Source organism: Plantactinospora sp. CA-294935 (genome assembly GCF_050936445.1).
Lineage (GTDB): Bacteria > Actinomycetota > Actinomycetes > Mycobacteriales > Micromonosporaceae > Plantactinospora.
Map to the genome: position 1 here is coordinate 1 of NZ_JBNJMU010000002.1, position 50,572 is coordinate 50,572.

82 protein-coding genes (1 of these 82 cut by a window edge) are annotated in these 50,572 nt (G+C 70.1%); 10 read left to right on the forward strand and 72 right to left on the reverse strand.

Going from position 1 to position 50,572, the window contains the following annotated elements:
* Window positions 1–53: 53 nt before the first annotated feature.
* The 15 genes from ACQEVC_RS45295 to ACQEVC_RS45365 form a co-directional block, all read right to left on the reverse strand.
* The gene (locus tag ACQEVC_RS45295; protein ID WP_432890833.1) at window positions 54–530 is read right to left on the reverse strand and encodes a hypothetical protein; all 477 of its coding nucleotides are present in this window, start codon (window positions 528–530) and stop codon (window positions 54–56) included.
* Between the two features lie 129 nt (window positions 531–659).
* The gene (locus ACQEVC_RS45300) at window positions 660–1,535 is read right to left on the reverse strand and encodes a hypothetical protein (RefSeq protein WP_432890836.1); all 876 of its coding nucleotides are present in this window, start codon (window positions 1,533–1,535) and stop codon (window positions 660–662) included.
* A 184-nt stretch (window positions 1,536–1,719) separates the two neighbouring features.
* On the reverse strand, window positions 1,720–1,977 hold the full coding sequence (locus ACQEVC_RS45305; protein WP_432890839.1) for a hypothetical protein: 258 nt from the start codon (window positions 1,975–1,977) through the stop codon (window positions 1,720–1,722).
* Window positions 1,978–2,039: 62 nt separating this feature from the next.
* A complete protein-coding gene (locus ACQEVC_RS45310; protein ID WP_432890842.1) occupies window positions 2,040–2,318 on the reverse strand; it encodes a hypothetical protein in 279 nt (92 codons plus the stop codon).
* Window positions 2,319–2,466: 148 nt separating this feature from the next.
* The gene (locus ACQEVC_RS45315) at window positions 2,467–4,578 is read right to left on the reverse strand and encodes a cell division protein FtsK (RefSeq protein ID WP_432890845.1); all 2,112 of its coding nucleotides are present in this window, start codon (window positions 4,576–4,578) and stop codon (window positions 2,467–2,469) included.
* A 75-nt stretch (window positions 4,579–4,653) separates the two neighbouring features.
* Window positions 4,654–4,833 (reverse strand): hypothetical protein, encoded by a 180-nt coding sequence (locus ACQEVC_RS45320; RefSeq protein ID WP_432890847.1) that lies wholly within the window; start codon window positions 4,831–4,833, stop codon window positions 4,654–4,656.
* 80 nt (window positions 4,834–4,913) lie between these two features.
* Window positions 4,914–5,102 carry a hypothetical protein gene (locus ACQEVC_RS45325; RefSeq protein ID WP_432890850.1) on the reverse strand — a complete coding sequence of 63 codons (189 nt, stop codon included), beginning with the start codon at window positions 5,100–5,102 and terminating at the stop codon, window positions 4,914–4,916.
* An 80-nt stretch (window positions 5,103–5,182) separates the two neighbouring features.
* Window positions 5,183–5,344, reverse strand: a complete 162-nt coding sequence (locus ACQEVC_RS45330; RefSeq protein WP_432890853.1) for a hypothetical protein — start codon at window positions 5,342–5,344, stop codon at window positions 5,183–5,185.
* A gap of 83 nt (window positions 5,345–5,427) precedes the next feature.
* Window positions 5,428–5,562, reverse strand: coding sequence for a hypothetical protein (locus tag ACQEVC_RS45335; RefSeq protein WP_432890856.1), 135 nt, complete (start codon window positions 5,560–5,562; stop codon window positions 5,428–5,430).
* A complete protein-coding gene (locus ACQEVC_RS45340; protein WP_432890859.1) occupies window positions 5,559–6,776 on the reverse strand; it encodes a hypothetical protein in 1,218 nt (405 codons plus the stop codon). The genes ACQEVC_RS45335 and ACQEVC_RS45340 overlap by 4 nt, the downstream gene beginning before the upstream one ends.
* Window positions 6,773–7,072 carry a hypothetical protein gene (locus tag ACQEVC_RS45345; RefSeq protein ID WP_432890862.1) on the reverse strand — a complete coding sequence of 100 codons (300 nt, stop codon included), beginning with the start codon at window positions 7,070–7,072 and terminating at the stop codon, window positions 6,773–6,775. Before ACQEVC_RS45345 ends, ACQEVC_RS45340 begins: the two co-directional genes overlap by 4 nt.
* Window positions 7,072–7,332 (reverse strand): hypothetical protein, encoded by a 261-nt coding sequence (locus tag ACQEVC_RS45350; protein ID WP_432890864.1) that lies wholly within the window; start codon window positions 7,330–7,332, stop codon window positions 7,072–7,074. The genes ACQEVC_RS45345 and ACQEVC_RS45350 overlap by 1 nt, the downstream gene beginning before the upstream one ends.
* On the reverse strand, window positions 7,329–7,454 hold the full coding sequence (locus ACQEVC_RS45355) for a hypothetical protein (protein ID WP_432890867.1): 126 nt from the start codon (window positions 7,452–7,454) through the stop codon (window positions 7,329–7,331). The genes ACQEVC_RS45350 and ACQEVC_RS45355 overlap by 4 nt, the downstream gene beginning before the upstream one ends.
* Window positions 7,454–7,729 (reverse strand): hypothetical protein, encoded by a 276-nt coding sequence (locus ACQEVC_RS45360; RefSeq protein WP_432890870.1) that lies wholly within the window; start codon window positions 7,727–7,729, stop codon window positions 7,454–7,456. The genes ACQEVC_RS45355 and ACQEVC_RS45360 overlap by 1 nt, the downstream gene beginning before the upstream one ends.
* Entirely contained in the window at window positions 7,726–7,998 is a 273-nt protein-coding gene (locus ACQEVC_RS45365; protein WP_432890872.1) for a hypothetical protein, read from the reverse strand. The genes ACQEVC_RS45360 and ACQEVC_RS45365 overlap by 4 nt, the downstream gene beginning before the upstream one ends.
* A gap of 192 nt (window positions 7,999–8,190) precedes the next feature.
* Here ACQEVC_RS45365 and ACQEVC_RS45370 point away from each other — a divergent pair, with 192 nt between their 5' ends.
* The 3 genes from ACQEVC_RS45370 (at window position 8,191) to ACQEVC_RS45380 (ending at window position 10,472) form a co-directional block, all read left to right on the forward strand.
* Entirely contained in the window at window positions 8,191–8,463 is a 273-nt protein-coding gene (locus ACQEVC_RS45370) for a hypothetical protein (protein WP_432890875.1), read from the forward strand.
* Between the two features lie 156 nt (window positions 8,464–8,619).
* Window positions 8,620–10,041 (forward strand): helix-turn-helix domain-containing protein, encoded by a 1,422-nt coding sequence (locus ACQEVC_RS45375; protein ID WP_432890878.1) that lies wholly within the window; start codon window positions 8,620–8,622, stop codon window positions 10,039–10,041.
* A 155-nt stretch (window positions 10,042–10,196) separates the two neighbouring features.
* Entirely contained in the window at window positions 10,197–10,472 is a 276-nt protein-coding gene (locus ACQEVC_RS45380) for a hypothetical protein (RefSeq protein ID WP_432890880.1), read from the forward strand.
* Window positions 10,473–10,507: 35 nt separating this feature from the next.
* On the opposite strand, the gene ACQEVC_RS45385 is transcribed toward ACQEVC_RS45380, so the two are convergent.
* Window positions 10,508–10,735, reverse strand: a complete 228-nt coding sequence (locus tag ACQEVC_RS45385) for a winged helix-turn-helix domain-containing protein (protein WP_432890883.1) — start codon at window positions 10,733–10,735, stop codon at window positions 10,508–10,510.
* A 258-nt stretch (window positions 10,736–10,993) separates the two neighbouring features.
* Window positions 10,994–11,239, reverse strand: a complete 246-nt coding sequence (locus ACQEVC_RS45390) for a hypothetical protein (protein ID WP_432890886.1) — start codon at window positions 11,237–11,239, stop codon at window positions 10,994–10,996.
* A gap of 106 nt (window positions 11,240–11,345) precedes the next feature.
* On the opposite strand from ACQEVC_RS45390, the gene ACQEVC_RS45395 reads away from it, so the two are divergent.
* The 6 genes from ACQEVC_RS45395 to ACQEVC_RS45420 all read left to right on the forward strand — a co-directional run bounded on the left by ACQEVC_RS45395 (window position 11,346) and on the right by ACQEVC_RS45420 (window position 13,729).
* Window positions 11,346–11,525 carry a hypothetical protein gene (locus ACQEVC_RS45395; RefSeq protein WP_432890889.1) on the forward strand — a complete coding sequence of 60 codons (180 nt, stop codon included), beginning with the start codon at window positions 11,346–11,348 and terminating at the stop codon, window positions 11,523–11,525.
* A gap of 84 nt (window positions 11,526–11,609) precedes the next feature.
* Window positions 11,610–11,798, forward strand: a complete 189-nt coding sequence (locus ACQEVC_RS45400; RefSeq protein ID WP_432890892.1) for a hypothetical protein — start codon at window positions 11,610–11,612, stop codon at window positions 11,796–11,798.
* Window positions 11,799–12,118: 320 nt separating this feature from the next.
* Complete coding sequence (locus ACQEVC_RS45405) at window positions 12,119–12,460, forward strand: hypothetical protein (RefSeq protein WP_432890894.1); 342 nt, start codon at window positions 12,119–12,121, stop codon at window positions 12,458–12,460.
* Window positions 12,461–12,462: 2 nt separating this feature from the next.
* Complete coding sequence (locus ACQEVC_RS45410) at window positions 12,463–12,828, forward strand: hypothetical protein (protein WP_432890896.1); 366 nt, start codon at window positions 12,463–12,465, stop codon at window positions 12,826–12,828.
* Window positions 12,828–13,187 carry a hypothetical protein gene (locus ACQEVC_RS45415; RefSeq protein WP_432890898.1) on the forward strand — a complete coding sequence of 120 codons (360 nt, stop codon included), beginning with the start codon at window positions 12,828–12,830 and terminating at the stop codon, window positions 13,185–13,187. Before ACQEVC_RS45410 ends, ACQEVC_RS45415 begins: the two co-directional genes overlap by 1 nt.
* Window positions 13,188–13,360: 173 nt before the next feature.
* On the forward strand, window positions 13,361–13,729 hold the full coding sequence (locus ACQEVC_RS45420) for a hypothetical protein (protein ID WP_432890901.1): 369 nt from the start codon (window positions 13,361–13,363) through the stop codon (window positions 13,727–13,729).
* Between the two features lie 77 nt (window positions 13,730–13,806).
* On the opposite strand, the gene ACQEVC_RS45425 is transcribed toward ACQEVC_RS45420, so the two are convergent.
* Together ACQEVC_RS45425 and ACQEVC_RS45430 are read right to left on the reverse strand one after the other, a co-directional pair.
* Window positions 13,807–14,166 carry a hypothetical protein gene (locus tag ACQEVC_RS45425; RefSeq protein ID WP_432872076.1) on the reverse strand — a complete coding sequence of 120 codons (360 nt, stop codon included), beginning with the start codon at window positions 14,164–14,166 and terminating at the stop codon, window positions 13,807–13,809.
* A gap of 50 nt (window positions 14,167–14,216) precedes the next feature.
* Window positions 14,217–14,603, reverse strand: coding sequence for a hypothetical protein (locus ACQEVC_RS45430; RefSeq protein WP_432872078.1), 387 nt, complete (start codon window positions 14,601–14,603; stop codon window positions 14,217–14,219).
* A gap of 28 nt (window positions 14,604–14,631) precedes the next feature.
* Between ACQEVC_RS45430 and ACQEVC_RS45435 the strand changes: the two genes are divergently transcribed.
* On the forward strand, window positions 14,632–14,811 hold the full coding sequence (locus ACQEVC_RS45435) for a hypothetical protein (protein WP_432872080.1): 180 nt from the start codon (window positions 14,632–14,634) through the stop codon (window positions 14,809–14,811).
* On the opposite strand, the gene ACQEVC_RS45440 is transcribed toward ACQEVC_RS45435, so the two are convergent.
* The 53 genes from ACQEVC_RS45440 to ACQEVC_RS45700 all read right to left on the reverse strand — a co-directional run.
* Entirely contained in the window at window positions 14,808–15,194 is a 387-nt protein-coding gene (locus ACQEVC_RS45440) for a hypothetical protein (RefSeq protein ID WP_432872082.1), read from the reverse strand. The genes ACQEVC_RS45435 and ACQEVC_RS45440 overlap by 4 nt on opposite strands.
* Window positions 15,191–15,616 (reverse strand): hypothetical protein, encoded by a 426-nt coding sequence (locus tag ACQEVC_RS45445; RefSeq protein WP_432872084.1) that lies wholly within the window; start codon window positions 15,614–15,616, stop codon window positions 15,191–15,193. Before ACQEVC_RS45445 ends, ACQEVC_RS45440 begins: the two co-directional genes overlap by 4 nt.
* Window positions 15,617–15,618: 2 nt before the next feature.
* The gene (locus tag ACQEVC_RS45450; protein ID WP_432872086.1) at window positions 15,619–16,440 is read right to left on the reverse strand and encodes a hypothetical protein; all 822 of its coding nucleotides are present in this window, start codon (window positions 16,438–16,440) and stop codon (window positions 15,619–15,621) included.
* Complete coding sequence (locus tag ACQEVC_RS45455; protein WP_432872088.1) at window positions 16,440–17,198, reverse strand: GDSL-type esterase/lipase family protein; 759 nt, start codon at window positions 17,196–17,198, stop codon at window positions 16,440–16,442. Before ACQEVC_RS45455 ends, ACQEVC_RS45450 begins: the two co-directional genes overlap by 1 nt.
* Window positions 17,199–17,371: 173 nt before the next feature.
* Window positions 17,372–18,118: a hypothetical protein gene (locus ACQEVC_RS45460; protein ID WP_432872090.1), complete on the reverse strand. Its 747-nt coding sequence runs from the start codon at window positions 18,116–18,118 to the stop codon at window positions 17,372–17,374.
* 11 nt (window positions 18,119–18,129) lie between these two features.
* Entirely contained in the window at window positions 18,130–18,402 is a 273-nt protein-coding gene (locus ACQEVC_RS45465; RefSeq protein WP_432872092.1) for a hypothetical protein, read from the reverse strand.
* A gap of 2 nt (window positions 18,403–18,404) precedes the next feature.
* On the reverse strand, window positions 18,405–19,508 hold the full coding sequence (locus tag ACQEVC_RS45470; protein WP_432872094.1) for a DUF5047 domain-containing protein: 1,104 nt from the start codon (window positions 19,506–19,508) through the stop codon (window positions 18,405–18,407).
* Entirely contained in the window at window positions 19,508–20,284 is a 777-nt protein-coding gene (locus ACQEVC_RS45475) for a hypothetical protein (protein ID WP_432872095.1), read from the reverse strand. The genes ACQEVC_RS45470 and ACQEVC_RS45475 overlap by 1 nt, the downstream gene beginning before the upstream one ends.
* Before the next feature lie 12 nt (window positions 20,285–20,296).
* The gene (locus ACQEVC_RS45480) at window positions 20,297–22,402 is read right to left on the reverse strand and encodes a hypothetical protein (RefSeq protein ID WP_432872097.1); all 2,106 of its coding nucleotides are present in this window, start codon (window positions 22,400–22,402) and stop codon (window positions 20,297–20,299) included.
* 3 nt (window positions 22,403–22,405) lie between these two features.
* The gene (locus ACQEVC_RS45485) at window positions 22,406–22,699 is read right to left on the reverse strand and encodes a hypothetical protein (protein ID WP_432872099.1); all 294 of its coding nucleotides are present in this window, start codon (window positions 22,697–22,699) and stop codon (window positions 22,406–22,408) included.
* 38 nt (window positions 22,700–22,737) lie between these two features.
* Window positions 22,738–23,358: a hypothetical protein gene (locus tag ACQEVC_RS45490; protein WP_432872101.1), complete on the reverse strand. Its 621-nt coding sequence runs from the start codon at window positions 23,356–23,358 to the stop codon at window positions 22,738–22,740.
* Window positions 23,355–23,861 (reverse strand): hypothetical protein, encoded by a 507-nt coding sequence (locus tag ACQEVC_RS45495; RefSeq protein WP_432872103.1) that lies wholly within the window; start codon window positions 23,859–23,861, stop codon window positions 23,355–23,357. The genes ACQEVC_RS45490 and ACQEVC_RS45495 overlap by 4 nt, the downstream gene beginning before the upstream one ends.
* Window positions 23,858–24,040, reverse strand: coding sequence for a hypothetical protein (locus ACQEVC_RS45500; RefSeq protein WP_432872105.1), 183 nt, complete (start codon window positions 24,038–24,040; stop codon window positions 23,858–23,860). Before ACQEVC_RS45500 ends, ACQEVC_RS45495 begins: the two co-directional genes overlap by 4 nt.
* A gap of 41 nt (window positions 24,041–24,081) precedes the next feature.
* The gene (locus ACQEVC_RS45505) at window positions 24,082–24,501 is read right to left on the reverse strand and encodes a hypothetical protein (protein WP_432872107.1); all 420 of its coding nucleotides are present in this window, start codon (window positions 24,499–24,501) and stop codon (window positions 24,082–24,084) included.
* A complete protein-coding gene (locus ACQEVC_RS45510) occupies window positions 24,498–24,893 on the reverse strand; it encodes a hypothetical protein (protein WP_432872109.1) in 396 nt (131 codons plus the stop codon). The genes ACQEVC_RS45505 and ACQEVC_RS45510 overlap by 4 nt, the downstream gene beginning before the upstream one ends.
* A complete protein-coding gene (locus tag ACQEVC_RS45515; RefSeq protein WP_432872111.1) occupies window positions 24,894–25,292 on the reverse strand; it encodes a DUF6093 family protein in 399 nt (132 codons plus the stop codon). It abuts the gene before it with no gap.
* Complete coding sequence (locus tag ACQEVC_RS45520) at window positions 25,292–25,687, reverse strand: hypothetical protein (RefSeq protein WP_432872113.1); 396 nt, start codon at window positions 25,685–25,687, stop codon at window positions 25,292–25,294. Before ACQEVC_RS45520 ends, ACQEVC_RS45515 begins: the two co-directional genes overlap by 1 nt.
* A 60-nt stretch (window positions 25,688–25,747) precedes the next feature.
* Window positions 25,748–26,107, reverse strand: coding sequence for a hypothetical protein (locus tag ACQEVC_RS45525; protein WP_432872115.1), 360 nt, complete (start codon window positions 26,105–26,107; stop codon window positions 25,748–25,750).
* Window positions 26,108–26,121: 14 nt separating this feature from the next.
* On the reverse strand, window positions 26,122–27,153 hold the full coding sequence (locus ACQEVC_RS45530; protein WP_432872117.1) for a major capsid protein: 1,032 nt from the start codon (window positions 27,151–27,153) through the stop codon (window positions 26,122–26,124).
* 14 nt (window positions 27,154–27,167) lie between these two features.
* Window positions 27,168–27,581, reverse strand: a complete 414-nt coding sequence (locus ACQEVC_RS45535; RefSeq protein WP_432872119.1) for a head decoration protein — start codon at window positions 27,579–27,581, stop codon at window positions 27,168–27,170.
* Window positions 27,582–27,652: 71 nt separating this feature from the next.
* The gene (locus ACQEVC_RS45540) at window positions 27,653–28,150 is read right to left on the reverse strand and encodes a hypothetical protein (RefSeq protein ID WP_432872120.1); all 498 of its coding nucleotides are present in this window, start codon (window positions 28,148–28,150) and stop codon (window positions 27,653–27,655) included.
* A gap of 47 nt (window positions 28,151–28,197) precedes the next feature.
* The gene (locus tag ACQEVC_RS45545) at window positions 28,198–29,058 is read right to left on the reverse strand and encodes a hypothetical protein (protein WP_432872122.1); all 861 of its coding nucleotides are present in this window, start codon (window positions 29,056–29,058) and stop codon (window positions 28,198–28,200) included.
* Window positions 29,059–29,092: 34 nt separating this feature from the next.
* Complete coding sequence (locus ACQEVC_RS45550) at window positions 29,093–30,538, reverse strand: phage portal protein (protein ID WP_432872124.1); 1,446 nt, start codon at window positions 30,536–30,538, stop codon at window positions 29,093–29,095.
* Between the two features lie 13 nt (window positions 30,539–30,551).
* Window positions 30,552–32,186, reverse strand: coding sequence for a hypothetical protein (locus ACQEVC_RS45555; RefSeq protein ID WP_432872126.1), 1,635 nt, complete (start codon window positions 32,184–32,186; stop codon window positions 30,552–30,554).
* The gene (locus ACQEVC_RS45560) at window positions 32,183–32,635 is read right to left on the reverse strand and encodes a hypothetical protein (protein WP_432872128.1); all 453 of its coding nucleotides are present in this window, start codon (window positions 32,633–32,635) and stop codon (window positions 32,183–32,185) included. The genes ACQEVC_RS45555 and ACQEVC_RS45560 overlap by 4 nt, the downstream gene beginning before the upstream one ends.
* Before the next feature lie 752 nt (window positions 32,636–33,387).
* Window positions 33,388–33,618: a hypothetical protein gene (locus ACQEVC_RS45565; protein ID WP_432872130.1), complete on the reverse strand. Its 231-nt coding sequence runs from the start codon at window positions 33,616–33,618 to the stop codon at window positions 33,388–33,390.
* Window positions 33,615–33,827: a hypothetical protein gene (locus ACQEVC_RS45570; protein ID WP_432872132.1), complete on the reverse strand. Its 213-nt coding sequence runs from the start codon at window positions 33,825–33,827 to the stop codon at window positions 33,615–33,617. The genes ACQEVC_RS45565 and ACQEVC_RS45570 overlap by 4 nt, the downstream gene beginning before the upstream one ends.
* Window positions 33,824–34,528, reverse strand: a complete 705-nt coding sequence (locus tag ACQEVC_RS45575; protein ID WP_432872134.1) for a hypothetical protein — start codon at window positions 34,526–34,528, stop codon at window positions 33,824–33,826. Before ACQEVC_RS45575 ends, ACQEVC_RS45570 begins: the two co-directional genes overlap by 4 nt.
* A gap of 103 nt (window positions 34,529–34,631) precedes the next feature.
* Complete coding sequence (locus ACQEVC_RS45580) at window positions 34,632–34,892, reverse strand: hypothetical protein (RefSeq protein WP_432872136.1); 261 nt, start codon at window positions 34,890–34,892, stop codon at window positions 34,632–34,634.
* A gap of 27 nt (window positions 34,893–34,919) precedes the next feature.
* Complete coding sequence (locus ACQEVC_RS45585; RefSeq protein ID WP_432872138.1) at window positions 34,920–35,885, reverse strand: tyrosine-type recombinase/integrase; 966 nt, start codon at window positions 35,883–35,885, stop codon at window positions 34,920–34,922.
* Window positions 35,886–35,899: 14 nt separating this feature from the next.
* Entirely contained in the window at window positions 35,900–36,181 is a 282-nt protein-coding gene (locus ACQEVC_RS45590; protein WP_432872140.1) for a hypothetical protein, read from the reverse strand.
* Complete coding sequence (locus ACQEVC_RS45595) at window positions 36,178–37,128, reverse strand: DNA adenine methylase (RefSeq protein WP_432872142.1); 951 nt, start codon at window positions 37,126–37,128, stop codon at window positions 36,178–36,180. Before ACQEVC_RS45595 ends, ACQEVC_RS45590 begins: the two co-directional genes overlap by 4 nt.
* Window positions 37,129–37,184: 56 nt before the next feature.
* Window positions 37,185–37,415, reverse strand: coding sequence for a hypothetical protein (locus ACQEVC_RS45600; protein WP_432872144.1), 231 nt, complete (start codon window positions 37,413–37,415; stop codon window positions 37,185–37,187).
* Window positions 37,416–37,474: 59 nt separating this feature from the next.
* A complete protein-coding gene (locus tag ACQEVC_RS45605; protein ID WP_432872146.1) occupies window positions 37,475–37,954 on the reverse strand; it encodes a hypothetical protein in 480 nt (159 codons plus the stop codon).
* A gap of 34 nt (window positions 37,955–37,988) precedes the next feature.
* A complete protein-coding gene (locus ACQEVC_RS45610; RefSeq protein ID WP_432872148.1) occupies window positions 37,989–38,228 on the reverse strand; it encodes a hypothetical protein in 240 nt (79 codons plus the stop codon).
* Entirely contained in the window at window positions 38,228–38,764 is a 537-nt protein-coding gene (locus tag ACQEVC_RS45615; RefSeq protein WP_432872150.1) for a hypothetical protein, read from the reverse strand. Before ACQEVC_RS45615 ends, ACQEVC_RS45610 begins: the two co-directional genes overlap by 1 nt.
* A gap of 10 nt (window positions 38,765–38,774) precedes the next feature.
* Entirely contained in the window at window positions 38,775–40,718 is a 1,944-nt protein-coding gene (locus ACQEVC_RS45620) for a DNA polymerase (RefSeq protein WP_432872152.1), read from the reverse strand.
* A gap of 12 nt (window positions 40,719–40,730) precedes the next feature.
* The gene (locus ACQEVC_RS45625; RefSeq protein WP_432872153.1) at window positions 40,731–43,319 is read right to left on the reverse strand and encodes a DUF3854 domain-containing protein; all 2,589 of its coding nucleotides are present in this window, start codon (window positions 43,317–43,319) and stop codon (window positions 40,731–40,733) included.
* 151 nt (window positions 43,320–43,470) lie between these two features.
* Entirely contained in the window at window positions 43,471–43,851 is a 381-nt protein-coding gene (locus tag ACQEVC_RS45630) for a hypothetical protein (protein ID WP_432872155.1), read from the reverse strand.
* A gap of 49 nt (window positions 43,852–43,900) precedes the next feature.
* Window positions 43,901–44,416, reverse strand: coding sequence for a single-stranded DNA-binding protein (locus ACQEVC_RS45635; RefSeq protein ID WP_432872157.1), 516 nt, complete (start codon window positions 44,414–44,416; stop codon window positions 43,901–43,903).
* On the reverse strand, window positions 44,413–45,270 hold the full coding sequence (locus ACQEVC_RS45640) for a hypothetical protein (RefSeq protein ID WP_432872159.1): 858 nt from the start codon (window positions 45,268–45,270) through the stop codon (window positions 44,413–44,415). Before ACQEVC_RS45640 ends, ACQEVC_RS45635 begins: the two co-directional genes overlap by 4 nt.
* Entirely contained in the window at window positions 45,267–46,148 is an 882-nt protein-coding gene (locus ACQEVC_RS45645) for a PD-(D/E)XK nuclease-like domain-containing protein (RefSeq protein WP_432872160.1), read from the reverse strand. Before ACQEVC_RS45645 ends, ACQEVC_RS45640 begins: the two co-directional genes overlap by 4 nt.
* A gap of 181 nt (window positions 46,149–46,329) precedes the next feature.
* Complete coding sequence (locus ACQEVC_RS45650; RefSeq protein WP_432872162.1) at window positions 46,330–46,650, reverse strand: hypothetical protein; 321 nt, start codon at window positions 46,648–46,650, stop codon at window positions 46,330–46,332.
* Complete coding sequence (locus ACQEVC_RS45655) at window positions 46,647–47,045, reverse strand: hypothetical protein (protein WP_432872164.1); 399 nt, start codon at window positions 47,043–47,045, stop codon at window positions 46,647–46,649. The genes ACQEVC_RS45650 and ACQEVC_RS45655 overlap by 4 nt, the downstream gene beginning before the upstream one ends.
* A complete protein-coding gene (locus tag ACQEVC_RS45660) occupies window positions 47,042–47,251 on the reverse strand; it encodes a hypothetical protein (RefSeq protein WP_432872166.1) in 210 nt (69 codons plus the stop codon). Before ACQEVC_RS45660 ends, ACQEVC_RS45655 begins: the two co-directional genes overlap by 4 nt.
* Window positions 47,248–47,982 (reverse strand): hypothetical protein, encoded by a 735-nt coding sequence (locus ACQEVC_RS45665; RefSeq protein WP_432872168.1) that lies wholly within the window; start codon window positions 47,980–47,982, stop codon window positions 47,248–47,250. The genes ACQEVC_RS45660 and ACQEVC_RS45665 overlap by 4 nt, the downstream gene beginning before the upstream one ends.
* 94 nt (window positions 47,983–48,076) lie before the next feature.
* On the reverse strand, window positions 48,077–48,592 hold the full coding sequence (locus tag ACQEVC_RS45670) for a hypothetical protein (RefSeq protein WP_432872170.1): 516 nt from the start codon (window positions 48,590–48,592) through the stop codon (window positions 48,077–48,079).
* Window positions 48,589–49,317 carry a DNA methylase gene (locus ACQEVC_RS45675; RefSeq protein WP_432872172.1) on the reverse strand — a complete coding sequence of 243 codons (729 nt, stop codon included), beginning with the start codon at window positions 49,315–49,317 and terminating at the stop codon, window positions 48,589–48,591. The genes ACQEVC_RS45670 and ACQEVC_RS45675 overlap by 4 nt, the downstream gene beginning before the upstream one ends.
* A complete protein-coding gene (locus ACQEVC_RS45680) occupies window positions 49,314–49,544 on the reverse strand; it encodes a hypothetical protein (protein WP_432872174.1) in 231 nt (76 codons plus the stop codon). The genes ACQEVC_RS45675 and ACQEVC_RS45680 overlap by 4 nt, the downstream gene beginning before the upstream one ends.
* On the reverse strand, window positions 49,544–49,930 hold the full coding sequence (locus tag ACQEVC_RS45685; RefSeq protein WP_432872176.1) for a hypothetical protein: 387 nt from the start codon (window positions 49,928–49,930) through the stop codon (window positions 49,544–49,546). The genes ACQEVC_RS45680 and ACQEVC_RS45685 overlap by 1 nt, the downstream gene beginning before the upstream one ends.
* Window positions 49,927–50,169, reverse strand: coding sequence for a hypothetical protein (locus ACQEVC_RS45690; RefSeq protein ID WP_432872178.1), 243 nt, complete (start codon window positions 50,167–50,169; stop codon window positions 49,927–49,929). Before ACQEVC_RS45690 ends, ACQEVC_RS45685 begins: the two co-directional genes overlap by 4 nt.
* A complete protein-coding gene (locus tag ACQEVC_RS45695; protein WP_432872180.1) occupies window positions 50,166–50,531 on the reverse strand; it encodes a hypothetical protein in 366 nt (121 codons plus the stop codon). The genes ACQEVC_RS45690 and ACQEVC_RS45695 overlap by 4 nt, the downstream gene beginning before the upstream one ends.
* Window positions 50,528–50,572 carry the final stretch of a hypothetical protein gene (locus ACQEVC_RS45700; protein WP_432872182.1) on the reverse strand. Its footprint extends 117 nt past the window's final position, so the window shows 45 of its 162 coding nt (coding positions 118–162); its start codon lies beyond the right edge, outside the window; the stop codon is at window positions 50,528–50,530. Before ACQEVC_RS45700 ends, ACQEVC_RS45695 begins: the two co-directional genes overlap by 4 nt.

Sequence of the window (50,572 nt, forward strand, 5' to 3'; positions counted from 1 at the left end):
GGGCCAGTGGCGTAACTCCTCTCACAGCGAGGTGACGGGGAACGAGAGGGCGATCAGGCGCTCTCTTTGCTCTCGCGTTGCCGGCGGAGGATCAGCGGGATGACGTCGCTGCCGAACACGACCGTGTCGTCGTCGGGGCTGGCGTCGTCCTCCCACCAGGAGCGTTCCTCAGCCTCGCGGGCCGCCTGCATCTCGGCTTGGCGGCGCTGGTCGAACCGGTCGCGGTGACGGCGCAGCAGGTCGGCCTCGGCGGTGGCCTTGGCCGCTTCCTCCTGTGCGGCCTGACACTCGCGCTCGGCGGCGTCCGCCCGGTTTCGTTGGCGCAGGATCCGCAGGCGGTCGAAGGCCAGGATCGCGGCTGCCGTCGCGGGAGGACCGACGATGAACGTGGTGAGGTCGGCGGCGGCGGTCAGGGTGATCAATCCGCCGTAGTGGGCCACGCGGATGGTGAGTACGGCGGAGGCGATGAGGATGAGGGTGTCACGGACGGTCAGGGTGGCGCGGTGATTCTGTCGACTGGGGATGGTCATGATCGGACTCCGAATCTCTCAGGGGAGTGCGAGATCGGAGGTGCGGCTGGCTGACACCTCCACCGGGTGCCACCACGCTGTGGCATGCCGGTGCGGAGGGCCGCGGTGGCGAGTCGCGGCCGGGTCGGGTCAGCCAGGTCCGGGCGGCCAGGCGATGTGCCGGCTCGGCGGGGCGGTGTCGTCGTGCTGGTCGTGTCCGGGTGGGGCACGGTCCGGGTGGGGCAGCCAGTAGGCACCGGGCGGCGCTCCGGGGGCCGGGTCGTTGCTCGGTGGCTTCAGCAGCGGCGGTTGCCCACCGGTCCCGCCGGCCGCGAGGTCACACACGTCGAACTGGGGCCCGGGACCGGCCGACCCACGGGGGGAGGTCAGCCGGTCCCGGGTGCCGGGAGGGCCGTCGGTGACTGGCGTACCGCGGCCCTCCCGGCTGCCACAGACCGGCTCTCCCCAGCGTGGCCCAGTCTGTGGGTCGTCGACCGGCACGTAGGGAGCCGGGACGTGGTGACCGCCGAACGGCGGATGGTTGGTCTCGAGACTGTCGCCGGCCGGCGGGATGACGTCGAGCACCGGTGACGTCGGCTGCGGGCCCGGGTCGACCGGTAGCTCGATGGCCGGCGGCTGGGTGGGAGCGGGCCCCGGACCCGGCGGGGTGTCGACGGGGTGCTGCGGGCGGCCGTCGTCGCCGTCCGCCGGATCCGGGGTGACCACCTCGCCCACGTCGTCGAGGATGTCCTCGATCGGTCCACGTGGACGGTCCGGCTCTTCCGTCTGCTCGGGCTCCGGCTCGGGCTGCGGGTCCGGGTCGGAGCGTGGCGTCGGTCGGGCCGGCGGTTCGGGTAGTACGTCGTCGAGGATGTCGAGCAGACCCCCCGGCTGCTCGGTCCGGATGGGCACCTCGTCGGCGCGGGCGGTGCCGTGGTCGAGCCCCTCGGCGGCCAGCCAAGCCCCGGCGCACAGCCCGGCCACCAGCGCGAGGCGCCGCAGTGTCTGGGCTGTACGGATGCGCACGTTGGCCTCCCACATGGCCGCCGTGGAACTTCTTCGTTCTGTCTGGCGGGTCAGGTTACCGGGAGGTAAAGCGCGCAGGTCAAGGGCTCGGCATAGATCATGAATGATCGTTTAGGTTAGGGTCGACTTAGTACACCCGTTCGGGTGATCTACCGTCGGCCGTCGCGTGTCGGGCGTTCGGGGGTCAGTCAGACTGCTCGTCTCGCAGCCGGCGGCTGATCTGCCCGATGTGGTACCCGGTGCTGAATCCGTACGGGTCCCACAGGGCGTCCTTGACCCTGGAAACTTCGTCCTCAGTCGCTTTGAGCCGTTCGGCAACGGACAGGAGAGCCAGTGTGATCGACTCCAGCCGTAGGGCGTTGGCCCGTTCGGGTGTCGTGCCGGCCTTGTTCGCCTCTGCGAGCTTGAGCAGCGCGCGGTCAGTGAAGTCCATCTCTGCCATGACCCCGATCATTACGGGGCGTTGCCCTGGGCGGACGTTCTGTGTCAGGTAGGAGACACCTATCACGTCGCGTCGCGGTTCAGCCGGCGGATCTGGTTCCACACCCGACGACCGAACCGGATTCGCTCCCCCGACCCTTTGCACCGGCGGCACCGGCGCCACACCTTGCCGTCGTCGCGTCGGAACCTCCCCCGGCCTTCGCACCGTCGGCAGTGGGCGTACGGCCACCAGGCGCACTCGGCGACGTAGACGACGCCCCAGAGGACGAGGAAGGCCAGCAGCCACGGCAGGACGTCGAAGCCCGACGGGTCGGTAGCGGTAGCGACGTAGAACAGGGTCACAGGGGTCTCCAGGGGCGGTTGCAGGGGTTCGGGAGGAGTCGGTGCTACGCGCTACTGACCTGCCGCTCCCGCAGGTCAGGCGCGGTGTGAGTCGTAGCAGGAGGCGGTAGCGCGCCCGCTACCTGTAGCAGAGGACGCGCTACCGGATTCATCGATCGTCTTTGCTGTTCCGGGACTCCAGGGCACGCCGCAGGTTGGCCAAATACGCGCCCCGCGGCCGGGCGTCGCCGCCACCCTTCTCGGCGCCGGTCTTGCTCTCGATGCCGAGCTTGAGGCCGACCATCGTCTTCGACAGCGAGTCCTTGGTGATCTCGGCATACCGCTCCGGCATCTGCTCGGCGAGCCGGCCGGCCAGGGTCTCCCAGCTCAGGAAGGTCTCCTCGGACCGGAAGGCGTCGATGACGTCGGCCAGCGGGTCGCGGGCCTGCTTGGTGACCTGGTCGCCGGCCGCCATCCCGTCGAGGGTGCCGGCCCGCTCCCGGAACTTCCGAGCCGCAGTCAGGATCTTCTCGGCGTCGCCGCCGTCACCGAAGTAGGTGCGGACCGTGGCGTTCGGTACCGGCGCGTCGTACAGGATGCCGACACCGCGGTACTCGTCGCCGACCGGCAGCGCGGATGAGTCGTAGCCCTCGGAGTAGGCGCCGGAGCCCAGCACCGAGTCGCTGACCTGCCACGATCCGGTCTTGAGGGCGAACCTGGTCAGGTGGTTGTCCCGGTAGTCGGTGAACCTCTTCGCGGTCTTCCCGCTGGAGCCAATCCCGGACGGCTTCTGCGTCGAGCTGAGCAGGATGACGCCGACGGACGGACCGACCTTGACCAGGAAGACCAGCAGCTCGGCGATCTCCTCGTCCACCTCGGTGTCGCCAGTGTTGAGGAACTCCTGGAACTCGTCGAGGATGATCAGCCAGACGGGCATGTTGTACCGGGGGTCGCGAGCGATGTCCCTGGTCAGCTTGCCTTCCGGGCAGATGTTCGTGGGCAGCTCGGACAGCTTGGCGTTGCGCTTGAGCACGTCCTGCTTGGCCGCCCGGAGCGTGGCCCGCAGGTTCTCGATCGGATCACCCTGCACCCGGTCGGGCAGCAGACCGAAGCCGTACGTGAAGCTGACCAGGGCGAGCTTTCGCCAGTCCGGTGAGCCCTTGCCGTCGAACACGGACAGCCGCGTGTACGGATCAAGAGCGGCGAACAGGGCGATGATCCGGGCGGTGAAGGTCTTGCCCTTACGCGGCTGCGCGCCGACCAGGATCGACGTGAACATCAGTGGCAGCATGACCCGCCGGCCGCGCTCGTCGACACCGAGCGGTACGGCGCGCCAGATGTCACGCGGCTTGCAGTCCAGAAGTGGCGTGCGACCTGCGGGAATCGACAGCGGGTCGACATAGGCGACCCACAGCAGGTGTCGTCGGTTCGACGACTTGTCGATGGTCAGGTACACCTGCGACGTGGCGACGTCGAGGCCGCTGGCCAGCTTCTCCCGGGCCTTGAGTGCGTCGGAGAACGTGACGCCGTGCGGCAGGTCAACGAGCACCTGCACGCCGGAGCCGGTGTTGTCCTCGGCCATCCGGGACGCGAAGTGGATTCGCTCGTCGGGCTTGTCCGCCTTGCCGAGCCCCGCGCGGTAGTAGGCGTGCTCGACGATGTCGGGGTTGAGCCGGCGGTGCCGGGGCACGACCACGGCGGCGGAGATGATCGGCTTGTCGCTGGGTCGGCCGTAGTGGGCGAGGACGGGCACCGCTACCAGCGCGATCAGGATCAGCACCCACCGCGGTGCGACCAGCCACAACAGTAGGCCGACAACCAGCACCGCGAGGAGTTCGGCGGCCAGGGCAGTGCCACGGGCCTTCCGCCGGGCGGCGAGCTGCCGCTCGATGGCCGGACCCTGGTGCAGGTCGCCCTTGTTGGCCGCGTCCTGCATCTGCCGGGTCAGCTCGGGGTGCCAGGCCCACCGGATCTGCCGACCGACCAGCAGAAACGCGCCAACGACCGCCCACCAGGCGGAGGCGACGAGGTACCACGGCGACCGGATGGCGTGCGCGCCGGCCCGGTACGCGGTGCGGTAGCTGACGGCCTTGGTCCACCGCTTCGTCCCGGCCCAGGTGGTGAACTGTGGCGGGATGATCGGTAGCTGTTTCTGCTGGTCGTCAGCGGTGTCGACGTAGACGGGCGGGGTTGGTCCGGGCCGCTCGTCCAGCTCGATGTCGAAGTGGTGGGCGACCTCGTCGGGTTCGGTGACGGGTGCCAAGTCGCGGTCCGGTGCCATGGTGTGGCTCTCCTTCGCCGGGTGGCCCGGCCGGTCGTCGGTGCCGGCTGGGCCGTGTTTGTGCTGGTCAGACGGTCAGGACTTTCGCTGCTGACGCCGAACCTCGGCGCGGGCCTGCTCCGGCGTCATCCGCCAGTAGCCCTTGACGAACAGCTCCGGCGACTGCTCCTTGACCTGTCGCAGGTGCTCACGCCCCATCCGCATCGACTCGCGCTCGTGTGCGATCTTGTCGGCGGCTCGCTTGAACAGGCCCATGACGTTGCTCCTTCCTGGTCGCCAGACGGTCTGGCCACCTCTACCGCCGCCGGGTAATGGGCCGGCAGCGACGGGGGCGGTCAGTGGGTGCGGTGTCGCAGGACGTCCTTGAGGGCCGCCATCCGGGCCTTGTGGCCCTGCGTGGCGCCGATGTGTGCGGAGGCGGCGTGGATGCCCCGCCCACCGGCCAGCCGACCAGCAGCCTCGACCATTTCGGCATTGCGGGCGGCGTTCGCCTTCTGGTCGGCGGTGTTGCCCTTGCGTCCCATCGATGTCTCCTCTCCGGTCGCCAGTCGGTCTGGCCACCTCCGCGCGCCGTCGAGAGATGAGTCGACGGCGACGGGACTGGTCAGTTCGCCCGAGGCTCCAGTTCGGCACGGGCCTCCGCCCGCCACTTCCGCAGGTTGTGCGCGGCCATGGCCCCGTAGGCGACCGCCGAGAGGATGAACCCCCACTGCTCGGTGACCAGCGCGTATGCCAGCCAGAGCACCTGCACCGCGAGCCCAATCACCCACCCCCAGGAGGATCGGCGGCCGGTCAGCCACCAGCCCAGGAGACCGATTGCGGCCAAGATCCACGACCACCACTGCACACTCACCGCGACGCCTCCGTCCTGGTCAGGAAGGTGGTCCAGTAGCCGGTGTCCTGCTGCCGGCGGCGGTGCTGCTCGGCGTCACGGCGGGCGCGGGCGGCGTCGCGGCGGGTCTGGTGGATCTGGCGGCGGCTCATGAGGTCACGTCCTCTCGCGACTGGCTGTTTTTCCACTTGTTCGCGGTGGCCTTCGAGACCTTCGCCTCGGCGGCCAACTCAGCGCCCGACGGCTCGCGGCCCAGCAAGTCACGCAGGCGCGGGTAGGCGGCGGCGAGTCGGGCATCAGCCGGCTCAACCGAGACCGTCGTTCGCTTCCCGCGCCGACTCGTAAGTCGGCTCTTGGCCGCGACCACCCGAGCGCCGTTGGTCGAGTTGCGAGCCGGCTCACGAGCCGGCGCCGGGAGTGCTGGTTGAGCCGGCTCATGAGCCGGGCTCGCGGTGTTCGTGATGGCCGACCAGACCCGGTCCAGCTCGGTCACCGGGAGCCGGCTCACGGTTGCCTGGATAGGCGCCGGGCGCATCTCCTCGGCAGCTTCGACAGCCGCCTTGCGAGCCGTCTTCTCTGCCTTCCGCGCGATCCGCTCGGCGTTGTAGCCACGCCACGCCTCACGCGGGTCGCGCACTCCGTGGTCGATCGACCAGCGCCGCGCCTGCCACGTCCGCCACGGGAACGCCCGCCGCCGTGCCGTGCTGAACTCGGAACCGGCGTCGTCGATCAGGTTGGAATCCTCGGCGAGGAGCTGCACGTGCTGGACGCGCCGGGTGTGCAGGCCCCACAGCCACGGGGACAGCAGGCTCAGCATTCCGAACGCGATCGCGGCCGGCGTCGGCTTGAGCCCGTCGGCGAAGTGCGCGTAGTTGATGGCGCCGACCACGGCGGCGATGAGCCAGGCGGAACGCCGGAGCCGGGCGGCGGTGCCGTACGCCTTGAGCAGGAGAGCGTCGTGCGCGTGCCACTGCACGTACACTGCGACCGACTCCAGAGCGGCCGAGAACGCCAGCGCGAACGCCAGCTTCGACGGCACGTTCCAGACGTTGGGGGCGACGTCGTCGTAGGCGAAGCCGGCCTGCGCGTACGCGGCGCCGCCGTTGATGAGCAGCAACGGAAGAACCGGCCGGATCCGGGCCAGCGCGGCGGTGCGGACCATTCGGCGGTGCCGGCGGCGGGCGACCTGGGCGCGGCGATCGCGCCGGCTCGCCTCCTCGGCCGCCTGCCGTTGGGCGTCAGCCCGTTCCCGGTCGAGCTGGTTGGTGAGGCGGGTGCGTTCGATCTCGGCGCGGACCTCGGCTACCCGGGCCTCGGCCTGCGCGGCGGCGCGCACCGGATCGGTCTTGCGGCGGAGTAGGTTCACGGCCCCTCCTCTTGGCCGGCGCACGCGTACCAGCGACGGGCCTGGAAGCGCCAGTACGCAGACGTCTCCCTCAGCCGAGTGACGGAGTGACGGGCGCACACCCGGGCGAGCCGGGAGCGGTCGAGATGCCAGAGGAGCAGGTCGGTCTCGTCGGCGATCCGGTCAGCCCGCAGCCCGGCGATGAGGTCGGAATGCGTGTCGCGGTACTCGGCGTACCGGCGGATCAGGTGGCCGTAGCCGTCCCAGACCTGCCGGGCGTGCCGGAGGTCGTCGGCGACGACGCGGAGCAGGTTCATCACCGCACCAGCTCACGGCGCTTCGGCGTGTCGATGGCGTCGGCGGCCCGGGGCGAGAACGACGGCGGCCGGCGGCGGTCCTCCAGCGCGTCCACGTGGTGGGCGAGGGCGAAGGACAGGGTGGCGACCAGCCACGGCACGATCGCCAGCGCGTACAGGATCGGGGTCGGCTGTGCGGCCGGCATGTTGATGCCGAGCAGCCACACGGTGGAGCCGGCGGTCGCGAGGGCGACGTGGCTGGCCAGACGGGCGACGTTCATGCGATGGCTCCCTGGGTGATGGCGCCGAAGTTGACCAGCGCGGCGTAGACGGCGCCGGCAGTGGCCACGGCGACGACCTTGTAGACGAGGCGGGAGACGAAGTCCCGGGGGATCAGGCCCATCACGCGACCGCCGTCCGGGTCTGCTGCGCCCGCAGGAAGGTGACCAGGGCCGGGGCGATCAGGTAGCCCGGCACGAACAGCTCGATCTCCAGCTCGACGAGGAGCTGCTTCAGCGTCCACGACGGGTCGGCCGTCTCGATCAGCCGGACGGCCCGCTCCCCCAGCTCGTACGCCTCGTCGGCGGTCAGGGTGATCTGCGGGACCGTGGCCATGATCTGGGCGACGGCCTTGGGGTCCGGGACGACGGACAGGTGGCGCTGGTTCCTTCGGCTCATCGGGTCACCGCCGGGCACTGCGCCACGACCCGGGCCACGAACTGGCCGCAGACGGCCGAGCCTTTGGCCGGACCGGTGAGAGGGAGGAGCCCGGCCACCCGGATCGCGTCGAGCGCGGGGCCCTCGAAGCCCTTGCAGACGTACACCGACTTGATCAGCTTCGGCTGCCGCTCGTCGCGCTCGTGCACGTCGATGCGGACCGAGGCCGGCTCCCCGCAGCCCGGCAACTCGACGATGTGCTGGTCGGGGGCGATCCCGGTTTCGGGCATGGCAGGATTCGGCATGGGTCTCTACCCCTTCGGAGGAGGGTTGGAGGTCAAGGCCTCCGGATGGTGTTGGCGCACCGCCCGGGGGCCGCTCTGCTTACAAACACCGTAGCAGCGTTTGGCATAACGGGCTAGTGCCAGTTGGCGTAACGGAGCAGTGTCGTTGGCCAACAAGAACGTGAGATGATGGCGCGCATGACCGACCCACTTCGTGAGGCCGCCCGCGCCTATCGGGAGGCTCTTGCAGCCGAAGCGACAGCTAAGGCCGAGGTAGAGGCAGCTCGACAGAAGCGCGCCGCCGCAAGCGAAGGTGTGGCTACAGCCAGAGCGCCCTTGGCCGACGCCATCGTCCAAGCTGCTCGCGAAGGCGTTCGCCAACGCGACATCCTGATCCGCATTGAGAACGCGTACACCCGCGAGCGGGTTCGACAGATATGTCGATCCGCTGGCGTGCAGGTGAGCGAATGAACGCGCCAAGGGGAACATGCAGCCACCCTCGCCAGCGCGGCGCTCGCCCGGAACAGCACCAGGTCAGCAGCCACGCGCGCTGACTAGGCAGGCCTCGTACCTGCCGGCAGCATGACTACCAGATGCAGCAACGTGCCTACCCCGGCGGAGGATGCCGTGACCAGAGGTACGCCACCCAACGACCTGAGGCAGCTACGCGACCGCGCCGGCCTGTCCCAGCGCGACGTCGCCGAACGCGTCAACCGGGCCGCCGCCGACCAGGGCCACCACGCGGCGGCGGCCACGGCCGACATGGTCAGCCGGTGGGAACGCGGCAAGGTCATCCCGCTGCCGATCTACCGGCGCCTGCTCGCTCAGGTGTTCGGCGTGTCCGTTGAGGAGTTGAAGCTTGACCAGCAGGTTCAGTCGGTGGGGGACTTCATGGCTGCGTTCGTAGACGAAGAGATTGACCCGAGGGTGGAGGTCAGCCAGCAGGAGTGGTGTCGCACCCGACGGGCGTTGAATACCCAGCGGCACGCCCTCGCCCAGGTTGCCGCCGGCTTGTACGAACCGTCGTACCGGCTGGGCGCCACTGGCCTGATCACCCACCCGACCTGGCTGCCTGCCGAGTTGATCGACATGACGTCCGTGCAGCTCCAGCACCGACCGGACGCGCCGGATCCGGAACTGGACGGCACCGAGCCGGTGACCGGGCACGTCCGCCCTCGGCAGACCCTGGTTCGGCGGTACCCCCGCTACACACACGCCGTCCGGGACCTAGCCCACCCGAGGCTGTTCGAGAACCGACTGGCCTGGCGGATCGCCGGGATGAACTGGGCCGACGGCGGCCGGATGGCGTTCGCCGACACCACGTACTTCGCGGCGGTCGACGTCTTCGAGGCGACCGCTCACGAGTTGGCCTACGTCGCCCTCGACGAAGACGGGACGCCCCACCGGCGCTCGCCGACCATGCGGGACCTGCCGCTGCGCAAGGCCATCGGTGACCCGTTCAACCTGGCTCGCCGGCCGGTGATGTGCGCAATCTCGACCCTGACCATCCGCAACGGCGCCGACGGTGCAGACTTCCTGCTTCACCGCCGCGACTCCCGCTCGGTGGCAGCGGCCGGCGGCATGCTCCAGGTCATCCCGTCGGGCATCTTCCAGCCGTCGAGTGTGATGCCGGCCGCGCGTGAGGCCGACTTCGACCTGTGGCGCAACGTCATGCGGGAGTACAGCGAGGAACTGCTCGGAAATCCTGAGCACGACGGCGACGGGCAGCCGGTCCAGTACGACGACGAGCCGTTCGCCGGCCTCGATCAGGCCCGCCGGGACGGTCAGGTGCGGATCTACGTCCTCGGCGTCGCGCTGGACGCCTTGACCCTGGTCGGCGAGCTGCTGACGGTGGCGGTGTTCGACGCTGCCCTGTTCGATGATTTCGCCCGAGACTTTGTGGAGCGCAACGACGAGGGATCGATCGTCAACACCCGGGCGCCATTCACCGAGGCAGGCATCGCCGAGTTGTTGGCCAGCGGGCGACTGGCGCCGGCCGGCGCCGGGTGTGTCGAGTTGGCTTGGCAGCATCGAGGCCGGATTCTCTGACCCGAAACACAACGATGCCCCGCCCCAGATCACCCAGGGCGGGGCATTTTATCTGAGATCGTCGATGTTCCTGCCACTCGGTCCGCTACTCGACGTGTCGGTGACCTGTCAGAGCGTCGCGCGGGAGCATGGGACCCCCGACCAAGGAGAGGCCCATGGCACGAAAGCTCAGTCGCATCGATCAAGTGCTCCTATTGATCGACAGCGTAGAGGACGCGTCCACCGAGCCCAGCGCGAACTACAGCGAGATATCCAAGCTGGTCGGCCTCGCTCAGGTCCACGCGATCATCGCCGTCGCCGAGGAACTTGGTAGGCTGCGTGACTCCGTGGACGCAGTGGCGTCGGGTCTGCGAGACAGGGACAACGGAACCGCTGGCACCCACCTGTACTACATCAGCGACTGGCTCAAGGACATTGCCGAACGGCGCTGACCCCCGGACAACAGAGAGCGGCCCAGCACCCGACGTCACGGGGTGCTGGGCCGCTTCACGTAGTACCCGCCGCCGGGCACCGACTCGATGATGCCGGCGGCCTTGAGTCGCTCGACGGCGATCCGGACAGTCTGCGAGCTGACCTCGTACTGCGCGCACAGCTCCGTCCGCGACGGCAGCTTGGCGCCGGGTGGGAACTCACCGGATTCGATCCGGCGGGTCAGGTCCTCGATGAGCTTCTGGGTCTTGCTGTAGGCGGGCACGGTTGATCTCTCCTTGGCGGGATAGGGCAACCCCACCACGCCGGCCCGCGCCGGTCAAACATCCCTGGTCATACCCAGCAATCACCGGTTGACCTGGTATACCTGGGCATCCTAGATTTGGCCCTGCCGGTCTCTCCTTGGCGGGATTGACTGGCTCGGGTGTGAGGTCGGCAGGCTGGTACCCCCGTCGCCCTCACACCCACCCAGCCCCTCGCTCTGGCGGCGCTCGGTGATCTGTGATCCCGGGCGCCGTTGGCGTCAGGCGCTCTTAGTCTTCGCCGCCCCGCCACCGGTCCGTGCCGGAGGAACGTCGGTGGGACGGAGTTTCCTGACGTGCGCCGGGGACCGTCCGGTTAACACGATGATCTCTCCGGGCGGGATGTGGGCGCGCCAGGCGTCGGCGACGAGGGCGCGTTCTTCCTGTTCAGCCCCGTCCAGTTCGGCGGTCAACTTGGTGCGGACCTCGCGGTTGGCGGCGAGTTCCTGGCGTAGGTCTCGGGTCATGTGAAAACCATAGCGCTTCGGCGTTGCGCTTCGCTAGGGCGGTGTGTACAGTAGTTCCTAGAAGCGCTACCGCGAAGCGCTAAGCGGAAGTGAAGGGGAGAACAAGATGCCGAACAAGACGAGCCACACCCCCGGAGACGACCCCCGCCGGACCTCCCCGACCGTGGCCGAGCGACAGGCCCACCGGGAGCAGATCCAGCGCAACGCCGCCGACCGGGACCGCGCCTGGCGGGAGGCGGGCTGGCGGGAGCAGGGCGGTAGCCGCGAGGGCTGGGGACTGGACTGATCGAGGGGACGGGGCCGGGAGACCGGCCCTCCTCTTCTCCCTGGAATCCGCTTTCCTCAGCCCGACCGAATGGAGCATCCGAACATGACCATCACCACCAGCCACGTTCTCCGCAACGCGCCGGTCATCACGCCGACCGGCATGGAGTACCTCGTCGCCGTCACCTACCGCGACGAGGACACGGAGTACATGACGGCCCCGACCCTCGCCGAGGACGACGAGCGGATCAGCGAGTGGTCGCCGGAGCAGATCCGGCTGCACGCGGACAACTGACCCCGGACAACAAGCGGCGGCCCCGGTCGTCCCTCACGGGATGGCCGGGGCCGCTTCGCTTACCACACCCCGGCATGATCAGGCCGATATCCACAGCCGCCCCGGTTATCCACAGACGCCGAACGCGCCCGTTGCCCGCCCGCACCGTCCGCCGGCACGCTCCGTACGTCGGCGAGGCCACTCCGACCGGCGCCGGCCACACCTACGGGCGGTGGGGCGACGCGACCAGCAGGCCACCGACAGCACGACACGGCTCCGTCCATCCGGGCGGGGCCGTGTCTGTGTAGACAGAACTACACATCATCTGTAGACTGGTCTACATGAGCGAGCGTCAGATCATCCGGGACATCGCCCGGTACAGCGACCAGGACGAGCCGGCCCACCGCTGGACCCTGGTGGTTGACGGCGAGACCGTCTCGGAGTTGTGGGTCACGATCGAGACCGGCGAGATCATGCAGGTCGAAACGCCCGCCGAGCACCAGGGCAACGGCTACGCCAGCGCGCTCTACCGGCAGGCCGCCAGCGAGATCACCGTCTACCACGCTCCCGAGGCGCACCGCACCCCCGAGGGTGACCGCTTCGCCCGCTCCGTCGGCGGCGAGACCCTCGACTGCCTGCACGGCTGCTGCGACGACGCCCCCGACTTCGACGACGAGGACTGACCATGAAGCCCAGCGACGACCTGATGGCCTGGCTCGGCCCGGCCGCCGACGAACTCACCCCCGAGCAGATCGAGCGCGTCACCGCCGAGGCCCGCGCCATCGCTGAGCGGTACCCCGACCCCGACGAGCAGCCGGAGCGCGACGCGGCCCTGTCCGCCGTCGTCCAGTACCTGCTCGGCGAGACCACGCCCGAGGATGCCGCCCACGAACTGTCCTCGGCGCGGCTGCGAGAGCAAAGGGCGTTCGCGGCGGCAACGTGGATGGCGGTCATGCTGGTCCGCGACAACCCGGTGCGCTACAAGGCGGTCGCGGCTCAACGAGCCGGTATCGACCGGATGAGCCTGCTCAAGGCCCTGGGTGAACGGTGATGCGCCACCGCGTGACCACCCTGACCCACGGCCAGCCGGAGTACGCCGAACTGCTCGACCAGATCCGGTCCGACACCACGCTGGTGGCCGGGATGTGGGACGACGCCGAGAGTCGGCCCGACGAGCTGGACGTACCCGGCACCTGGTGGAGCGTCGCGCTGGTTGACGGGGTGCCGGCGGCGTGGTGCGCGGCCCGGGTCGAGGGCGGGGCACTCAGGGCCCTGTGCAACTACGAGCGAGCAGGCTACCGAGGCCAGGGCTTGTACGAGGTGGCGTACCGCGAGCGGCACCGTACCGTCCGCGCCCACCAGGCTGCCGGCGGTGACCTACCTGTTCAGTCAGCCGATCGGCCTGCATGAGGCGGACGGCTGGTACCGAGCGGGTGTGTCAGGCGTGTCCACCGCTGCGAGTGAGCCGCACGAGTGGTGGGAGCTTCGCCGCGATCCGATTGGCTGACGCAACCGTCCGGGGGTAGGCGCGGCCTACTCGGGGGATCGTGATCACTTGTGCACGGTCGGTACGGTGACCAGCCATGAACTTCGGCTTCCGGCTCCCCGGCCCGTTCCGGGTAAACGTCAGCGACAAGGGCCGGATCAGCGCCGGCATGAACGTGGGCCCGTTCAGCGTCTCCGGCAACCTCGGCGGTGGCGGGCAGCGGGCAGTACGGATCCCCGGCACTCTCGACCAGGTCCTGGCGCAGGCTCACGCCGAGGGATGGACGATCGACTGGGTGACGCCTGGCACTGGAGCGACCATGCACCGCGGTTGGCTGGCGGTGCGTCTCACGATCGTCCGAGGTGGCGTGCAGGCCGAGCGGGTGACGTCGACCCGGACCGTGCTGACCTGGGCGGTCGCCGTCCTCGCGATCGTCGGCGCCTGCTGGCTGATGGTCGTGATCTGACCCCAGACACAGAGAAGCGCGCCCGCCGCCCGGCCGAAGCCAGGTAGCGGGCGCGCCGCGTTGGAGACAGGTTAGGGCTACCGCAGGCGCGGCATCGTCCCGGCGGGCCGGCCCACCTCGGCGGCCGGCACCACCTGCGGGCGGATGCCGAACAGGGCGAACCCGGCCAGCACCGCTCCGGAGATCGCGGCCACCGTGCCGTCGGAGACGTTGTACCCGTACTCGGCGATCAGCGCCGCACCCGCCGCGACCACGCCGGTGAACAGCGCCGGAGCGATGGGCCGGGTGGTGAAGGCGATGATGACCGCCGACGCGAACGCGGTGATGGCTGCCGCGGCTCCGGCGTCGATGCCGGGCATGTTCAGCGAGGCCAGGACGGTGAGCAGCGCGCCGATGGCGCCGATGACCAGCGCCGGCTCGCGACCCCATAGCTTCATGGTGATCTCCTTGATCGGTGGACCGACCCCGGGCCCCCGGGGTCGGCTGTTCAGACCGGGTGCGCTAGGGACCGGCAGCCGATGACCGTGCCGGACAGGTCACGGACCTCGCGAAATGGGGCCAGCAGATCGGTACGGTGGCCGGCCTGAGCGAGCGCCAGGGCCAGCGACACCACGTACCAGGTCGTCGGGTTCTCCCACTCCGGGGACCCCTTCTCCGGCCGGGGTGGCAACCCGTTCGCGTGGCGATACTCGACGAACTCCACCGACGTCGGGCAGTCCTGGAGATACTGGGTGCCGAGTTCGATCTCTCCAATGCGGGCCACGGTGCCGGATGGCTCGATCACCATCTGCGGCTCGTGGTCGCCAAGGTTGAACCGGTCGGGCACGTCCCAGCCGTAAATACGGATCGGATGCGGGGTCAAGTTGACGAGCACGTCAAGCTCCTTCGGTACGGTGTCGGGCGTGCCAGGGATCCCGCAGCTCAGAGAGGCCGCACGGCTGTACTCGCCCGACGGCAGGCTGCTGGCGATGGTGCGGCTGGAGCAGCGGATGGACGGCTCCGGCATCTGGGTGGTGCTGGTCAACGACCCGGCCAAGGCGCCCACCGAACACGGCGAGTTCACCACTGAGGCGGCGGCCTAGCCCCGACGGTTCAGGTCCCCAGGCGCCGAACGCACCAGATCCCGCAGCCGAGCCAGGTCAGCGTCCGGAGACAGGATCTCCGTACGGAGCCTGAGCAGCATCCTGGTCAGGTCCCGCACCGAATCCTTCAGCCGGTCCAGCTCGCCGTTCGTCGCAGCCACCTTTCGTCGGGCGTCGTCAGCCTCGGTCTCCAGCTCGGCGACCCTTTCCCGCAGCGGCTTGACCAGCGTCAGCGCGGTGTCCGTCAGCACATCGGCGGTGTCCGCCTTCAGCTTGCGCCGCTGCACCAGCACCATTGCCGCGGCGACCACCCCACCCGTGCCGCCGAGCATGCCGAGGGCAGACAACAGGATCTGCAACCACGCCGGAGACGCCGCGCTCATGACCCCTCCGTCGCGTCATGGTGCCGGGCGAGTCTGCGCAGGTCGCGGACGATCAGCGCGGTCCGCCACCAGGACGCCACCCCGATCGCCGTGATGAATGCCCCGGCCGCCAGCGCCTGCCAGCCGGAGATGGCGAACAGTGCGATGGCGTACATCGTCGTCGCCGTCCCGAGCACCACCAGCGCGCTCAACTCCGAACCCACCCCGACCAGCGGCGGCCCCGGCCAGTAGATGCCGACCAGGCCGACCACTCCGGCCAGGACGAGGGCGATCTCCCAGGTGTCCTGGAGCAGCGGCGGCATTGCCTCGGCCACCGACCGGGGCCGCTGGCCGGCGGCGATCAGGGACGCTCCGGCGACCGCCGACGCGGCGAGGACGGCCGCCTCGAACGGATTCCGGCCGACGACCAGGATGCGGCGCACGGTCAGCTCTGCATCCGCTTCGCGGCGTCGTCGTTGACGGCCTTGGCCAGTGCGCCGATGAACGTGGTGTTGCCGGCCAGCGCGACAGCCACGGCGCTGGCATCCACCGCGACGGGCCTCGGCGCAGCCGTCCGGTTCAGCAGCTCGTCGGCCTTGTTCACCAGGCTGTTCGCCGAACCGCGGCCGTTGCCCGGGTCGGTCTCGAACCCGCAGGACGGGCCGCCGAGGAACACCGCCGAGTAGATCGCGTTCAGCTTCTTTCGGTCGTCGTCGGTCATGTCGTCGTCCTCCGTGTCGATCAGTCCGATGAGCTGTAGCCAGCGGCGGGCCAGCGCGACCATGCGCCGGCCATCGGCGTCTCGGAACTCGCTCAGATGGGTGTGGGTGCGGTGCGAGCTGTCGCCGGTCGACCGCTTCCCGAGCCGGTCCCAGCGGCGGACCGTGGTCCCGTCCAGGGAGTAGATGACCTCTCGCAGATCAGCGGTGTCCGAATCTCCCGAGCGGCAGAGCCCGACAAGCCAGCGGTTGTAGTCGTACAGGTCGAAGGTGCCGCGGTCGGTGGTGACCTTGAAGTAGCCGATGTCCATCGCCGACGCGTAGTCGGATCGACCGCGGCGGTCCCGGGGTGACTCGTCGACCGAGTAGTCGCCGGAGTCGTTGTCTGCACGGCTGATGTGGTAGCCGCTGCCGTGCCGGGAGTCGCCGACGATGCCAGCTTCCAGCGGGTCGAGGTCGTTCCCGACGGTGCGGCCAGGGTGCAGGTCGAGGTGCTCCAGGTAGAGGGCCCTGGCCTCCTTGTGCTTCGGCTTCGCGACCGTGGCCATCAGCCGGCCGCCATCGCCGCCTGGACGGCCTGCACCATCAGCGAGTTTCGAGCGACCATCCCGTCGGCTGGGTCCAGGTGCACGCCGTCGGAGAGATAGGCGCGGACTCGGTCGGGGACGATGCTGATGTACCGCTCCCACGCCACGACGCTGAGGTTGTCGTGGCGGGCCGTGGCCTCCCAGATCACGCCGTTGATCCAGCCCGTGTTGCGCTGGTCGTTGACCTGGATGTAGCCAGGCTGGAGCCACCGGCTGATGTGCGTCTCCACCCAGATCAGGGCGGTGTCCGGCCCGACGATTGAGGCGGCCCGGTCGATCTGCGCGGCGATGCTGGTGGGCCCGACCGGCCCGAAGATGTCGTTGGCGCCTGACGCGATGATGACGACCGGCGGCAGGCCGTAGGTGGACGCCCACTGCTCCAGCACGTCGATCGTTGGCGGGGTTGGCCTGCCGCTCTTGCCGTCGACCGCGATGACCTGACCCGTCGCCGCATGCAGCCGGGTACCGAAATCGCTGTACGTTGCCACGGTGATGCTGTCGCCGAGCAGCCACACACCGCCGGTGTCGACGGCCTCCTGGATCCGGACCGGGCTGGACACGGCGTGCGAGCCGATCGTCCAGTCGCCGAGGGTGCCGGAACCGTACGCGCCGGGGCCGGGTGGCGGCACCACGCTCGCCGCGGTGGCCGGCTCGGTCGTCAGCAGCAGTGTCGCGATGGCGACAGCCGATACCAGCGCCTTGCGGACGTGAGGAATCATCGCAGCTCCCAGCGTTTTCGGAGGATCTTGAATGCGGATTCGCAGGTTCATCGCCGTCGTCATCGCCGCGCTCGCAGTCAGCGGCGGATCATGTGACAGCTACCAGGCCGATCCGCCGCCACTCCCGGCCGAAGGGCCGGCGGCGCCGAACGTGTACCCGAGCCCGCGATAGATCAGAAGAGGGTCACGACGACAACGAGGCCGGGACTGCCCGCCCCGCCCGCCCGGGTGGTCGTGGACCCGAACGCCCCGCCGCCGCCGGCGCCGTAGCCGGTACCGACCAGGCCGACACCGCCGGTACCGGGCGACGGCGCTCCACCGTGGCCGCACACGCTGTCGCCGCCGTGGTTGCCGAAAATGTTCTGGACGGACAGGGTTCTCCCGTAGCCACCAGAGCCGCCCGGAACGTTGCAGACGTTCCCGCCGGTCGCGCCCCCACCGGCACCACCGACCCCGACCGTGCTGCCCGTCGTCGCCGTCACCGCCGCGCTCGACGTCCCCCCAGTCGCGGTCATCAAATCGAACGTGCTGTCGCCGCCAGTACCGCCGGCACCGACCCCGCCGCCGACACCGCCCGCGCCGACTGTCACCGCCTCCGACGACCCCAGATCAGCCGCGTCGTAGACGCTCTCGCAGTAGCCCCCGGCCCCGCCGCCTCCGGACGCACCAGCGGTCGTCCCAGCCGCGCCGACGACAGCTCCCGCTCCGGCGCCGCCGGCTTGGACCCGCACCCATACCGTCCGCGCGCCGGCCGGTTTCGTCCACGTCCCGTCGGCGGCGAACACCTGCACATCGGCGGCGTCGCTGTACTGGGCGAGCAGCGTGTCGACGGCGGTGGCGAGCGCACTGACATCCGCCGGCACGTTCGGCGCATCCGACAGGTCGGGATACGGCAACCCGTGAATCGGTGTGGTGCCCACCTTGTGACCTCCTACGGTGTGCCGATGACCTGGTCCACGACCAGCAGAGACGGCGGCTGAACGACGACGAGGACGGTGTCACCGACGGTCGGTGTGTATTTGGCGCCATAAGCGGCATCGACCTCAGCGCCACGCCACTCGACGGTCAGCAGGGCGTTGCCGTCGGATGCCGCACCGGGCGCGACGGCGACGACCGTGGCCTGCTCCATCCATGACGCCGGAGCGCCCTGCGGTGGCCGGTCCCGCAGCAACTCGGCGGCGGCCCGGCGGATCTCACGGCGCACGGCTACCCCTCGGCCCCGTCCGGCCGCGACGACCGGGTGGTGATCGACTGAACGCCGCCGACGGTCAGCGGCACTGTCACCGCGTCGACCAGGTGCTGCTCGACCCGGCCGGAGGAGGTGAGCACGGTGATGACGTCGCCGCGGTCGAGGCCTGGGTGCACCACCGCATCCACGTTGAGCTGGGCGTTGACGGCCCTAACCCTGTTGAGGATGGTCGTGCCGGCGACGACGGCCTGTGGCGCCGACGTGACTACCGGGCTGCTCCAGAAGTACGGGACCCTGCCGAATGGGCCGCCGACGTAGGTCGGGCTGGCCGGGTCGTCGTCCTCGATCACCTGCGGGGCGAACGGCGTACTGCCGTCGGTGCGGGCGTCGCTGACCACCACGACGTTGTAGGTGCGGGACCGGTCCCGGCGCAGGTCACCGCCGAGCAGCACCCCGGACGGGGAGGCATCGACCGTCCACACCGACGGCTGCGACAACAGCGGCGCATCCCGGACCACCAGGGTTCCGTCGTTGTCGAAGTACGCCTCAGCACCGATCGACGTCGCCAGGTCGACGATCGCCTTGTCCCGATCCCGGTCCCAGACCAGCGCCCCGACCGTCGCCGTCGAGGTGGCCAGGACGGACACCGCGACGCCGGAGACCGCGTCGGTCACCAGTCGCACTATCTCGTCCACAACAAGGTCGCCAACCTGGCTCGACGCTGGCGTCTCGAACTTCGCCCGCTGCACCCGAGCCCACCGGTCCGGGGCGGTCCGGATCCTGATCCCGCCGTCAGGGCCCACCGACATCGACTGCTCGTCCAGGCCGAACACCCCGAGCGGCACCAGTTCCGTCGCACCGGACGGATACCGGACGCCGCGGTAGGGCCGTAGCTCAACGCCGGTGACGTCCAGGTCGTCCCACAGACCCGCGTCGGTGATCGTGAGGTCGAGCTGCCGGCGGACACCCGTCCCAGCCTGGATCGTCACCTGGCCGGCGCTGCCCTCGTCGAGCGGTAGATCCTCGATCAGGAGAGCCCCGTCGTACCAGGCGTCGACCCGGACGGCGAGGGTGTGCGCCTCCCTCAGGGCGTGCCCGAACACGCTGCTGACCGGGTACATCAGGACGTCCCGAGAAGCAGGTCGGAGTAGGTGTCGTACGCAGCCAGCACATCGGCGTAGGTGGCGTGTTCGGCCAGCACGTCGGCGTAGGTGCGTTCCGACTGCAGTCCGCCCGCAGGCCTGCCCACCACCACGTACGGCGCTGACCAGGTCCGCCACGGGTGAGGTCCGTAGTCGTCGCGGAACGAGGTCTCCTCCAGGTCGCCGAGCGCCAGGTAGGCGTGCGTGATGCCGAGTCCCCAATCGGCGTCAGCGTCCAGCAGGAGGATCGACGCGTCATCGGTAATGCCGACCAGGGCGGCAGCCTCGTCCGCTGTCTCCGTTCGCAGTCGCAGCGTCGACCGGATCGACTTGCGGCGCGCGTCGGTGACGACGATCGGCTCCCGCCGGCCCAGTGGCTGCAAGACCGCCTGGTTGACCGGGCGGACCCGGTCGGCAAGCGGCCCGACCGGTTCGATCGGGATAGACAGCGACGGCACCCCGGGGTGTCGTAGCCACGGCCGGTCAGCGGTCAGGGTGACCGGGGTGGAGGTGACCGACCCGCCGGCCGTGATCGCCGTGTAGACGGCCTCGCCGTTGAGCCAGCTCTCGTAGTCGTAGCCGGTCCACAGTCCGCCCGACAGCGTCGCCGGATCGGCGAGCCGCACCAGGCGGGTACGGCCGTCCGGGTCCAGCCGGGACACCGTCGCCTCGGTCTGCCCGGTGTACTCCAGCTCCAGCAGGACCCGTGGCGGGGTGTTGCCCGGCTCTGGCGTCGCGACAAGGGTTGTCGGCACCGGCCCCTCCCGTCACTCGGCGGTCTGGTAGATGGTGGCGTCAGCCAGAGAGCCGAACGCTTCGTCGACCTCAACCCGGACCAGGCCCTGCACGGCGCCGTCCTGGACCACCAGCCGCAGCGTCATCCCACCTGACTGAGTAGGCTGCTGAGCCTGTACGGGCGCTGCGCTGCCCATGAACGGGGCCGTAACCGGACCAGGTCCGCCGGATGCCGGCCAGGCCACCCGGCCACCGAGCCACTCCTCGACCACCGTCTGCGCGATCATCCGAGACCGGGCGGTGTCACCGTCACGCGGGATGTACGCCTCGCCGCGGGTCTCCCGCTCCCCGTACAGCACCGTCGGCGAGGTGGCGAAATGTGCCTCGATCATGCCGCCGCCGGCCATGGCGTAGTCGATGCCGCCCCAGCGCCGGCCGCCGACACCGCTTCCGATCGGGACGTTGCGGCCTTCGCTGCGAGTCACCACCTGGTTGTTGACCGTGGTGATGACGACCCGCTTGGATTTGATCTGTGCCGACAGGGCGATGATCGCCCGCAGGTTAGCGGCGGCCTGCTCCGTATCGGCGGTGACCGTGGTGGGTACCCTGCGCGGCACCTTCAGGTACTGATCGGCGAGTAGCCGCGCCTGCTCCCGGGTGTAGCCCATCCGCATCGCGGTCGCGACGAAGTCGCTACGGGCCTCCCGGCTGCGCTCCGACAGCGTCTTCGTGGACGCACCCTGCGCCTCCAGTGCGTCGGTCAAGGTGTTCGATGACCGGGCGAGGCTGAGAAGCTGCTCCTCCTCAGCCGCGGAGACCTTCCGCTTCTTGTCGATCTCGTCCCGGGCCTCTTTTAAGGTCTCCCGGTAGCGGAGGTTCGCCTCGGCAGCGGACAGGTTCTGGTCGACGATCAGGTCGAGCGCCTCGGCGTACTGCTGGACCGCGCGGGCGGCGTCCTCTGCCTCGGTCGACGTCTCCCGGAAGCCGTTCATCAGGTTGGCCAGCTCGCCAGCGAACTCCTCACTCTTCTTGCCACCTTCGTCGTTGGCCCGGCTGAACCACTCGAAGAGGCCGTTGCCGAACTCCATCACCTCGTACAGCTCGGCCAGGACGTTGATCAGGCCAAAGACCATCCGGATGCCGGTCTCGACAACCTCGAAGACCAGCGTCAGGGCGCGAGCACCGCTCTCGGAGTTGTCGGTCAGGGACTCCATCCCGTCCCGGGCCGCGCTGCCCAACTCGGCCAGGCCCTCCGAGATCGCGTCGACAGCCGGGCCGGCCACCTCGACCAGCTCGCGAGCTCCGGTGACGATCTCCTGAATGCCCGTACCGCCGCCTTCCGCCAGCGGCACGACAAACCGGGCGGAGTTGCTGAAGATGGACTCCAGGTCACCCTCGACCTCGGCGAGCTTGTTCCGGATCACAGAGATCCCGGACAGCGTCGCCGGGACGAAACTGACCGCCGCCGACTGGAGCCGGTTCTCGAACTCGCTGCCCAGGGACTCCGCCGCTGACTTGACCGCAGAGTGCTTCGCGGCGATCGTGACCCCGCCGATCACCCCGCCGATGCCGGCGCCGCCCGTGATGCCGGCGGCGACCGCCGCGCCCAGCACCGTGGCGACCTCGGCAGCGATCGGGAGAGCAATGGCTGCGCCAATGGGGCCGACGCTGATCGGCGCCCGAGCGATCAGCGGTCCGATCTTGGTGGCGAACTCGGTACTGAAGCCTTTCGCCGCCTCGTCGGCATCGATCAGGTTCCGAAGATCGGTGAGGCCCCGTTGCTTGCCGCGCTCGACCTTCAGCTTCTCGGTCAGCTTGGCGCGCTCAGCGGCGTCGGCGGTGCGGGAGATTTCCCGGGCCAGGTCCCGCACGCCGCGGGCCGTGTCCGTGATCTGGCGGTCCAGAATCGCGGCATCCCGACGCAGGCCGGTCAGCTCCCTGCCGGCGCCCCGAGCTGACTTGCCGACATCACTGATCGACTCGGACGCCTTGCCCATCCCGGCAGCGGTTTCCTTCGCCGAACCGCCGGCCGACTCGACCGCGTCATCCAGCTTCGCGGTCGCCTTCTCCGCCCGCCCCACGCCGCGTACGTACGGGGCTTCATCGACGTCGAGGCCGACCTTGACGGTGCGGGCCACGGGTCACCCCCTCGGTACGAGCTGAACGGCGTGGAGGATCGCGGCCGGATGCTGCGGGTTCTGGGTGCGCGTCTGCTGCTCCGACCGGTCGATCGCCGCGCAGCAGTGGCACTGCCGGGGGTAGCCGGGTGCCGGCAGGTAGACGGCGGTGGCGAACGGGTTGTTGAAGTCCCTGCCCGGGTCAGTCGTTTCCTCCAGCACGCCCCGGCAGCGGGGGCACTGGCCCGCCTCGTAGGCCGCCAGCGCGGTCATCCACGCCACCTCGCCCGGAGTCCACTCCGACTCCGTGGTGGTCACCGACCGGGCCAGCTTGCCACCCTCATGCCGGTACTCGGTTACTCGTTCGGGCTCCCAGCCGTCGAGTCGGCGGAGGGAGATGCCGAGGGTTCGGGCGAGACCGACCCGCTGGCGGAGTCCCGCGTCCTCAGCCAGCCGGCGAACGAGAAAGGGACGTCGGGCTCTTCCTTGTTCAGGTCCCAGCAGGTGCGGCCCAGCCTAAGGAACTGCTGCACGTTGATCAGTTCCTGCTCGGAGTCGAGCAGCGCCGCCCACGTCTCCTCACGCAGAACCGGCTCGACCGTCGACAGCCGGATCAGCGCCGGGAAGAACGTCTCGTTGTTGACCTGCGGGCCCCGGTCGTCCTGGTGGATCGACCCGTCCGCCAACTTGCGGGGAGGGTGCTCGTCAACCAGGTCACGCCACCTCTTCGGCTGCAAGGCCCGCAACCTGAACTGGACCGTGGCCGCCTCGATCTGCTGCCGCAACTCATCGACCCGGGCCCGCAGGTCGGCGGTGCCACTGCCGGCGATGCGCGGGTCCGCCGCCGCCTGCACCTGGGCCTGCGCCAGTTCGCGGTCCAGGCGCCGGAACTCGTTGATCAAGTCGCCCCGGGTGCACACCGGCACGGTCTCCTCTGGCAGCCGGGCGCCCAGCAGAACCTCGTCAGCGTTGGTCATGCGACGACCGCGACGTCCGACTGCACCTGGTTGGTCACGAACAGCCGCTGAGTCGCCGTGTGCACCGAGTTCGCGCCGTTCCAGTTCTTCATCGGCTCACCTGCGGTGATCGGCCACACGTCGGTCAGGTCACCGATCGCCCACGCCTGCGTGCGTGGCACCCCGTAGCGGGACAGGACATATCCGGTGGTGCCCTCGGCCAAGGTGATGTAGGCCTCGTTGTTGGTCGGGTCCGCCGGGTTGTGGACGTACACCACGGTCAGGCTCTTGGTCTTGCGACCGGGCTGCTCGAACGTCTGCGTGGTGGCGATCCGCTCGTCAGCAACCACAGCCTGCTCCCCGGTCGGCTGCCATCCGTCGCCGGTGATGTAGCCGTCCAACTCCTGGCTGGTCACGGCGTTTATCTCGGTCAGCTTGGGCGCCGTCGGGTCGGTCAAACTCGCCACGTACAGGAGAGCGAGGGTGCCATCAGACGGCACCGAGGTGGGCAGCGGTGAGGTCATCGGGCCTGCTCCTTGCTCTTCGCGGTCATCTCGGGAGTGGTGGGCGGCAGCGGTCGACCGAGGTTGTCGACGGCTTTCGCGTCCTTGAGAATCTCCACCCCGCCACGCTGGACGAGCTGGTCGGCGCGGCGGCGCGACACGGTGCTCTCTGCCTTGGTCCGGGTCTCTCGGATGCGCACGAACTCAGTCGGCACGTCGTCCTCCAAAGGTGATGTGCCGGTCAGCCCGGCAAAGACTCCAAGCGGTAGATGTCGATCTGGTCGACCACGAGACGGCCGGTGGACTCGTCGGGGCGGGGTGGCTGCCCGTCGTCGGAGCGGATCGGGTACGGCTTCCGGCCGGCGATAACTGGCACGACGTCAAGCAGCGCGGACCGCACCCGGTTGGCAACCACCCGGGCAGCGATGTCCGTCTGGCCGACGCTGTGACAGGTCACCCGCGCGACCGCCCGGCTGGACAGCAGATCGATCGTCGGGCCCAGCGCGTAGGTGACCTGGATGTACGCCACCACGTACGGCGGGGACGCGCTGGTCGGCACGATCTGCCCGTCGCCCTCACCGTCGGCCGGCGGGTACACGACCAGGCCGTCGACAGCGCGGAGCAGGTCGAGGATGGCGACGGCGTGCGGCTCGTCGCTCACTTCCCCTCCAGGGCATCCGCAGCGGCGATTTCCAGGCCTCGTACGAAGTCCGGGGTCCAGTGGTCCAGAGCCGGGCCCAGGTGGGCGTAGGGCGGGTTGTTGACCGTGCCGTACTCCAGGATGTTGCCCAACGCTCCCTGGCGGCGCCCCTTGTCCGGACCGATCTCCGCCGTCATGCCCCGCCCGACACCGAGATCCTTGGTGTCGTACGTGATCGCCCTCGGGTAGTCCGGGGCGTGGGCGATACCGCTGGCAGCGCCCCGCGCCGCGTCCCGGATGCCGTGGGCGGTGAACCGCACCGCCGCCCGGATGAGGACGTGCGCGTTGTCGGGCGCCTCGGCCAGGTCGGCGCGTAGCTGGTTGAGGCTGGAGCCGTCGAGGTTGATGTCCACCTAACTCGTCACCTCCTCGATCCCCAGTCGTCGAGCGGTCGCGTGGGTCTTGCCGAACTCGGCCCGGACCACGAACCGCCGGCCGACCACGTCCGGGTCGTACTGGCAGACCGTGATCTGGACCCGTTGACCGGCGCGGACGCCGACAGAGGTGGCCACCGGCAGCCACAACAGCCGGGTCACCATCAGTCGGTCCGCCTCGCCGACCATCTCGGCCCGGGCGATCGGGTCGGCCTGCTGGACTCGGCACGGGCCGGCGTACACCACGTCGGTATCCTCGACGGCCTGCCCGGTGCCCAGGTCCGTGTGTGTGCCGGTGACGGCAACGATCTCGCAGGTGTCGACCATCAGCTCAGCAGCGAACTCGCGGCCCCGGGCCAGCACCTCGGCGGCCGACATCAACAGCACCTGGCCCAGGACGGAGCGCCGTACGGCCGGATCGTGAACGCGCCCGACGTGCCCAGGCCGAGCGCATCGCGGATCTGCTCCCGCTCGGCGTCGGTCAGGCCGATGCCGGACAGCGTCTCGGAGGCATACGTGTTGGTCTCGGTGTAGTCGTCGATCTGCCGTGACCTCGACCGCATGCCGCCCGGATTAAGCAGCATCCGCTTCGCCACGTCGAGGGCGACCGGCTTGAGCATGCTCACATCGGTGAGCGCGTCGTAGACCGTCGGGCCGACCTCGTTACGGATCAGGGTGGTCACCAGTGCCAGCACCAGCGCGCCCGTTGCCGGCGGCACGGTCTGCTGGGTGTAGGCGTCCAGCTCGGGCAGCGTGAACAGCGGGTCAGGCATGACGCCTCCGAGGGTCGGTCCGGCCGGGCAGCCGGGAGGGTGACCGGCCGGCCGGAGCTGCTACTCGGTCGGGACGTTGGCCGCGGACAGCGCCGCGATCACGTCGTCCCGGGATGCGTCGTCGGGCACCTCGACACCCTTGCGGGCCGCGTACGCCCGCCACTCCGGCGCACCGGATCCGGCACCGCCCTTCGGCGGCGGACCGTCGCCGGCCGGCGCCTGGGGCCCGACGGACTCGCCAGCCGGGGTCGGCTTCGCGGCGTCCGCCCAGACGTCCGGATTGGTGATCGCCGACTCGACCCAGGACAGCTCCGGCCGCGACAGGTCGTCGTTCGGGCCGACGGTCACCGACTCGCCGGTCAGCTCGCCCTTGTCGTCGCGGCGGTGCACCGTGACGAAGGCGTTCAGCTTGCGCGCCATCGCATCTCCTCAGGTCAGGCCACGTCGGCGGCGAGCGTCAGGTCCGGGTTGGCCATGATCGGCAGACCGATCGCGGCGGCCTTCGTCCACACCGCCACCGGGTCCTTCGTGCTGTACGAGCCGGCCACGATGCCCGGCTCCACCCCCGACAGCCCGTACTCGGGTTCCAGCGACTCCGCGGTGGTGCCGAGCAGGGTCGCCCCCAGGTCGGTGCCCTCAGGGTTGTCCGGCGAACCGGGCGCCGGCAGCAGGATCACCCGGTCGGCGGGAATTACCCGGGTCGCCGTGGTGCCGACCCGCACTTGCGCGTCGTAGATGTAGATCGGCGGCAGCCCGTACGCCGCGAACACCGCATTCACGGTCGCCTGCGACACGATGCTCGGGGTGCCCGCCACGGTGGCGGCGAGCTGGCGCATCTCGGCGTTGCGCAGCAGGTAGCCGAGCACCGTGGTGGAGGTCAGAATCGCGCCCGGCGCCTCCCCGTTGGTAGCGATGTAGGTGTCCCGCCACGTGATCAGGTCGGCCAGCGGGGTCGCGGTGGCCACCACCGACCACAGCACCGCCGGAGCCACCGTGTGCGAGCCGGACCGGCCGAAGTCGACGGTTGCGACCACGCCGTTCTCGGAGATGACCAGGGACCCCCGGTAGAGGGCCTCGCCACGGAACAGCTCCAGCCGCGCGGCGACCGCCCGGGCCATCCGCTCCGCGTCCGACAAGATCGCGTTGCGGATTCCCGCCTCGTCGCGACGCTGCCGCAGCCGCTCGTACTCGCCCAGCCGGATCTTGCGGCTGATCGGCGGCAGCTCGCCGGTGACCCGGGTCAGGCCCGGCCGGGAGCCGATCGGCGACTCGGCGTCGTACGCCCGCACCGTGGCCGCCTCGGTCAGCCCTTCCCCGCCCCGGGTGTAGCGGTACTGCAGGTCGTCGATCGCCCGCCGGGGCAGCCACTGGGACAGGGTGAACCGGTTGCGGTCCAGGTCGGCCAGGGCCTCCCGGACGTAGCCAGTCAGTTCCGCCGGGGTGATGTAGTCGGTGAACAGGAACATCTACCTCACCCCTCTCAGGCGTCGAATCGGATCTGCGGAAGGTCGGCCGCGTACGCGTCGCCTGCGTCCGGACCGCCGTTGAGGCCCTCCGCGATCGGCAACTTGGACAGCAGCACCCGGCCGTGCCAGAGCATGGCGCCCTGCACGTCCGTGGTCGTCGCCGACGGAGCGCCCACCGCGCACAGCAGCAGCCCGGCGGCGGTCTCCGTCCCGTCCGCGGCGGCGGCGTTATACGGCCCGTACAGGCCGGTGGCGGTGATCTGGCCGAGGATGATGCCGGAGCGGAAGTAGCCGTCGGGGTAGTGCAGGCCGGCGTTGAACGCGCTGGTGTCCAGCGTGATCGAGATGGCCCGGTCCGTGCCCTCCTCCGAGCCCAGCCAGGACTGGTCGTCCTGGCCGAACGCCTCGGTCACAGGGGCGAGGTTCATCGTTGTCTCCTTCGCGAGCGATGCCGCGCCGCCCTGGCGCGGGAATCAGCGCGGAACACCCGCCCGCGCGGTCAACTCTTCTTGCCGTGTTTCTGCTGGTAAAGGCTCGCCCCCGCCTCCACGGATGCGGTCGGGGCGGTCGACCGGGCACCCTGCGACGGGTCCGGTTTCGGGGCCTTCGGTTCCGACTTGGCCCGCGCTGCCGGGAAGTCCCGCAGGATCTCCTCGGCGTCCGCCTCCAACGCTTCCCGGGTGTCGCCGACCAGCCGTTTGGCCTGGGCCGGGGTGAGGCCCTTCTCGTGGGCCACCTCCAGTCGGGTTGCCCGCAGTTCTGCCTCAGTGGCACGCTGTTCAGCGGCGGCTCGCCTCTCGGCCTCCGACTTGTCGGCCTCGGCCTTCTGCTGCTGGGCCTTTTCGTACTCGGCGAGCTTGGCCTGCGTCTCCCGCAACTCCCGCCGGTACCGGGCCGCCTCCTGATTGGCCTTCGTGACGCGCGGGTCCTCGGTGGTTCGTTCCTCGACGTCGGGCGCCTCCGGGGCGTCGACCGTCTCGGTGATGGTGTCGCTCAAGATGCCCTCCTGGGGCGTACTTCCACCGCCCTCCAGGGGCGGGAAGATCAAATGAGGTACCCGTGCTGCCTCAGCAGTCGGATCGCCTCGTCACGGTTGCCGGCCGCGTCGCGGAGGATCTGCTCCGGCATCAGCCGCTCCATCCGGCGGCGACGGGCACCTTCCCTGGTCAGCTTTCGGCCATCAGCGGCGGTATACATGCCACGTCGGGCGTTGACGACCTGGCCGATGTCGGCGCCGTCCCTGATCACCTCCGCGCCTGCCTTGGTGAACACCCGGTCCTGCTCGGCGGCGTCAAGACTGCCGAAGTAACGACGGGGGTCCGTCCGTACGTCGTCGGCAGTGTCCTCGGCCGCCGGGACGTGGACGCAGTCGCAGTTCGGATGCCGTTGGAATCCGGTGTTCCACCGGTACCGCTGGCCGGCGAGGAGGATGCACCGGGAGCAGGTTCCGCCGACGACCATCCGCACGTAGCCGGTCACCGACGGCCGCGCCGTCAGCGCCACCTGGTCAGCGACCCGACCAGCATCCGCCACCTGGGTCCGTACGATCATGTCCAGGTGCGCGGCGCCGCCGGCCAAGGCCCGGTCGACAGTCGCCCCGGCCCCGATCCCGGCCAGCGTCGTCACCACCGGCCGGTACAGGAGTCCGGACAGATCCCGGCCGTCCGACGCGACCCCGGCCAGGGACCCGGACCGGATTCGCACCCCGCCGACCGGATCAGGATCCAGGCCCTGCGCGTCGAGTACCTCGGTCAGGTAGCCGTCCGCCCGACCGGCCGCCGCCTGCTGGGCTCCGACCAGCACCAACAGCAGTCGGACCAACAACGACCGCCACGACACCGCGATCCGGTCCGGCTCCACCTGGCGCCACAACCGGGCCGCCTCACCGGCGACGGTCGATGTCAACTGGGCACGGTCGCGGTAGTGGCGGCGGGCGACCTCAAGCGGCGTCGGCACCGGTCACCGCCGCGGCCGGCTCGCCCGCCGCATCGCCGCCGGCCAGGCCGCGGGCGATGTCGAGCACCGGGTCGCGACGGCGCTCCGCCTCGTCCTCTTCCTCCATCCGGGCGATCTGCACCTGCGAGAAACCCAGCGACTCCCGGGTCTGCCGCAGCGGCACGATCGGTCGCGGGCTGGTGCTGAACAGCTTCACCGCGGCGTCGGCCTCGGCCGCCCTCGTCGGCGTCGCCGGGTTACGCCAGATCGTCTCCAGGCTCGCCAGGTCCGGATTCCAGTCCTCGTCGAGGATCCGGCGGACCAGACGCATCACCCGCTCCCACGACCCGCCCCGAGACCGCTGTACCCGCTCGCACAGCTTGATGACGCGCGACTCGTCCGCGCGGATGCCCTCCGCCGACGGCGGATTCGTCGTCGACTGGCCCAGGTAGCGCATCGGCAGCCCGGTCACCCCCGCCACCAGGCTGGCGTAGTGGTCGACGATCGTCTTGAAGTTGCTGAGATCGGCGGCGTCGAACTGGCCGACCTTGGCGGCCGGGTTGAGCAGCGCCCAGATCGCTCCGAAGTACGCCTCCCAGGCGGGCAACTGCTTGCCGTCCTTGTCGACGAAGTCACCCTTCGACGCGCCGAGGACGTACCGCTGTGGAATCGCCATGATCTCGGTGGCGAGCTGGGCGTTCGTCAGCGCGCGCGCGGCGGCGTCGGTCAGCGGGATAACCCGCTCCATCTCCGACCGGCCATGCCGACGGGCGACCCGGGACCGGTTCACCATCGGCACCACCGGCACCACACCCATGCCGTGATCGTCCCGGTCGACCTCCACCCAGCGGGCGTTACGCCGCTCCAGCCACACCGTGACGTCCGGCAGGTACAGGGTGGCGAGCTGAATCGACTCGGCTCGGCGGGCCGGACCGATGGGGCTGTCCCGGTAGACCTTCACCGCGGCGGCGACCCGGCGGGTACGCGGAGACAGTTCGGCGGTCACCTCACGCGGCGACTCAACCGTCACCAGAGGCGTGGCCGGATCCCGGTCCTCGTCGCCGTCGTCGTCCTCGTCCGGCCCGGCGTCACCGGCGCCGACCGTGACATAAGAGCGGCCAAAGACCAGCGAATCCAGGTGGGCGAGCTGGGACTCCTCGTCGAGGTCATTCTCCTGCCACACCCGCCAAAGGTCGGCGTCAGCGCCGTCCTGGCCGGGCAGCCGGAAGCCCTCCACGTCGAGGCGCTCCTCAATCGCGTCCACATACGTGGCCGGCCAGTTCACCACCGTCAGGAACTGGCGCAACTCCGGTGGCACCGCCAGGCCGAGCTGCTCGACCCGCTGCTCACCGTTGTAGTAGGCGTCGAGCGTCCACAGCTTCCGCTGCTGCCGAACGAGTTGGTACTCCAGCCGGGCCAGGGTCTCGGCCTCGTCTTCGCTGAGCGCCACAGACCCTCCCCTCCTACCGGAACACGATCACGCGGGTGTCCTCGGGCTCAGGGCTCCATAGCCCGGAAGCCAGTACGTCGAGCCGGGCCTGCCACGACAGCCCGCCGGCCATCGCACAGTCGATCTTTTTGGGTGAGTCGTGCCGCTCCTTGGCCATCACCCACAACCGCTGGCCCTCGTCGTCGACCATGTTCGTGAACCGCTTCTGAGCGGCGCCGATGTGCCGAGTGAAGGCGTCGTCGCCGTCGTTGGTGACCTCGCCGGCCCGGATCGCCGCCGAGTACGTGCGGCACATGAACGCGGTCTTGCGCAGGTTCCGGGAGTCCGTGTACCAGAACGCCACGACCTTCGGCCCGTGCGTGCCCGACCAGCGCGACAACGGGTCGTCCCAGCCGGCCGCCGGATCGCCGTAGAACCGCAGCACCCGCCACCGCTCGAACATCTCGGCCACCGCGTCATCGACCTCGGCAACCTTGATCTCACCGCCGGGGGATTCCTCCGGTATCCACAGCCCGAATCGGTGCTGGAAGCCAGTCTCTATCTCCGTAACGACCAACGCGGTGGTGTCCCGCCATCGGGCGCCATCCAGACCGGCCGTGACGGACGCACCACGCGGGATCTTCCGCCCGAGTCGGGCCAGGTCGATCCACCGTCCGGCGTCGAACGCCTGCGCCTCGGCCTGCGTCCACCGGTTCGTCCAGACCCGCTCCAGGTACGCCTTGTCGGCCTTCGGACGGTCCCACTGCTTCGCGATACCCCGCAGGTCTGACCAAGCCGCCGCTGGGCCGGACGCCTCCCGGATGGCCTCGATCCTCCCGGTCAGGGTCTTCAGGTCGTGGTGCGGGCCGGCCTCGCGGTGGAAGTAGAACAGCTCCGGCTCGTCGATCTCGCCCCGCGCGATCGCCTCGGCTTCGTCCTTGTCCTGCTCGGCGACCGATCCGCCGCCTGGCACTCCCGCCGTCGTAATGCCCATCGACCAGGGGTCGTCGAGCGGCCGTTTCGGGAGGTTGGCCTCCATCGTGTCGTACGCCGCGACGTGCCGGGGCAGGTCCAGGCGGTGCGTCTCGTCGTAGCCCTGGAACGTCGTCCGGGCGCCGTCCCGGGCATTCGGCGACTGGGCCAGCGGCACCGCCTTACCGTCCGCCCGGCCGCGCTCGTCGAGCCGGATGATGCGCTCCAGCCCGGCGTCAAACAGATCGGCGTCCGGGCCCTCGGTGCACACCACGTAGAGCACGTTGTAGGCGAGTTCCTCCACCTGCTCGGCGGTGTACGCCAGCAGCGGAATGTACGGGTCACGAACCGGCCGACCAACAGGCTCGCCTGCGGCATTCCACCCGTCGAACCGGACCTCCGCCTCAGGATGCAGCTCGGCGAAAGCGATCCAGCCGAGCTTCTCCGTCTTCGCCGTACCCTTCCGGGCGGAGATCCGGACCCGCCGGAACCGTCGCCGGCCGGCCAGTTCGTGCCTCCGGGGGTAGACCTCGTACGCCTTGTAGATGATCGCCCGGGTCTCGTCGTCCAGCTTCGCCGGCTGACCCTTCAGCGAGCCGGGACCGAACACTGCCCGATCCTGGATCAGGTCACAGACCCCGGGACCCAGCGTCGGCCAGGGCTCCTCGTCCAGCGGTGGAACGACGAACGTGCTCACGACACCGCGTGCAGGACGTTACGCGGATCCTCCCCCGTCTCGGCCGGCGTCTTAGCAGCCTGTCGACGACGCTGACCACGCTCCTGCGCCTCACTGGTCCGCTCGATCTCCCACTGGAGCCGGCGACGATCCATCGGGGTCAGACCGAAGCCCTGCCGCTGCTGGCGGATCTCCGCCGCTATCTCCTTGCGGAGCTTCGCGTCCTCGGTCGTCCAGAAGTCATCGACCAAGACGGCCAGCGCGAACAGGCCGTGCCGATCCGACTCGTCGTACTCCGGGGCCATCGGCGACGACCAGATGTCCCGCCACCAGGCGCGCGTCTGCTCGTGCCAGAGCCGGGTCGGGAGCTTCGGAGCCTCGATCGTCGGGTCGATGGACAGGGTCGCCGCCGTGCTGGCGCGGTTGCGGCGAGCCCGGGTCGACGGGTGCTTGGGTGCTGGTCCGGGCATGGTCACCGCCTCCAACGCAGAGTCACTGTCAGTCACCGGATCCCGTACGCGGCGATTTCTACCTCCCCGGCGGTCCTGGTCCGGGGCCTGCCAGAGGGTCACCCCCCCTTCGTCACTGTCCGTGAGATTGGGCGCGTCGCCATCCTCGGTTGCATCGCTCGTGCTCGGGCCCAGTCCATCCTTTGCGGTCGTCCGTGTGCCCGAGGTCCCACCGTTGGCCGGGCTTGATGGTCCGGCTCGGCATGACGCAGGTTGTGGCGTGGCAGTCGACCTCGCTTCGCTCGACCTTGGGCTGCCACTCGCGGCGGAGTCGTTCGTGCTCGGCGTCGTAGCCGCGGTCCTGTCGTCGTCCACGTGCGGCGTCGGCGGTCCGGGCGCATCCGTCGCATCGTCCGCCCGTCGTCAACTCGGGGCACGATCCGGGGTGCTCGGCGCATCCAGTGCAGGGGCAGACGCGCATTGCTCTTGGCACTGTGTCCACGCTCCCGCACGAACCAGGCCGGACCCATACCCGAGTAACCCTCAGGCTCAGATCTTGGCTTAGAAACGCTCTCAGACCCGGTCGGCCTGGTCACGCCTTGGTCATCGCAGGTGGCGCGGCCGGACCTCGCCCGCGACCCGGCCGCGCACCACCACCCGCACCGTCTCCCGCCAGCGCCGACCGATCTCGGAGACGACAACAGCCCGGGAGCGAGGGGGCTCGACCGGGCTGTAGAGACACCCCTGCCATCGGGGTGTGTGATCAAAGCGTATCAGCCCGCTACCGGGACGCGTCGTCTGCCGCGTCCGGACAGCCGCTTGTCCCGCTCGATGCTGGCCGCCTGGTCGAGTGCGTAGTAGACCGTCTGGCCGACCTGATGCCGGTGCAGTCCGTCGCGCTGGGACCAGTTGCGGACCATCGCCACGGTGACGTCGGGGCCGAGTGCGACAGCAATCTCGGCGGCGGTGCCATACCGGCGGCCGGTCTCGGGGTGCCGGATCACGGCCGCTCCTCGATCATCTCCACGCCGATGACGTTGTCGCGAAGCCACTGCTCGCACTCTGCCCTGCTGGCGAACCAGATGTCCAGCGACAGGCAGAGGCCAGCGGTTTGCAGGACCGGCTGCCACGGATAGGCCGGGTCGCTGCGTGGCTCTCCGTCCTCGGAGTCGACGTCCTCAACGTCAGCGAACCACCCCACACGATCACTCACGCTGCCTCACCTCCATCGGCGGTAAGCCCGACCAGCCACCGTCGCGGCCACTGTGCCAGCTCCATCGCAGCGACCAAGTCGACAGCGCCCGGCCAGATGTGCACCGCACCCTCCACCTGCACCAGCATGGCGCACCCGCAGCCCTGGCCGGCGCAGCGGCAGCCGGCGGTGCACACCACGGTCCAGTCGGCGGGGTCGGGGGCGGCGGTGCAGGCGGTCATCGGCCGGCGTCCGCAGGCGGGGCACTCAGCGCCCGGCAGCACCTGCTCGTCGGGACCAAGGCCGAGCGCGGTCCGGATCCGGGCGTCGTGGTCGACGAGCCACCGGCGTAGCTGCTCGGTGGTACCGGGCTGGAGCCGGGGCAGACCGTCGAGGATCCGCCACATCGGGTCCGGGCCTGCGGTGAGCCGGAGCGTGTCGGCGAGCCAGGTCAGGGTGCTGGTGGTAGCCCGCTCCAGCCTGGTGAGGCTTTCGTTCCCGGTCAGCTTGGTGGGGGCAAGTGCGATGTTGCCGACCGGGTCGCCGTGACCGCCTCGGGAGCGGACGCTGCCGCCGGCACAGGACCGGAGTCCGTCGCGGGGCTGGTCGGCTCCGCACTGAATGGCGTGGTCGAGCTGCTGTCGGGCGACCTGGAGGCTCCACGCGGCGGTGAGCGCGTGCAGGGTGTTCGGGTGGCGCGGTGTGGCGGTCTGGCCGGTCATGACGTGCGGTCCCCCTCGGTAGGCTGGCCGGTGAGTCGCAGCGCCTTCGCGGGGTGCTGGTGGTGGCCCTCCCGGTTTCGCGGTCGGGAGGGCCACCGGCGTTTCAGGGGGTCGGGGCGGCTTCCTCGGCCGGTGTACCAGCGGTGTCCTCGGTGACGACCCGCACCGACAGGTTGGTCAGATGCAGGGTGTTGTGGTCGCGGTGGCACTCGACCTTGGCGTCGTCGGGGATCTCCTCGGCGTCGAGCGCCCGGACGAAGTCGCGGAGTGCCCACACGCTCATACCGCCCTGGTACGGCGACACGCTGCGGATGTAGATCGAACGGCTGGCACTTCGGGTCACCTTGGCCATCGGGGCAGTCATGGGTCTCGGTCCTCTCGGGTTGGCCGCTCAGCGCGGCGCGGGGTCGTCGGCGGGCAGGTGGCGGGCGTAGCGGCCCATGAGCTTGTAGGCGGGGCTGCGCGACGGGTCGTAGTGGCTGCGGTCGTAACCCTGGGTCGTGTCGGTACGGCTGTGGCCGACCTCCCGGGCCACGTCGTAGATCGAGGCGCCCTCGTCGAGAGCACTGGTCACGTAGGTGGCGCGGGTGGTGTGCGGGGTGAGCCGGTCGGCGACCTCGGGCGGCAGCTTGGCGGCGCGGGCGAGGCGCTGGAGCAGCAGCCGTACGGCCTTGCGGTCGAGCCGACCTCCGGTGCGGGTGGCGATGAGCGGCCGGACGCTGCCGGCGCCCGTGTCGTCGGCGCTGACCAGCGTGCCGGTGTCGCGGCGGGTGGCCTGGTAGGTGTCGAGGCGGGCGACGACCGGGGGCACGAGCAGCACGGCCCGGGTCTTGCCGCCCTTGCCGTCGATGATGTGCAGGACGTGGTGCCCCCGGTCCAGCCCGACGTCTCCCGTGTTGGCGTTGGTCAGTTCGCCCACCCGGATGCCGGTCTGTAGGAGCGTCCACGCGATTGCGGCGGCCCGGGGTGTGTCCTGGTCGGCCTGGGCGAGGATCGCGGCTGTGTGTTCGTCTGAGAGCGCTGGGGCGTGCTTCGGTGACTGGGCGGGTCGGTCCTCGGGCAGGAGCGCGGCCGGGTTTCGTGGGGCGGCCTGGTGGTAGACGAGCCACCGGTACCAACTGGAGACGGCGCCGAGCCGGCGGGCGCGGGTGGTGCCGGCCTCCCCGGCACGGTGGAGGGTGCTGAGCCAGAGTTGGGCGTGGGCGGGCCAGGCGTCGAGGGGGTCGATGCGGTTGGTGTCGCACCACTGGAGCCAGAGGGCGAGGTCGCGGCGGTAGGCGGCCTTGGTGTGGTCGCTCTTGCGGCCTTCGATGAAGGCGGTGACAAGCCGGGCGAGGTGGTCGTCCGGTTGCGTCACGGTGGCAAGGGTGGTCATGCCACGAGCTCGCGGTAGTCGGCGGCGCAGAGGTAGCCGTCTCGCTGGGTGGCGAACAGGTGGTCGTTGCAAAACAGCTCGCCGCATCCGGCGGCGGTCTGCTCGCCGTTGAGTTCGCCGCAGCGGCTACCGGGAGTGTCGGCCACGGTGGTGGGGCATCCGTCCTCGGTGCAGGTGGCCTCGTCGGGCATCGGGGTCATCTCGATCTCCGATCTGTCAATGAATCGAGCCGGATAGGGACCGTTAGCGCGAAGCAGGGCGGTGACGAGGGTGGTCACGCAACACCTGCCTTGCGCCGGAGGTAGGCACGCTGACGACAGAGCGGGGAGAAGTACTTCGGGCGGCGCCCGGTCGCAGGTCGGATCACCGTCCGTCCGCACTCACAGGCGCACAGGGTTTCGTCAAAACTCCGAGTTCCGGCGCTAGTTTCGTCAAAAGCCCTGTTCAGCCATAGGGTCTCGGTGCCCACCGCACCCTGGCGGCCGGCACGGTTGCTCGTGGGCCTGCTGATTCCGACGTCAATCCGGGTCCAGTCGGCGTACAGCTCGTCGTAGAGCGGCGAGGCGTACCCGGACAGGATCACCATCGCCCGCAAGGCGTGCAGGGCCTCGGCGAGCGAGCGGTGATCGTCGGAGGTCATCTCCTCCTGGTAGGCGCCCCGGTCGTTGCGGGTCTCAGGCAGGTACGGGGGATCGACGTACAACAGCGCGTCATCAGCCCGCCCGTGCTGGGCCACCACCTCGACCGCCCGGCGTTGCTCGATTTGCACCCGGCGGAGGCGTTCCGCTGCTGCGCCCATCCGGGCCAGGTAGCCGGTAACCCGGGTGGCCGGATTGTTGCTGGCGTTGGACAGCGACCAGCCAACCCGGGCCCGCCGGGTCTGGATGGGGACGGCATTGAAGCCCTGCATCTGCCGCACCCACCAGCGTCGAGCCTGCTCCACCTCGTTCGCCGGCTGGTCCGCGTGCTCTTGGCAGTGCTGGAACTCGGCACGGGCGTACGGTGTCCGCTCGATGGCCGTGATCAGGTCGCGAGGACGGTCGCGCAGCACCCGGAAGAACGTGACGACGTCTCCGGCCAGGTCGTTGATGATCTCGAATTGGGCGGGCTGCTTGGCGAACAGCACGGCGGCACTGCCAGCGAACGGCTCGACGTAGAGCCGGTGGGGCGGCAGCATTTCCACGATGCGGCCGGCAAGTCGGCCCTTGCCCCCGTAGTAGCGCACCGGTGGCCTCACCTTTCACCTCCTATCTAGATCGTTTCTTGGGCTCATACTTGGGCTTATGAGGTGGTCCGGTCGTGCCGGTCGGCGGCATCGGCTTGGTCGATCGCCTCGCGCATCGTCGGCCGTTCCTCCGGCGGGACGGCGGGCATCGACGGGTCCTTGCGCACGAACAGAAGCGCCCACGACCGGCCGGCGATGATCGTCCGGAACCGGGCCGCACCGCCGTGCAGGTTGGCGAGTACCGCGATCCGCCGGATCGGAATCCAAGGTTGGAGCAGGCGTCGCATGGTCAACTCCCTTCTGATCTACGCCTTAAATGGCTGTTTACGGCTACGTGATGGGTAGTTCAGGCGGACTCCATGACGCGGCCCCGGGTGGCGTACTCCTGCAACTCGGCGGGAAGGTGGAGCCACCACGTCCGCTCCACCTCGCTCGTCGGCATCGGGTCGCGCCCGACCCACAGGAGGTCCTTCGTGGTGCGGGACAGGGCACCGCACGAGCAGCTCACCAGCACGCGGCGATCGCGCTCCCGAGCCAACATCACCGCCCCCTCGGTCCGGGGGAGGTGGCCGTCGAACGCCGTGCTGTCGGCCGGGCACAGGTGCAGGGCGAAGGACCCGGCGGAGACGTCCCAGGGGGACCGCTTGTCGGTGTACTGCCGACCGGTCGACGGATTACGCCGCCGGCCAGGCCGCCAGTCGGCGAGGTGATCGGCTGACGAGACCCGCCGCCAGCCGTCAGGAACGTCAGTGATCTTCTCGATGATTCCAACGGCGGAGCAGTGCGGGGCATCGCACGTTACGCGGTAGATCGTGTGGGTAGACATCTCGATCTCCAATCTGGGTCGTGGGGTCGTGGCCTTATCGGGAGTCAGGGGTGGTGGGTTCCGATGGGATGGGGACGGTGTGACGCACGGAAACCCCGGTGAAGTGGAACGTGTTGTGATCCCTCTGGCATTCGAGGGTGGCGGTGTCCGGGATACCCTCGGCGTCAACCGCCGCGAGGAAGTCCCTCAGCGCCCAGATGGTCATTGATCCGCTGACCGGAGGCGGGCTGGCGATGTAGACGCTGCGGCTGGCGGACTTGGTGACCTTGGCCATCACGCCACCTCCGCCGGCAGCGGCACCGTGACTACCCGGTCGCGCAGGCTGCGCTCGTCGCCGAACGGGACGGCGGCCGGCGTCGGGCCGGCTGAGCCGTAGCCGGTGGCGCGCAGCAGCGACACGGCGTCGGCGAGCAGCATCCGCACCGGGAAGGCGTGCCCGTCGCTGACCGGCAGAGGCTCCAGCGTGGCCAGGTCGGCGAGTTGGAAGGCGGGCATGACGGCCCACCACCGGCCGGCGTTGGCCGGGCCGACCCCGGACCGCTGGACGACGAGCAGCCCGACCGTGGCGTGGGCGTTGCGGACCTCGGTGGCGAGTTCGGCCATCCACCGGGTGATGTCCAGGTCGCTGGCGGTCCGGGCGGCAGCCCCACCCTTCACCTCCCAGCAGACGCCGGGTGTACCAGTGATGTCTCCGGCGTCGTGGGCGCCGCGTAGCGACCGGCGCTCGGCGTGCGGAAAGCCGGCGGTGTGCAGGTAGCGGACGACGGCAGTTTCGGCGGCGGTGCCGATGTCTCGGGGTCGGCGCTTCATGGTCGTCTCCTCAGTAGGGCGGCTGGTCGTCAGCGACGACCGCGGGGGCGGGTGGGGTGGTGGCTCGGGCGGCACGGATCTGCTCGGCCCGCTTCGAGGTCATCCACCGCGAGGTGCCGTCCTCGTCGATGAGGGCGATCGCGCTGGCGGAGATCGGTACGCCCATGAAGTCGAAGCGCATGCACCGCTGGACCTCGTCGGTGACCTGGTCCACGAGGTCCTCGGGAACTTGGAGCACCAACTCGTCGTGGATGGCAAACCAGACCAGCGGGCCGCGGCCGAACTCGTGGGCGAAGCGCCACCAGGCGTCGACCAGGAGGTCCCGGGCGCTGGACTGGACCAGGTAGTTGATGTTGGCGTAGGTCCGGAGGTCGCCGTGGCCGTTGGTAGTCACAGGGATGCGCCGGTGGGATATGGTCCGGATCTCGTCGCGGTACTGACCCATGGCCCGGGACAACTCATTGATGGCTGGGTACCGCTCGCGGAAGGTCGCGACGATGCGCTGGGCATCCTCCAACGGGATCCGAGCCTGCTCGTGCAGCGCCCGGCCGCCGCCGCCGTAGACGATCAGGAAGTTGGTCATCTTGGCGGTGTCGCGGGTGATCTCGATCCCGGACTCGGCCAATTCGTCAACGGTGAGGTCGTGAAGGTCGCCGCCGGCCAGGATGACGTCGATCATCTTGGTCTCCCGAGCCAGCGCGGCGACCACCCGCAGCTCGACCTGGTCGAAGTCGGCGGTGAGCAGCACGTGGCCGGGCTCGGGAAGGAACAGTCCCCGCATCCGGGGGTCCTTCTTGCTGAAGTTCTGGAAGTTGGGCGCGGCCGAGGACATCCGGGCGGTGACCGTGCCGAGAGTGTTCAGACCGGGGTGAACCCGACCGTCCGGGGCGACGCGGGACAGCAGGTCGGTGGTCTTGTTCAGCGCGTCCTGGTGGCCCTTGAAGCGGATGAGCTGATCGGCAACCCGCTGCCCGTCGTCGTCGAGGTCGTACCCGAGCAGCAGCTTGACGTTCTCCTTGGCCAGGCTGGGCTTGCCGGTGTTGGTCAGCGCTCCGCCGCGGTCTTCCCAGGTCGACCAGTCCACGCCGTGGTCGGTCAGCCACTCCTGGATCTTCGGCGACCTGGCGGGGATACCGCCGGTGACCTCGACGACAACGGCCTCAGCCTCGCCGGTCTCGCGGCGGGCTTCGTCGGCCAGGGTGTCCAGCGCCGGTCGGTCGACGCGCATGCCGCGGATCTGAATCCGGTTCGCTTCGGCGGCGAGCCAGGACTCGATGCGCAGGAGCGCCGGAGGCGCCGCGGTCAAGGGGGTGAGGATGTCGGCCAGCCGGCGGCAGGCGATGGCATCGAGTCCGGCGTAGGTCAGGTACTCCGGGTCGTCGGCGGGGGTGTTGGCCCAGCCGTACGCGTCGATCACGGACCGGGCCGGCTTCTTGCGCTTCGGCTCGGTGGCCAACCAGAGCGCGGTGAACCGGTCGGCGAGCGCCTTCTCGGCGGCCTCCAACTCGGCACCGATGTGCGTGGTGGTCAGGGTCTTAAGGTCCTTGCCGCCGGCCTTGTCGTCGGGGGCGGCCATCGCGGCGAGCATCCGGGTGTCGACATTGCGGCCGGTAATGTCCGCACCGAGCTGGGTGGCCACGGCCAGGACATCCATCGGGGTGTGTGAGCAGAAGCTGACTGTCGGGTCGGAGAGCAGGTCCACCGCGGCGGCACGCTGGTCCGGGTCGTCGAGGTTCAGCACCCAGGCGTACTCGGCGGTGCCGAACTGGATCAGCCGCAGCGCAAAGTCCGGGGAGAACTGGCCGAGGTCGTCCATGTAGAGGCTCTCAACATCGAGTCCGTACAGCGCGTCGCCGGGGAAGGCGGCCCGGAACGCCGCGGCATCGAACTGGCCGGGCTCCGGGGCGAGGATCTCGGTCGGCAGTCCGCCGAGGGTCGGGGTGAAGGTGCGCACGGTCGTCTCCTCTCAGTCGCGGGTGAAGGTGGCGGGGAAGCAGTGCGGGCACGCGAACCAGAACCGCCCGGGCGGGACGAGTTCCTTCGGCTGGCGGCAGTCGCGGCACAGCGGCGCCGGGTCGACGGTCACGAGCGGCAGTAGGTGCTCGATCGGCGCGACGGTGGCGGAGGGAACGGAGGGAACGGAGGGGTGTGTTCCGCCCTCTACTACACGCGAAAACACGTGTGCGTCCGCCGCGTATGACACGTCCGCGCTAGGAGGAGATGTTTTTCTCCCGCCTGTGAAGGGAGTAGGCATCCCTCCGTTCCCTCCGTTCCCTCCGTCTTCGAGGTTTTCGGGGGGCAAGATGCGCCACTTGGCCAGGTTCCTGTGTCCTAGACCCGTTTTGACGAGCTGGTAGCCGTCGAGCACCCGGCCCTCCTGCTTGGCGTACGCCTGGCCGAGCTTGCGGGCGTAGCCCTTGGCGGTCGGGTCCTCCAGGTTGTGCGGGTACTCCGCGGCCTTGCCCGCCCGGTCCAATTTCTCGGCGGCGTGCCCGGTCAGGAACTCCGCATCGCCGAACGTCTCGTGCAGCCACCGCAGGTGCGCCACCCAGTGCTGGCGCTCGAAGTCGCTCTCGGAGCGCCACTCCCGAACGTTGGCGAGGAAGCCCTCGACGCCCGCGATCTCCAGCACCCCGGCGAGCACCTTCTGCCAGCCCTCGAACGAGCCCATCGAGAACGGCAGCTTGGGCGTCGGCTGGCCGGCGGCGAACCAGGCCCGCACGAGGGTCAGGCACGCCGCGATCAGGCCCGCTCGGTTGGCCGAGGTCCACGCCCGGAGGTCGGCGTGCCGGAAGCTGGACGTCGGCCGGTTCTCCGGGCTCTCGCCGGGGAAGGAGAGTTGGATCCGGTAGACGCGCCGGCCCATGTCGCCGTAGACCTGCACCTTGTTGCCCAGGCTGATCCAGGTGACCCGGTTGGGGAACTCGGCGAGGTTGCTCACCCCGAGCACCCGGTCCTGGTAGGTGACCGAGGTGATCGCGCGGGCGAAGCTGGCCCCATCCAGCGCGTGCGCCTCGTCGAAAATGAACAGCTCGGCGCCGGACCGGAAGGCGGACGTGATGACCTTCCGGTGCTCCGCGTCGTCCGTGGTGTAGGGCAGCGGCTGGGCATCGCGGCCCTTCACCAGCCGGTGGATGACGTCAGCCAGCAAGTTCTTACCCGAGCCGGCTTCCTTGGCGTCGACCACGGCCAGCGGCGCCAGCGGCACCAGGCCCCGGATGAACGGCGTCAGCACCAGGCCGAGTGCGTTGGCCTTGTCGGCGGCGGAAGGCAGCGGGAAGTCGCCCAGCCAGTCGTCGAGGATCAGCTTCACCGCCGCGCTGATGTCCTCGGGCGTCGGGTCGGTCGGCACCGGCCCCATCTCCAGGTCCGGGTCGAGCACCAGGAAGGTGCGCGTCTCCGCGTCGTAGCCCGGGGTCTGGCAGATCGAGCCGTCCGGCCGGACGAACGGGATCTCCGACAGCTTGTCCAGCGTGCTGAACCGCTCGGCGTTGGCCAGGATGGCGCCCATGGTCTGGCCGTCGGGCCAGGCGTGCACGTGCCGTTCCTCGCCGTCGGGCGAAGGCGTGGCCACCACCGTCACCGCGGTCTCGGCGACGATCCCGCCGAACGCGTCCTTGCTGACCGGGGTCAGCGCCACGCCCTTGCGCTGGCTGATCACCCCGCCGTAGCAGAACAGCCGGTTGGCGTCGTGCCTGTCGAGCAGCGCCTGGGTCAGCGCGGTGATGACCTCGTACCGGTCTCCGTTGACCACGATCATGCCGCGCTCAGCGGGCACCACCAGCTCGGTGGCCGCCCGCTTTCGGGCGGGCGGCGGCTTCGGCTTCTGGTCGGCCGGCTTTGGCTTCGCCGTCTCGATCAACCGGGCCAGGTACGCCGCCCGCCGTGCCGCCGGCCGGCTGCCGAGGATATCGTCCAGCCCCGCCTTCTTGCCGCCGGTGAGCCGGAGGAACCGCACCGACCGGGCGCCCTCCGCCACGCACGCGTCGGCCAGGTTCAGCCCGGCGGTGTAGACGTCGAGGTTGGTTGCGGCGTCGGCGTCGAGGCACACCACGACTTCCCGGTCGTCGACCACGTACAGGTCCGGCGTCGGCGCCCCGTCGCGGTACCAGCCACGGCAGCCGACCATCCCGAGCACCTCGACGCCGGCCGGTACGTGGCTGGCGGCGGCCAGGGCCTGCTTCGTGCCCTCGACGATGAGCACCAGGCCTGCATCTTCGTCGCGCCGCAGCGCGTTGAGCACCAGGCTGGTGTCCGCCGGCCAGAGGTACTTGCTCGGCTTCCCGTCGATCCGTACCGGCACGTCCGGGCGAAGCTGGAGTCGCTCCTCACCGTCCGGCGACCGGTACGGAAAGACCAGTGCCGGCACCGCCGCCTCGCCGTACGAGGCGAACTCCGCTGGGAGCTGCTCCGTCGCGGTGATCGACCGGACCCCGGCGGCCCGGGCGACCTCTGGCGAAATCGCGGCGGCCTCCAGCAGCGCCCGGTGCTCCGACGTGATCGGCAGGTCGCTCCAGGTCGCCTCGCTGGTCACAGCCTCGGCTGTGACCGTCACAGCGTCACCGGCCGGGTCGTCTGGAAGGCGCCTGCGTCGTCGTATCTGTTGGTGCTCAAGGGGTGCCTCCCTGGTCTCGTGGTTGCTGGGGAGTGGCGCCCCGTCGCGCTCTCGATGCGCGGTGCCGGCCTGTCCGGGCGGGGCTGGTGAATCAGGGCTTCGCGTCGGCCAGCGTCCGGCCGCCGTGCTGGAACGGCCGGGTGCGGTTGAAGGCGACCTTCCGCTCGTACTCGGCGGTCAGGTTGATCCCGAAGACGTCGCAGGTGTCGAGCAGGCGAATCAGCACGTCGGCCAATTCGGAACCGACGCCCTCCGGCTTGGCGCCCTGGTGCGGCTCGGTGGCGTCGACGAGCCGCCAGTCGCGGTACGCCTCCAGGGCCTCGGACAGCTCGCTGTGCAGCAGGGCGATGTAGTCGCCGAAGGTGTTGGTGCCGGGGCCGCCGTCAGCGGACCGCCAGCCCTTCTCGATGTTGATTTCGCGCACCTCGTCGGCCATGTCGGCGAGCGACTTGCCGAAGCTGGGGTAGCCCATCTCGTGGTCTCCTTGGTCGTAGTCGGCTGTCGGGGTTGGCGGTTGGGAATCAGAACGGAGGCTCGACGCCGTTGCCATCGGGGCGCCCGAGCACTGCCGTGGCGGTCCGGCTCTGCGCCGGGGCAGCGGTAGCCCAGGGGTCGTCGGTCGAGCCTCCGGCCGGCGGCGACGCGGTACGCTGCCCGCTCGACCCGCCGCTGGAGCGCGTCATCTTCTCGACCCGCGCCGTGGCGTACCGCAACGACGGACCCACTTCGTCGATCTCCAGCTCGTAGACCGTGCGCTTCTCGCCCTCGCGGGTCTCGTACGACCGCTGCCGGAGCCGGCCCTGCACGATGACGCGCATGCCGCGCTGCAGGGACTGCGCGGCGTTCTCCGCCGGCTCCCGCCACCACTGGCAGGCCAGGAACAGCGGGTCGCCGTCCTTCCACTGCTGGGTGGTCTTGTCGTAAAACCGCGGGGTCGAGGCCACCCGGAACTTGCAGACGGCCGCGCCGGACGGGGTGTAGCGGATCTCGGGGTCATCGGTCAGGTTGCCTACGACGGTGATCGTGGTCTCGTTCACGACTGGGTCTCCTTGGCGAGTTCGGCGGAACGCGCGGTCCACGCGTCCAGGACGTGCTGGTCGCGGATGTTGTGCTCCTGGCAGGCCCGCTTGATGACGTCGAGGGTGTCCTGGGTGGCCGCGCTGGCGATCCAGTCGAGAACTCGTTCAGGAGTGATGTCCTCGGGCTCGACGAGGCAGTCCGGGTCGACCAGGTAGCTGACGGCCGCCGGCTTGGGCTCCTCGCTCGTCGTGCCGAGGATCTCGGCGGCAGTGATGCGTTGCGGCGCCGGCCGGGCTTCGAGGGAACCGCCCTCGTCGCGGATCTCCTCGGCTGTGTACGGCATGCCCATGATCGCGTCGGAGGCGATCCACCGGCAGACCTCCGCGGTCGCCCGGGCGACCAGCATCGCGGCAGGCTGCTTCTTCCACTGGTCCTTGGTGGTCAGCCCCATCTGCTGGGCGCGCTCGATGGTCCACGTCGAGACCTGCCAGTCGGTCTCGCCCTTGCGCAGCCCCCGCACCGACGCGGTCTGGGCGGTCGGCTCGCCGACGACCTCTACCCGGTGGCCCAGGCTCTGGACGATGGCGCGTAGGGTGATCGCCTTCGGCGCGGGCGTGCCCTGGATGTTGTCGAAGGCGCGCAGCGAGGCCATCGGCGAGAGCCTCACCTCGGCGCCGGCCAGGATCGCGGCGCACGCTTCCTCGGGCTTGCCCCGGTAGGCGGCCGGGGAGAACTGCGTACCGCAGAGGCTCTGCGCCAGGCGGTACGCCGCGTCGGCGGCCTGGGCCCACTGGGCGAGTTGGACGGCGGCCGGCTCGGTACCGGCCGGGATGTCGAGCTGCTGATCGGATCGGATGGCGACGTCGGTCACTGGGAGAACTCCTCGGTTCGGTGCCACGGGGGCAGGGAGATGGGGACGATGTCGTCGGCGTAGCCGGGCCAGCGCCCGGTCTCGACGCACTGGCGGTAAACCTCGATGGCCTTGCGGTTCTGGGCTCGCCCACTGGCCCGGTCGGGCTCTTCCAGCTCGACGACCGTGACCAGGTACGGCGGGGTCTTCTCCTGGAAGACGAAGAGGAATCCGGCGTCCTCGCCGAGACCCAGCGCGGTCACCGCGTCGAGGTACCAGGGGTCCTGCTGGTGGTAGCCGTACCGGCTGACGGCTCGGCGGATGTGCTCTCGCTCGGCCGACTCGGTGGTCTTGTAGTCCACGACCACCGGCCGCCCGGACACCCGGTTTCGGAGGAAGTCGAACCGGGCCCGGCGCCAGACCCCGGTCTCCTCGTCAACCCAGAACGCGGACTGCTCGGCATCCCCCGTAGTCGGGTCGAACAGCGCGTTGGCCAGCGGGTGCCGGCGCAGCGCCTCAACCATCTCCAGCACCCGCTGGTAGTCCTTGGCCAGCAGCGGAGCCGCACCGACCGCGTGCGCCGCGTCACGCTGCTCCCGGGCTGCTTTCGTACGCCAGTCCGGCGCGTCGACCACGACGATCTCCGGCCCAGACCCGAGCAACCGATGGTGAGCGACGTGCCCGAGGTCGAAGTCCGGTTGCGGCGCTCGACCGTTCTCCCGCTCGTAGGCGAACTTCGCCGGGCACGACGGCGGCAACAACCTCCGGGCTCCGCTGGACGACAGGGACCCGACCGGCACCGGATCGCCGTGGTACTCGGCCTCAGATATCGAGTACAGACCGGGCTCGGTGATGACGGTTGGCCGCGATACTGCGCTCGGCAGCTCGACGACGCTCACGCTGGTACCTCACTCTCTTCCTCGAAGACCCCGAACCCGTCAGCTCCGCACCCGCCGCACAGCCCGCCCGGCTGCCGCCACTGGGGCAGGCACGGACACGCCGCGATTCGGGCCAGGTAGTCCGCGGTCTGCTCGGCGGCGTCTGGCCGAGGGCTGCGGGGGTCGGGGCGGCAGGGGGTGGTCACGCGGCTGCCCTCGCCCTCGCTCGCGACGACCGGTTGCGCCGGTTCTTGTTCGCGGACGCCTGCGACGGTTGGGCCACGACGACCCACCACGCCACCTGTCGGCGGGGCAGCCGTATCCCCTCGCGGTAGGTCCACGAGCGGAACGAGTCCACGTCCATGCACAGCCGGTCGGCCATCACCTCGGTGGTCAGCCCGGCGGCGAGCATCCGGTTGACGGCCGCCCGCCGCTCCGGCCCGGTCAGCGGCATCCGGTAGCCGTCGTCGGCGACCAGGCGCGCGGACAGGTCGATGGAGTCCTGCTCGGTCCAGGTCGTCATGCCGCCACCGCCTGGGCGAGCAGCCGGCGGCCGTACGACCTCACGGTCGACAGCGGCAGGCCGATGACCACCGCGATCTGTCCCCAGGTCTGGCCGTCGCGGTGCCGGCGCAGGATCTCGTCGCGGTACGGCTCCGCCAGGGAGACCGGCCGCGCCGACACGGGCTCCGGCTCGGGCTTCCGGGCCTTGCCGGTGACCAGGTTGCCGTAGTCGTCGTGCGCGACACCGGCGACGATGACGCCGCGCGGGTACGGGTTCTCGGTCCGGCAGTTGTCCTTGAACGGGCACCAGTCGCACATCTCGATGGCGTCGGCGTTGCCCTCGTTGCCGGTCTCCCACATGCGGGGGTCCCACCGGGAGCAGGGGCGGATGGCGGTGAGGGTCGCGGTGCTCACGGCGTCACCTCGGCAAGGTCAATGTCCGGCGGGAGGTAGAGGACAGAGGTGGCGTCGGCGGGCACGGCGGCCCGCGCGGCGATGTGCTTGGGCGGGGTCCAGTCGGGGGCGACGCGGTGCTCGGCGGGGATGAGCCGGTCGCCGTTGGTGCCGGGGCGGTGCCGGCCGGCGTTGCGGGTGCCGCCGAGGGCGTGGTGGAGGCTCATCGGGCGGCAACCTCGACGGTCTCGACGCCGTTGGCCTCCGCGGGCCGCTGCTTGTCGTACTGCCGGATGGCCCAGACGATGGCGTGGCAGGCCCAGAGGAACGGCCAGTCCCAGTCGGTGAGGTCCCATTCCCAGGTGTCCGAGCAGACGCCCGCTTTCTCCAGGTCGCGCAGCAGGTCCCGGGCGCCGTCGGAGTGGCTGAGCATCCCGTCGCTGTCGTAGTCCTCGACGAGTTGCCGGATCTCGGCAGGCGTCTTCGGCTCGTACGGTTCGCGCGGGCCACTGCTCTTCATTGGCCACCGGTCGGCCCAGTCCGCCGTGTCGAACTGGTGCTTCGCCGTCACGTAGTCGCTCTTGTGCTGCGGGTACTCCTCCGCGTACTCCTTGAGGCAGCCCTCGATGTGCTCCCTGAGCATGTCTTCGCTGTACTTCTGGGTTGATCGGCCGGCGTCCGGCAGCTTCTCCGCCCAGTAGCCGGGGTTGATCCGGCCGCTGTCGCTGCGGAAGAACGCGAACATGTCGGCGACGCGGGAGAAGACGGGGGCGCAGTCCATGTCGCCCCGGAAGACGAGCGACCCGGGCCAGGTGATGATCTCGAACCAGTAGAACGAGCTGTCGGGCTTGGCGCATCGCAGGTGCCGGTAGAGCCCGTCGTCGTGCAGGACGGTCAAGGTGTGGTCGGCGGTGTCGCGGACGAAGCGGTCGGCGATCTCTCGCTCAAGGTCGGTCATCAGAGGCTCCAGATCAGGAGGCCCAGCAGCACGGCGCCGGGCAGGCAGGCGATGAGTAGGGCGCGGGTGAGAGGCCAGCCGGGGCCGGGGACGATCACGCGGCGGCCCTCGCGGGTTCGGGCGCGTACTTCGGCTGGGCCAGCGCCGGCTCGGGCATGTCGGCGAGCAGTTGCTGGAAGACCCAGAGCCCGGCCTTGGTGAAGCCGACGTGCTGCCACCCGGCTCGGCGGTAGCAGCGGCCCGGGTCGCGCTTCCTCCGGGTCTTCGACGCGTCGACGAACGAGACGATGCCCAGGTCCGGCACGTCCGGCCAGTGCGCCCGAGTAGCCGCGACGGCAGCGGTGATCAGGTCGGAGGCCAGGTACTCGCACTCCGGCTCCCGGCGGAACAGGGAGTTCATCCACGCCCCGGCCCAGTCGTGCTTGACGAACCGGGCGATGGGGTTGGAGGTGACCCAGACGGCGTCGGCGTGCTCGGTCAGGAAGACGACGCAGGATCCGGGCGGGACGAACTGCGGACTGCCGATCTTCTGCCGGTTGTAGTGGCGGTCCGCGAGCGGCAGGGCCCGCTTGTCGGCCCGGTTGGAGTAGTGCCAGGGCTGGGTGTTCACGCGGCGGCCCTCCGCTGGTCGAGCTGGGCGAGGAGCTGCGTGCCGATCCAGCGGGTGTAGGCGGGCGGGATGGCCAGCGCCATTTCCCGGACGCTCATCCAGTCGATGCCCATGGCGCGGACCCAGTCGGCCTTGCGACCGTGCTGGATGCCGTCGCGCCGGGACCGACCGCCGGACTTCCCGGTGACCGTCACGTACCGGCCGTCGCCGATCCGACCCCGGTGCTCCGGGTGTTCCGGCTGCGGCAGGACAATGCCTCCGCCGACCTCGAAACCGCGGTGCCGGAACACCCCGAGGTCGAACATCTCCCCGCACAGCACGACCGGGTCGACCAGGTCGGCGAGGTTGTCCTCCACGTTCTCGATCACGTAGGGCACCTCGGCGGCCCGGAGGAGGTCGCGGGTCGGCGGGATCAGGTTCTCGTGCCGGTCGGTGGTACCGAACTGCTTGGCCTCGGCGCACCCGTACTGGCAGGGCGGGGACATGTTGGCGCCCAGGCAGGCTCGTACCAGGTCGACGTCGGTGAGCACGTCCAGGACATCGGCGTGGATGAACGCGTCACCGCAGTAGTTCCTGCGGAAAACCCTGTCGATGCCGAGCACCCGGACACCGGTCTGCTGGTAGCCGCGGGTGGAGCCGCCGGCACCGCAGTAGCCGTCGAGCACCCAGCGGTCGGTCGAGTGCCGGATGAGGTGCAGCGCCTCGCGGACGGTCAGGGTGATCACGCGGCGGCCCTCCGGTGCGGCAGGTGGTCGTGGATCCAGCGCCACGGCGCGGCCCGCCACCCGGCGCGGTGGGAGTCGGCGACCGCCCAGCGGTGCGGACCCGGCCGGGTGGCCGTCATCGCCGCGTGCATGGCCTCGATGCGGCCGGTGCCGAGGTGGCGGGCGAGGCCGAATCCGGCGGTGAAGGCCAGTAGCAGGCCGAGGATGCCGAGCAGGTAGGAGGGCATCACGACACCGCCCGAACCAGCGCCGGGAACGCGTTCGCGTCGTACTCCGCCATCCAGTCGCCGACAACCTCCGGCACGTCCACCCGGCCGCCGTCGATCAGCGACACGAACAGCGGGTTGATCCGGTAGACCGGCAGGCCGAGGCTGAGCAGGTACTCGTAGACGGCGCAGCCCCGGGCGCTCTGCGGACGGCCGGTGACGCGCAGCGCGGTCAGGGTGGCGGTGATCTCGTCGCGGGTGGTGCCGAGCGTGACCAGCGCGGCCCGGACCTGGTCGGCGTACCCCGGGTGCCGGGGCAGGATCGGCGCCGGGTCGACGGGTCGGGGCAGTCGCGGCCAGTCCGGCAGCGGACGGGGCTCGGCCGGGGTCGTCGGAGCGGTGGTCATCGCTGGTCACCCGCCTCGCGGAGCACCAGGTCAAGCGCGGCCAGCGCGGCGCGGGCTTCCGCCCGGAACTCCGCATCGGACACGTGCTCCGAGTCGGTGCTCCGGAGGATCGAGACGACGTGGACGGACTCGACGTTCCTGCCGGGGTACTTGGCCGCGAGCCGGCGCATCGCGTTGGCGATCTGGTCGCGGCGCTTCTCCTCCGGCGTCGCCTCCGGCTGGGCGGGGGTCTGGTTCATCGCGCACCGCCCGTCGGCGGCAGCGGCACCCGGCCGGAGGCGACGTCGCCCAGGTCGGGGGTGTCGAGCCGGCGCAGCATCCTCCCCGCAGCCCGGGTGGCCGGAGACCAGCCGACGAGCGGCCGGCGGGGAATGGCGGGCAGCGGCGGCATGTGCCCGACCGCGGACAGTGCGGCGGCGACCTGCGAGGCGGTGAGGTTGGTCAGGACCAGCGTCGTGGTGCCGTCGTCGCAGGCGTCCGCGGTGATGGTGCTGTCGCCGCGGGTGCCGTCGAGCACGACGCTGCCGTCGCACATCTCGGTCCGGGAGTTGGACTTCCAGCCGGCGGCGAGCAGGTTACGAACGATGGCGATGGCGTTCACTGGGCACCGCCGCGGTTCTGCTCGGCGATCTTCCGGGCGGA

What these genes read in the sequence shown, in the direction of transcription:
- ACQEVC_RS45395 (WP_432890889.1), top strand. Translation starts at nt 11,346, where the DNA reads ATGCCGAACAAGACGAGCCACACCCCCGGAGACGACCCCCGCCGGACC.
- ACQEVC_RS45600 (WP_432872144.1), bottom strand. Translation starts at nt 37,415, where the DNA reads ATGCGACGCCTGCTCCAACCTTGGATTCCGATCCGGCGGATCGCGGTA.
- ACQEVC_RS45420 (WP_432890901.1), top strand. Translation starts at nt 13,361, where the DNA reads ATGAACTTCGGCTTCCGGCTCCCCGGCCCGTTCCGGGTAAACGTCAGC.
- ACQEVC_RS45400 (WP_432890892.1), top strand. Translation starts at nt 11,610, where the DNA reads ATGACCATCACCACCAGCCACGTTCTCCGCAACGCGCCGGTCATCACG.
- ACQEVC_RS45615 (WP_432872150.1), bottom strand. Translation starts at nt 38,764, where the DNA reads ATGAAGCGCCGACCCCGAGACATCGGCACCGCCGCCGAAACTGCCGTC.
- ACQEVC_RS45680 (WP_432872174.1), bottom strand. Translation starts at nt 49,544, where the DNA reads ATGCCCTCCTACCTGCTCGGCATCCTCGGCCTGCTACTGGCCTTCACC.
- ACQEVC_RS45535 (WP_432872119.1), bottom strand. Translation starts at nt 27,581, where the DNA reads ATGAACCTCGCCCCTGTGACCGAGGCGTTCGGCCAGGACGACCAGTCC.
- ACQEVC_RS45665 (WP_432872168.1), bottom strand. Translation starts at nt 47,982, where the DNA reads ATGACCGACCTTGAGCGAGAGATCGCCGACCGCTTCGTCCGCGACACC.
- ACQEVC_RS45630 (WP_432872155.1), bottom strand. Translation starts at nt 43,851, where the DNA reads ATGGGCTACCCCAGCTTCGGCAAGTCGCTCGCCGACATGGCCGACGAG.
- ACQEVC_RS45365 (WP_432890872.1), bottom strand. Translation starts at nt 7,998, where the DNA reads ATGCCCGAAACCGGGATCGCCCCCGACCAGCACATCGTCGAGTTGCCG.
- ACQEVC_RS45455 (WP_432872088.1), bottom strand. Translation starts at nt 17,198, where the DNA reads ATGATTCCTCACGTCCGCAAGGCGCTGGTATCGGCTGTCGCCATCGCG.
- ACQEVC_RS45580 (WP_432872136.1), bottom strand. Translation starts at nt 34,892, where the DNA reads ATGACTGCCCCGATGGCCAAGGTGACCCGAAGTGCCAGCCGTTCGATC.
- ACQEVC_RS45610 (WP_432872148.1), bottom strand. Translation starts at nt 38,228, where the DNA reads ATGGCCAAGGTCACCAAGTCCGCCAGCCGCAGCGTCTACATCGCCAGC.
- ACQEVC_RS45660 (WP_432872166.1), bottom strand. Translation starts at nt 47,251, where the DNA reads ATGAGCCTCCACCACGCCCTCGGCGGCACCCGCAACGCCGGCCGGCAC.
- ACQEVC_RS45520 (WP_432872113.1), bottom strand. Translation starts at nt 25,687, where the DNA reads ATGCCTGACCCGCTGTTCACGCTGCCCGAGCTGGACGCCTACACCCAG.
- ACQEVC_RS45425 (WP_432872076.1), bottom strand. Translation starts at nt 14,166, where the DNA reads ATGAAGCTATGGGGTCGCGAGCCGGCGCTGGTCATCGGCGCCATCGGC.
- ACQEVC_RS45410 (WP_432890896.1), top strand. Translation starts at nt 12,463, where the DNA reads ATGAAGCCCAGCGACGACCTGATGGCCTGGCTCGGCCCGGCCGCCGAC.
- ACQEVC_RS45360 (WP_432890870.1), bottom strand. Translation starts at nt 7,729, where the DNA reads ATGAGCCGAAGGAACCAGCGCCACCTGTCCGTCGTCCCGGACCCCAAG.
- ACQEVC_RS45450 (WP_432872086.1), bottom strand. Translation starts at nt 16,440, where the DNA reads ATGGCCACGGTCGCGAAGCCGAAGCACAAGGAGGCCAGGGCCCTCTAC.
- ACQEVC_RS45440 (WP_432872082.1), bottom strand. Translation starts at nt 15,194, where the DNA reads ATGAGCGCGGCGTCTCCGGCGTGGTTGCAGATCCTGTTGTCTGCCCTC.
- ACQEVC_RS45495 (WP_432872103.1), bottom strand. Translation starts at nt 23,861, where the DNA reads ATGACCTCACCGCTGCCCACCTCGGTGCCGTCTGATGGCACCCTCGCT.
- ACQEVC_RS45575 (WP_432872134.1), bottom strand. Translation starts at nt 34,528, where the DNA reads ATGACCGGCCAGACCGCCACACCGCGCCACCCGAACACCCTGCACGCG.
- ACQEVC_RS45390 (WP_432890886.1), bottom strand. Translation starts at nt 11,239, where the DNA reads ATGACCCGAGACCTACGCCAGGAACTCGCCGCCAACCGCGAGGTCCGC.
- ACQEVC_RS45315 (WP_432890845.1), bottom strand. Translation starts at nt 4,578, where the DNA reads ATGGCACCGGACCGCGACTTGGCACCCGTCACCGAACCCGACGAGGTC.
- ACQEVC_RS45405 (WP_432890894.1), top strand. Translation starts at nt 12,119, where the DNA reads ATGAGCGAGCGTCAGATCATCCGGGACATCGCCCGGTACAGCGACCAG.
- ACQEVC_RS45370 (WP_432890875.1), top strand. Translation starts at nt 8,191, where the DNA reads ATGACCGACCCACTTCGTGAGGCCGCCCGCGCCTATCGGGAGGCTCTT.
- ACQEVC_RS45515 (WP_432872111.1), bottom strand. Translation starts at nt 25,292, where the DNA reads ATGTCGGCCGCCGAGGTGCTGGCCCGGGGCCGCGAGTTCGCTGCTGAG.
- ACQEVC_RS45560 (WP_432872128.1), bottom strand. Translation starts at nt 32,635, where the DNA reads ATGCCCGGACCAGCACCCAAGCACCCGTCGACCCGGGCTCGCCGCAAC.
- ACQEVC_RS45525 (WP_432872115.1), bottom strand. Translation starts at nt 26,107, where the DNA reads ATGGCGCGCAAGCTGAACGCCTTCGTCACGGTGCACCGCCGCGACGAC.
- ACQEVC_RS45490 (WP_432872101.1), bottom strand. Translation starts at nt 23,358, where the DNA reads ATGACCAACGCTGACGAGGTTCTGCTGGGCGCCCGGCTGCCAGAGGAG.
- ACQEVC_RS45355 (WP_432890867.1), bottom strand. Translation starts at nt 7,454, where the DNA reads ATGGGCCTGATCCCCCGGGACTTCGTCTCCCGCCTCGTCTACAAGGTC.
- ACQEVC_RS45295 (WP_432890833.1), bottom strand. Translation starts at nt 530, where the DNA reads ATGACCATCCCCAGTCGACAGAATCACCGCGCCACCCTGACCGTCCGT.
- ACQEVC_RS45335 (WP_432890856.1), bottom strand. Translation starts at nt 5,562, where the DNA reads ATGAGCCGCCGCCAGATCCACCAGACCCGCCGCGACGCCGCCCGCGCC.
- ACQEVC_RS45690 (WP_432872178.1), bottom strand. Translation starts at nt 50,169, where the DNA reads ATGAACCAGACCCCCGCCCAGCCGGAGGCGACGCCGGAGGAGAAGCGC.
- ACQEVC_RS45320 (WP_432890847.1), bottom strand. Translation starts at nt 4,833, where the DNA reads ATGGGCCTGTTCAAGCGAGCCGCCGACAAGATCGCACACGAGCGCGAG.
- ACQEVC_RS45325 (WP_432890850.1), bottom strand. Translation starts at nt 5,102, where the DNA reads ATGGGACGCAAGGGCAACACCGCCGACCAGAAGGCGAACGCCGCCCGC.
- ACQEVC_RS45605 (WP_432872146.1), bottom strand. Translation starts at nt 37,954, where the DNA reads ATGTCTACCCACACGATCTACCGCGTAACGTGCGATGCCCCGCACTGC.
- ACQEVC_RS45380 (WP_432890880.1), top strand. Translation starts at nt 10,197, where the DNA reads ATGGCACGAAAGCTCAGTCGCATCGATCAAGTGCTCCTATTGATCGAC.
- ACQEVC_RS45650 (WP_432872162.1), bottom strand. Translation starts at nt 46,650, where the DNA reads ATGACGACCTGGACCGAGCAGGACTCCATCGACCTGTCCGCGCGCCTG.
- ACQEVC_RS45530 (WP_432872117.1), bottom strand. Translation starts at nt 27,153, where the DNA reads ATGTTCCTGTTCACCGACTACATCACCCCGGCGGAACTGACTGGCTAC.
- ACQEVC_RS45345 (WP_432890862.1), bottom strand. Translation starts at nt 7,072, where the DNA reads ATGAACCTGCTCCGCGTCGTCGCCGACGACCTCCGGCACGCCCGGCAG.
- ACQEVC_RS45685 (WP_432872176.1), bottom strand. Translation starts at nt 49,930, where the DNA reads ATGACCACCGCTCCGACGACCCCGGCCGAGCCCCGTCCGCTGCCGGAC.
- ACQEVC_RS45305 (WP_432890839.1), bottom strand. Translation starts at nt 1,977, where the DNA reads ATGGCAGAGATGGACTTCACTGACCGCGCGCTGCTCAAGCTCGCAGAG.
- ACQEVC_RS45470 (WP_432872094.1), bottom strand. Translation starts at nt 19,508, where the DNA reads ATGTACCCGGTCAGCAGCGTGTTCGGGCACGCCCTGAGGGAGGCGCAC.
- ACQEVC_RS45415 (WP_432890898.1), top strand. Translation starts at nt 12,828, where the DNA reads ATGCGCCACCGCGTGACCACCCTGACCCACGGCCAGCCGGAGTACGCC.
- ACQEVC_RS45350 (WP_432890864.1), bottom strand. Translation starts at nt 7,332, where the DNA reads ATGAACGTCGCCCGTCTGGCCAGCCACGTCGCCCTCGCGACCGCCGGC.